Source organism: Lysinibacillus sp. UBA6686 (genome assembly GCF_002455205.1).
Lineage (GTDB): Bacteria > Bacillota > Bacilli > Bacillales_A > Planococcaceae > Lysinibacillus > Lysinibacillus pakistanensis.
In genome coordinates, this window is record NZ_DKJS01000085.1 from 2,949 (window position 1) to 60,619 (window position 57,671).

63 protein-coding genes, 2 pseudogenes and 1 other annotated feature (1 of these 66 only partly in view) are annotated in these 57,671 nt (G+C 36.8%); of the genes and pseudogenes, 23 read left to right on the forward strand and 42 right to left on the reverse strand.

Features of this window, described 5'->3' with window-relative positions:
* Positions 1-127: 127 nt before the first annotated feature.
* Positions 128-865 carry a helix-turn-helix transcriptional regulator gene (locus B2R82_RS22865; RefSeq protein WP_286927257.1) on the forward strand — a complete coding sequence of 246 codons (738 nt, stop codon included), beginning with the start codon at positions 128-130 and terminating at the stop codon, positions 863-865.
* 117 nt (positions 866-982) lie between these two features.
* Complete coding sequence (locus B2R82_RS22870; protein WP_024361272.1) at positions 983-1,225, forward strand: DUF2626 family protein; 243 nt, start codon at positions 983-985, stop codon at positions 1,223-1,225.
* A gap of 109 nt (positions 1,226-1,334) precedes the next feature.
* Here the strand turns inward: B2R82_RS22870 and yidC are convergent, their stop codons facing one another.
* From yidC to B2R82_RS22885, 3 genes are all read right to left on the reverse strand, one after another.
* Positions 1,335-1,985, reverse strand: coding sequence for a membrane protein insertase YidC (gene yidC, locus B2R82_RS22875; protein WP_286927261.1), 651 nt, complete (start codon positions 1,983-1,985; stop codon positions 1,335-1,337).
* Between the two features lie 30 nt (positions 1,986-2,015).
* A complete protein-coding gene (locus B2R82_RS22880; RefSeq protein WP_286927262.1) occupies positions 2,016-2,252 on the reverse strand; it encodes a hypothetical protein in 237 nt (78 codons plus the stop codon).
* A gap of 308 nt (positions 2,253-2,560) precedes the next feature.
* On the reverse strand, positions 2,561-3,205 hold the full coding sequence (locus B2R82_RS22885; protein WP_286927263.1) for an MBL fold metallo-hydrolase: 645 nt from the start codon (positions 3,203-3,205) through the stop codon (positions 2,561-2,563).
* Positions 3,206-3,374: 169 nt separating this feature from the next.
* Between B2R82_RS22885 and B2R82_RS22890 the strand changes: the two genes are divergently transcribed.
* The gene (locus B2R82_RS22890) at positions 3,375-3,554 is read left to right on the forward strand and encodes a DUF2759 domain-containing protein (RefSeq protein WP_031416957.1); all 180 of its coding nucleotides are present in this window, start codon (positions 3,375-3,377) and stop codon (positions 3,552-3,554) included.
* A 505-nt stretch (positions 3,555-4,059) separates the two neighbouring features.
* Here the strand turns inward: B2R82_RS22890 and B2R82_RS22895 are convergent.
* From B2R82_RS22895 to B2R82_RS22915, 5 genes are all read right to left on the reverse strand, one after another.
* A complete protein-coding gene (locus B2R82_RS22895) occupies positions 4,060-5,955 on the reverse strand; it encodes an LTA synthase family protein (protein WP_286927264.1) in 1,896 nt (631 codons plus the stop codon).
* Positions 5,956-6,237: 282 nt separating this feature from the next.
* Positions 6,238-6,444, reverse strand: a complete 207-nt coding sequence (locus B2R82_RS22900) for a YqgQ family protein (RefSeq protein ID WP_286927265.1) — start codon at positions 6,442-6,444, stop codon at positions 6,238-6,240.
* Between the two features lies 1 nt (position 6,445).
* On the reverse strand, positions 6,446-7,030 hold the full coding sequence (locus B2R82_RS22905; RefSeq protein ID WP_286927266.1) for a 5-formyltetrahydrofolate cyclo-ligase: 585 nt from the start codon (positions 7,028-7,030) through the stop codon (positions 6,446-6,448).
* A 65-nt stretch (positions 7,031-7,095) separates the two neighbouring features.
* Positions 7,096-7,245 carry a 50S ribosomal protein L33 gene (gene rpmG, locus B2R82_RS22910; protein ID WP_008408521.1) on the reverse strand — a complete coding sequence of 50 codons (150 nt, stop codon included), beginning with the start codon at positions 7,243-7,245 and terminating at the stop codon, positions 7,096-7,098.
* 102 nt (positions 7,246-7,347) lie between these two features.
* Complete coding sequence (locus tag B2R82_RS22915; RefSeq protein WP_286927270.1) at positions 7,348-7,482, reverse strand: hypothetical protein; 135 nt, start codon at positions 7,480-7,482, stop codon at positions 7,348-7,350.
* Positions 7,483-7,669: 187 nt separating this feature from the next.
* Between B2R82_RS22915 and B2R82_RS22920 the strand changes: the two genes are divergently transcribed.
* A complete protein-coding gene (locus B2R82_RS22920; protein ID WP_286927272.1) occupies positions 7,670-8,092 on the forward strand; it encodes a hypothetical protein in 423 nt (140 codons plus the stop codon).
* 3 nt (positions 8,093-8,095) lie between these two features.
* Positions 8,096-8,581 (forward strand): hypothetical protein, encoded by a 486-nt coding sequence (locus B2R82_RS22925; protein WP_286927458.1) that lies wholly within the window; start codon positions 8,096-8,098, stop codon positions 8,579-8,581.
* Between the two features lie 49 nt (positions 8,582-8,630).
* Here the strand turns inward: B2R82_RS22925 and B2R82_RS22930 are convergent, their stop codons facing one another.
* From B2R82_RS22930 to B2R82_RS22970, 9 genes are all read right to left on the reverse strand, one after another.
* On the reverse strand, positions 8,631-9,203 hold the full coding sequence (locus B2R82_RS22930; RefSeq protein ID WP_286927274.1) for an anthranilate synthase component II: 573 nt from the start codon (positions 9,201-9,203) through the stop codon (positions 8,631-8,633).
* Positions 9,200-10,585, reverse strand: coding sequence for an anthranilate synthase component I (gene trpE, locus B2R82_RS22935; protein ID WP_286927276.1), 1,386 nt, complete (start codon positions 10,583-10,585; stop codon positions 9,200-9,202). The genes B2R82_RS22930 and trpE overlap by 4 nt, the downstream gene beginning before the upstream one ends.
* 165 nt (positions 10,586-10,750) lie before the next feature.
* Positions 10,751-10,957 (reverse strand) — a binding site (T-box leader).
* Positions 10,958-10,996: 39 nt separating this feature from the next.
* Positions 10,997-12,070 (reverse strand): mechanosensitive ion channel family protein, encoded by a 1,074-nt coding sequence (locus B2R82_RS22940; RefSeq protein ID WP_286927277.1) that lies wholly within the window; start codon positions 12,068-12,070, stop codon positions 10,997-10,999.
* Positions 12,071-12,141: 71 nt separating this feature from the next.
* Entirely contained in the window at positions 12,142-13,014 is an 873-nt protein-coding gene (locus B2R82_RS22945; RefSeq protein ID WP_286927278.1) for a hypothetical protein, read from the reverse strand.
* A gap of 173 nt (positions 13,015-13,187) precedes the next feature.
* Positions 13,188-13,847 carry a phosphate signaling complex protein PhoU gene (phoU, locus tag B2R82_RS22950; RefSeq protein WP_286927279.1) on the reverse strand — a complete coding sequence of 220 codons (660 nt, stop codon included), beginning with the start codon at positions 13,845-13,847 and terminating at the stop codon, positions 13,188-13,190.
* Positions 13,848-13,860: 13 nt separating this feature from the next.
* On the reverse strand, positions 13,861-14,694 hold the full coding sequence (gene pstB / locus B2R82_RS22955) for a phosphate ABC transporter ATP-binding protein PstB (protein ID WP_286927280.1): 834 nt from the start codon (positions 14,692-14,694) through the stop codon (positions 13,861-13,863).
* A 12-nt stretch (positions 14,695-14,706) separates the two neighbouring features.
* Complete coding sequence (pstA, locus tag B2R82_RS22960; protein WP_054771004.1) at positions 14,707-15,585, reverse strand: phosphate ABC transporter permease PstA; 879 nt, start codon at positions 15,583-15,585, stop codon at positions 14,707-14,709.
* A 7-nt stretch (positions 15,586-15,592) separates the two neighbouring features.
* Positions 15,593-16,540 carry a phosphate ABC transporter permease subunit PstC gene (gene pstC / locus B2R82_RS22965; RefSeq protein ID WP_286927281.1) on the reverse strand — a complete coding sequence of 316 codons (948 nt, stop codon included), beginning with the start codon at positions 16,538-16,540 and terminating at the stop codon, positions 15,593-15,595.
* 64 nt (positions 16,541-16,604) lie between these two features.
* Positions 16,605-17,579, reverse strand: a complete 975-nt coding sequence (locus B2R82_RS22970; protein WP_286927282.1) for a PstS family phosphate ABC transporter substrate-binding protein — start codon at positions 17,577-17,579, stop codon at positions 16,605-16,607.
* A 229-nt stretch (positions 17,580-17,808) separates the two neighbouring features.
* On the opposite strand from B2R82_RS22970, the gene B2R82_RS22975 reads away from it, so the two are divergent.
* Entirely contained in the window at positions 17,809-18,003 is a 195-nt protein-coding gene (locus B2R82_RS22975) for a hypothetical protein (protein ID WP_286927283.1), read from the forward strand.
* A 120-nt stretch (positions 18,004-18,123) separates the two neighbouring features.
* Here B2R82_RS22975 and B2R82_RS22980 read toward each other — a convergent pair whose 3' ends face one another.
* From B2R82_RS22980 to B2R82_RS22995, 4 genes are all read right to left on the reverse strand, one after another.
* A complete protein-coding gene (locus B2R82_RS22980) occupies positions 18,124-20,328 on the reverse strand; it encodes a peptidoglycan D,D-transpeptidase FtsI family protein (protein ID WP_286927284.1) in 2,205 nt (734 codons plus the stop codon).
* 315 nt (positions 20,329-20,643) lie between these two features.
* Positions 20,644-21,249, reverse strand: coding sequence for a superoxide dismutase (locus B2R82_RS22985; protein WP_283868687.1), 606 nt, complete (start codon positions 21,247-21,249; stop codon positions 20,644-20,646).
* A gap of 176 nt (positions 21,250-21,425) precedes the next feature.
* On the reverse strand, positions 21,426-21,905 hold the full coding sequence (locus tag B2R82_RS22990) for a DUF456 domain-containing protein (protein ID WP_286927285.1): 480 nt from the start codon (positions 21,903-21,905) through the stop codon (positions 21,426-21,428).
* A gap of 69 nt (positions 21,906-21,974) precedes the next feature.
* Positions 21,975-23,606: a Na/Pi cotransporter family protein gene (locus tag B2R82_RS22995; protein ID WP_286927286.1), complete on the reverse strand. Its 1,632-nt coding sequence runs from the start codon at positions 23,604-23,606 to the stop codon at positions 21,975-21,977.
* Positions 23,607-23,800: 194 nt separating this feature from the next.
* Here B2R82_RS22995 and B2R82_RS23000 point away from each other — a divergent pair, with 194 nt between their 5' ends.
* The 4 genes from B2R82_RS23000 to B2R82_RS23015 all read left to right on the forward strand — a co-directional run bounded on the left by B2R82_RS23000 (position 23,801) and on the right by B2R82_RS23015 (position 26,512).
* The gene (locus tag B2R82_RS23000; protein ID WP_286927287.1) at positions 23,801-24,319 is read left to right on the forward strand and encodes a DUF1189 family protein; all 519 of its coding nucleotides are present in this window, start codon (positions 23,801-23,803) and stop codon (positions 24,317-24,319) included.
* A gap of 52 nt (positions 24,320-24,371) precedes the next feature.
* On the forward strand, positions 24,372-24,716 hold the full coding sequence (locus B2R82_RS23005) for a hypothetical protein (RefSeq protein ID WP_286927288.1): 345 nt from the start codon (positions 24,372-24,374) through the stop codon (positions 24,714-24,716).
* 95 nt (positions 24,717-24,811) lie between these two features.
* The gene (gene ispG / locus B2R82_RS23010; protein WP_286927289.1) at positions 24,812-25,927 is read left to right on the forward strand and encodes a flavodoxin-dependent (E)-4-hydroxy-3-methylbut-2-enyl-diphosphate synthase; all 1,116 of its coding nucleotides are present in this window, start codon (positions 24,812-24,814) and stop codon (positions 25,925-25,927) included.
* 12 nt (positions 25,928-25,939) lie between these two features.
* On the forward strand, positions 25,940-26,512 hold the full coding sequence (locus B2R82_RS23015; RefSeq protein WP_286927290.1) for a 5' nucleotidase, NT5C type: 573 nt from the start codon (positions 25,940-25,942) through the stop codon (positions 26,510-26,512).
* Positions 26,513-26,793: 281 nt separating this feature from the next.
* Here B2R82_RS23015 and B2R82_RS24140 read toward each other — a convergent pair whose 3' ends face one another.
* The 3 genes and pseudogenes from B2R82_RS24140 to B2R82_RS23025 form a co-directional block, all read right to left on the reverse strand.
* The gene (locus tag B2R82_RS24140; RefSeq protein ID WP_376781180.1) at positions 26,794-26,928 is read right to left on the reverse strand and encodes a hypothetical protein; all 135 of its coding nucleotides are present in this window, start codon (positions 26,926-26,928) and stop codon (positions 26,794-26,796) included.
* 17 nt (positions 26,929-26,945) lie between these two features.
* A pseudogene (locus B2R82_RS24145) lies at positions 26,946-27,065 on the reverse strand (methyl-accepting chemotaxis protein); the annotation flags it as partial.
* Between the two features lie 61 nt (positions 27,066-27,126).
* A complete protein-coding gene (locus B2R82_RS23025; RefSeq protein ID WP_283868695.1) occupies positions 27,127-27,255 on the reverse strand; it encodes a hypothetical protein in 129 nt (42 codons plus the stop codon).
* Between the two features lie 447 nt (positions 27,256-27,702).
* On the opposite strand from B2R82_RS23025, the gene B2R82_RS23030 reads away from it, so the two are divergent.
* The 5 genes from B2R82_RS23030 (at position 27,703) to B2R82_RS23050 (ending at position 31,115) form a co-directional block, all read left to right on the forward strand.
* Complete coding sequence (locus tag B2R82_RS23030) at positions 27,703-27,930, forward strand: hypothetical protein (protein WP_286927291.1); 228 nt, start codon at positions 27,703-27,705, stop codon at positions 27,928-27,930.
* Between the two features lie 247 nt (positions 27,931-28,177).
* On the forward strand, positions 28,178-28,519 hold the full coding sequence (locus B2R82_RS23035) for a MerR family transcriptional regulator (protein WP_414674135.1): 342 nt from the start codon (positions 28,178-28,180) through the stop codon (positions 28,517-28,519).
* Between the two features lie 32 nt (positions 28,520-28,551).
* Positions 28,552-29,880 (forward strand): hemolysin family protein, encoded by a 1,329-nt coding sequence (locus tag B2R82_RS23040; protein WP_286927292.1) that lies wholly within the window; start codon positions 28,552-28,554, stop codon positions 29,878-29,880.
* A gap of 161 nt (positions 29,881-30,041) precedes the next feature.
* The gene (locus tag B2R82_RS23045) at positions 30,042-30,446 is read left to right on the forward strand and encodes a hypothetical protein (protein WP_054770962.1); all 405 of its coding nucleotides are present in this window, start codon (positions 30,042-30,044) and stop codon (positions 30,444-30,446) included.
* Between the two features lie 219 nt (positions 30,447-30,665).
* The gene (locus B2R82_RS23050) at positions 30,666-31,115 is read left to right on the forward strand and encodes a helix-turn-helix transcriptional regulator (RefSeq protein ID WP_283868698.1); all 450 of its coding nucleotides are present in this window, start codon (positions 30,666-30,668) and stop codon (positions 31,113-31,115) included.
* Positions 31,116-31,190: 75 nt separating this feature from the next.
* Here B2R82_RS23050 and B2R82_RS23055 read toward each other — a convergent pair whose 3' ends face one another.
* Together B2R82_RS23055 and B2R82_RS23060 are read right to left on the reverse strand one after the other, a co-directional pair.
* Positions 31,191-32,141, reverse strand: a complete 951-nt coding sequence (locus B2R82_RS23055; protein ID WP_286927293.1) for a hypothetical protein — start codon at positions 32,139-32,141, stop codon at positions 31,191-31,193.
* A complete protein-coding gene (locus B2R82_RS23060) occupies positions 32,134-32,643 on the reverse strand; it encodes an RNA polymerase sigma factor (protein ID WP_286927294.1) in 510 nt (169 codons plus the stop codon). Before B2R82_RS23060 ends, B2R82_RS23055 begins: the two co-directional genes overlap by 8 nt.
* 316 nt (positions 32,644-32,959) lie before the next feature.
* On the opposite strand from B2R82_RS23060, the gene B2R82_RS23065 reads away from it, so the two are divergent.
* The gene (locus tag B2R82_RS23065) at positions 32,960-33,694 is read left to right on the forward strand and encodes a metallophosphoesterase (RefSeq protein ID WP_286927295.1); all 735 of its coding nucleotides are present in this window, start codon (positions 32,960-32,962) and stop codon (positions 33,692-33,694) included.
* Positions 33,695-33,724: 30 nt separating this feature from the next.
* Here B2R82_RS23065 and cyoE read toward each other — a convergent pair whose 3' ends face one another.
* Positions 33,725-34,648, reverse strand: coding sequence for a heme o synthase (gene cyoE, locus B2R82_RS23070; RefSeq protein WP_286927296.1), 924 nt, complete (start codon positions 34,646-34,648; stop codon positions 33,725-33,727).
* A gap of 309 nt (positions 34,649-34,957) precedes the next feature.
* On the opposite strand from cyoE, the gene proC reads away from it, so the two are divergent.
* Positions 34,958-35,767, forward strand: a complete 810-nt coding sequence (proC, locus tag B2R82_RS23075; RefSeq protein ID WP_286927297.1) for a pyrroline-5-carboxylate reductase — start codon at positions 34,958-34,960, stop codon at positions 35,765-35,767.
* Positions 35,768-35,806: 39 nt separating this feature from the next.
* Here proC and B2R82_RS23080 read toward each other — a convergent pair whose 3' ends face one another.
* From B2R82_RS23080 to B2R82_RS23100, 5 genes are all read right to left on the reverse strand, one after another.
* Positions 35,807-36,460: an alpha/beta hydrolase gene (locus B2R82_RS23080; RefSeq protein ID WP_283868703.1), complete on the reverse strand. Its 654-nt coding sequence runs from the start codon at positions 36,458-36,460 to the stop codon at positions 35,807-35,809.
* A 230-nt stretch (positions 36,461-36,690) separates the two neighbouring features.
* Positions 36,691-37,248 carry a hypothetical protein gene (locus B2R82_RS23085; protein WP_286927298.1) on the reverse strand — a complete coding sequence of 186 codons (558 nt, stop codon included), beginning with the start codon at positions 37,246-37,248 and terminating at the stop codon, positions 36,691-36,693.
* A 251-nt stretch (positions 37,249-37,499) separates the two neighbouring features.
* The gene (locus tag B2R82_RS23090; RefSeq protein WP_286927299.1) at positions 37,500-39,677 is read right to left on the reverse strand and encodes a bifunctional diguanylate cyclase/phosphodiesterase; all 2,178 of its coding nucleotides are present in this window, start codon (positions 39,675-39,677) and stop codon (positions 37,500-37,502) included.
* 325 nt (positions 39,678-40,002) lie between these two features.
* Entirely contained in the window at positions 40,003-40,704 is a 702-nt protein-coding gene (locus B2R82_RS23095; RefSeq protein ID WP_286927300.1) for an O-linked GlcNAc transferase, read from the reverse strand.
* A gap of 107 nt (positions 40,705-40,811) precedes the next feature.
* On the reverse strand, positions 40,812-41,291 hold the full coding sequence (locus B2R82_RS23100) for a thioredoxin family protein (RefSeq protein ID WP_286927301.1): 480 nt from the start codon (positions 41,289-41,291) through the stop codon (positions 40,812-40,814).
* Between the two features lie 193 nt (positions 41,292-41,484).
* On the opposite strand from B2R82_RS23100, the gene B2R82_RS23105 reads away from it, so the two are divergent.
* Positions 41,485-43,776, forward strand: a complete 2,292-nt coding sequence (locus tag B2R82_RS23105) for a YhgE/Pip domain-containing protein (RefSeq protein ID WP_286927302.1) — start codon at positions 41,485-41,487, stop codon at positions 43,774-43,776.
* Positions 43,777-43,854: 78 nt separating this feature from the next.
* Positions 43,855-44,364, forward strand: a complete 510-nt coding sequence (locus B2R82_RS23110; RefSeq protein WP_286927303.1) for a PCYCGC motif-containing (lipo)protein — start codon at positions 43,855-43,857, stop codon at positions 44,362-44,364.
* Positions 44,365-44,482: 118 nt separating this feature from the next.
* Here B2R82_RS23110 and B2R82_RS23115 read toward each other — a convergent pair whose 3' ends face one another.
* Complete coding sequence (locus tag B2R82_RS23115; protein WP_286927304.1) at positions 44,483-45,019, reverse strand: hydrolase; 537 nt, start codon at positions 45,017-45,019, stop codon at positions 44,483-44,485.
* A gap of 139 nt (positions 45,020-45,158) precedes the next feature.
* A complete protein-coding gene (locus B2R82_RS23120; RefSeq protein ID WP_286927305.1) occupies positions 45,159-45,809 on the reverse strand; it encodes a DUF2306 domain-containing protein in 651 nt (216 codons plus the stop codon).
* Positions 45,810-46,478: 669 nt separating this feature from the next.
* On the opposite strand from B2R82_RS23120, the gene serC reads away from it, so the two are divergent.
* A complete protein-coding gene (serC, locus tag B2R82_RS23125; protein ID WP_286927306.1) occupies positions 46,479-47,567 on the forward strand; it encodes a 3-phosphoserine/phosphohydroxythreonine transaminase in 1,089 nt (362 codons plus the stop codon).
* A gap of 346 nt (positions 47,568-47,913) precedes the next feature.
* Complete coding sequence (locus B2R82_RS23130; protein WP_286927307.1) at positions 47,914-48,276, forward strand: hypothetical protein; 363 nt, start codon at positions 47,914-47,916, stop codon at positions 48,274-48,276.
* Positions 48,277-48,340: 64 nt separating this feature from the next.
* Here the strand turns inward: B2R82_RS23130 and B2R82_RS23135 are convergent, their stop codons facing one another.
* Genes B2R82_RS23135 through B2R82_RS23145 form a run of 3 tightly spaced genes read right to left on the reverse strand, consistent with a single transcriptional unit; the run spans position 48,341 to position 50,385 of the window.
* Positions 48,341-48,763, reverse strand: coding sequence for a Fur family transcriptional regulator (locus B2R82_RS23135; RefSeq protein WP_286927308.1), 423 nt, complete (start codon positions 48,761-48,763; stop codon positions 48,341-48,343).
* Positions 48,760-49,623, reverse strand: coding sequence for a metal ABC transporter permease (locus B2R82_RS23140; RefSeq protein ID WP_286927309.1), 864 nt, complete (start codon positions 49,621-49,623; stop codon positions 48,760-48,762). Before B2R82_RS23140 ends, B2R82_RS23135 begins: the two co-directional genes overlap by 4 nt.
* Before the next feature lie 15 nt (positions 49,624-49,638).
* Positions 49,639-50,385, reverse strand: a complete 747-nt coding sequence (locus B2R82_RS23145) for a metal ABC transporter ATP-binding protein (RefSeq protein ID WP_286927310.1) — start codon at positions 50,383-50,385, stop codon at positions 49,639-49,641.
* Positions 50,386-50,635: 250 nt separating this feature from the next.
* Between B2R82_RS23145 and B2R82_RS23150 the strand changes: the two genes are divergently transcribed.
* On the forward strand, positions 50,636-50,872 hold the full coding sequence (locus tag B2R82_RS23150) for a Nif11 family protein (RefSeq protein WP_283868716.1): 237 nt from the start codon (positions 50,636-50,638) through the stop codon (positions 50,870-50,872).
* Between the two features lie 55 nt (positions 50,873-50,927).
* Here the strand turns inward: B2R82_RS23150 and B2R82_RS23155 are convergent, their stop codons facing one another.
* Together B2R82_RS23155 and B2R82_RS23160 are read right to left on the reverse strand one after the other, a co-directional pair.
* The gene (locus B2R82_RS23155; protein WP_286927311.1) at positions 50,928-51,824 is read right to left on the reverse strand and encodes a deoxyribonuclease IV; all 897 of its coding nucleotides are present in this window, start codon (positions 51,822-51,824) and stop codon (positions 50,928-50,930) included.
* A 12-nt stretch (positions 51,825-51,836) separates the two neighbouring features.
* Positions 51,837-53,138, reverse strand: coding sequence for a DEAD/DEAH box helicase (locus tag B2R82_RS23160; protein WP_283868718.1), 1,302 nt, complete (start codon positions 53,136-53,138; stop codon positions 51,837-51,839).
* Between the two features lie 347 nt (positions 53,139-53,485).
* Here B2R82_RS23160 and B2R82_RS23165 point away from each other — a divergent pair.
* Positions 53,486-53,756 (forward strand): annotated as a pseudogene (locus B2R82_RS23165) (butanediol dehydrogenase); the annotation flags it as partial.
* Between the two features lie 49 nt (positions 53,757-53,805).
* On the opposite strand, the gene kdpC reads toward B2R82_RS23165, so the two are convergent.
* The 3 genes in view from kdpC to kdpA are tightly spaced (at most 12 nt apart) and all read right to left on the reverse strand, a layout consistent with a single transcriptional unit that may run on beyond the window.
* On the reverse strand, positions 53,806-54,453 hold the full coding sequence (gene kdpC / locus B2R82_RS23170; protein WP_286927312.1) for a potassium-transporting ATPase subunit KdpC: 648 nt from the start codon (positions 54,451-54,453) through the stop codon (positions 53,806-53,808).
* Positions 54,454-54,464: 11 nt separating this feature from the next.
* Complete coding sequence (kdpB, locus tag B2R82_RS23175) at positions 54,465-56,528, reverse strand: potassium-transporting ATPase subunit KdpB (protein WP_286927313.1); 2,064 nt, start codon at positions 56,526-56,528, stop codon at positions 54,465-54,467.
* Between the two features lie 12 nt (positions 56,529-56,540).
* Positions 56,541-57,671, reverse strand: the 3' portion of a protein-coding gene (gene kdpA / locus B2R82_RS23180; protein WP_286927314.1) for a potassium-transporting ATPase subunit KdpA. It continues 567 nt past the right edge of the window; 1,131 of the gene's 1,698 nt are visible here — the last part of the coding sequence; its start codon lies off the right edge, out of view; the stop codon is at positions 56,541-56,543.

Below are 57,671 nucleotides of genomic sequence, written 5' to 3' on the forward strand. Positions count from 1 at the left end.
CTAAAAAAGAACATCCCCACATGAAAAAGTTAATATTTATGCCGAAAGGAACTGTATCTTTTTCAATAATACAATATAATAGAATCAACATGATTATTTTACTAACACTTGGTAGACTAAATAATATTTGAAAAATTCAATTGAGGTGAAGCAAATGATCCATCCATTAAAGATTACTAGTACATTAGCCGATGAAACTAGATACTCGATTTATGAGTACATATTGAAAGAGAGGAAAACAGTAACGGTCCAAAACATTGCTGATAAATTCGGCATTCATCCCAACGTTGCACGTCTGCACTTAACAAAACTTTCAGAAATTAATATAATTACTGCTGATTTTGCTAAGACAGGTAAGGGAGGGCGACCTGGCCGTGTATATAAGGCTTCTGAAAAAGGAGTATCATTAACATTCCCAAGGCGTGATGAGGATCGACTATTGAAGTGGACAATACAATTAATTCAGGAATTTGGTCCATCTGCTTTAACAAAATGTATGGACATCAGCTATCAAGATGGATTCCAGCAGATGAAAAATTATGTAAGTGCTGAGTTAAAATTAAATAATACCCTTTCCTTCGACCAAAAGCTTCAACTATTATCAGACAATGCTGCATTAATTGGCTATATTCCACAAATACAGCAAACAGAGCATGGCAAAAAGGTGATATTCTCCATATTTAATTGTCCGTTCCAGGAACAGCTTACTACCCATTCAGAAATTGTATGTTCTTTACATGAATCCTATTTAAAGGGGCAGTTAGATGCATTATTTTCTAGTAATGAATTTGTACAGATTGAAAGTATGATACATAATTGTGATTTATGTAAATATGAAATAAACGTGACAGAAATAGATCGCTAATTTAAAATTCCATTTGTTTGTCACAAAGAAGGAGAAGTTCCAGTTTACAGACACCTTTCATATCATTTATAATGAGTAAGAGATTATTGTGTCGTGGGCAAAAGGAGGGGAAATTTCATGGATAATATGTATAAAGTTATGGCATTCTGGACAGGTATTTTTGCAGTTATGTTCTACCTTGGTGGTATGAACGAGGTATCGCTATTATTCGTAGGTAATACAGGTTTATTCTTATTATTAGGCTTCTTAAACCTTTCAGAACGTATGTACATGTACATTTTCGGAGCATATTTAACTGTATTCTTCGCTGGCTTCACGTACTATACAACATTTATTCACGTACCTGGTGGCGGTCATTAATACAGAGAAAATCGCGTGTCTCATTTAAAATATGAGGCACGCTTTTTTTGTCTCTATCTCTTTTATGAGCATAATAAAATCCCCCTTTAGGATGAGGGGGATTAATATTTTATGAAGTTAGTTTAGGTTTGTATTGATTAAACACAATTGTTTGCACAATCATCCAAATAGAGGACACGGTCCAATAGAATGGGATGGCTGACGGCATGAAAAGAGATGAGAATACTATCATAACAGGCATGATCCCTATCATCATTTTCATTTGTGGATTACTATTTTTTGCTAGCTTAAATGAGACATACATTTGAATCATCATCGCTAACCCTGCAACAGCTGCCATAAAAATATCTGCAGACCCAAGATTAAACCATAGTAAGCTCTCATGCATAATAGCATTGCTTTTAGAAATAGTTAAATACAAGCCAGTTAGAATCGGAAATTGTATAAGCGCTGTTAGGCATCCCGTTTTCATTCCTGAAAAGTTTTCCATCATTAATTGAGACATTTGCAATTGATACTCTTTACGTTCTTCATCTGTTTTAGCTTGGCTTAACTTTGTTTGGAGCGCTAATAATTGCTCCTTATTTCCTTGGGTAGTTTGCGTGACCACCTGTTGGGATTTAAAAGATTTGAAATTTGGATACATTAAAATTAAACGTGTAAGCACCGTCAGAAGTACGATTGCAAAAACATAGCTCCCTGTAAAATGAAAAAAAGCCTCTAACAAAATTGTCAATGGTTGTGTTAATAATTCAAGCATTAATGATTATCTCCCCTTTTATAATTTTTCTTATAAAAGGGATACTAATTCCTCATCATTATCGGATTTACTGTAAATTACTTTTCTCAGCCATTTATTAAGTGTAATATGAGATAAATATATCTTCGTTTCAAAATTCACATTGACTGTTAAATCAATTGTTACTTCAAAATTCGTATCAAAAACAGAAATTTTATCAAATATAGTATAAATATATACTTTAATAAACGGACTATGTTGAATTAAATAATTAAAATCAGTAAGCAACGATAAAAATAAAATTAATTCCATTTAAATCACCTATTTTTATTTTAACACAAGTAGATGAAATTGTTTAATTTATCTTTATTCAGCTGAATACTCCCAACTCTATAGAGTGGCGAGATGAATGTTGTTTTTTCTCTTATTCAGTGGATGTACAAACGCCCGCTGAATCAAGATAAAGCCTCTGGCGGATGTCACGGATTTTGAAGAGGAGCATTTCGAGCTCGAAAAAAATCCAGACGCATTGTTTATCTNNGAAAGCAAAGCGGCAGCTACAAATGTTTTCAATTATGCTGGGGCGTAATCCATTTTTAAAATCCATTTAAAAATGGGTTTGTTTCCATCTCTGCTCCAACCGTCGTGTAATTACCATGACCTGGATAAACAATCATATCCTCTGGTAACGTTAATAATTTATCATGGATGGATGCCAAAAGCACCTTAGTTGAACCACCAATTAGATCAGTTCTTCCCACACCTTGTTCAAATAGCGTATCTCCTACAATGGCAAAGCCATCATTTTCAAATATATAGGAAATACTGCCAGGTGAGTGTCCTGGTGTAAAAATTGCTTTGAAAACAAAATTATTCATTTCAAATAGACGCTCTTCTTTTATTATATTTTCTTCATTCGGTACAGCCACAACATAATCTGGTAAGGCAGCATATTTGCTAGAGCCATTCTTTGATGGATCCCCTAACCAGCTAACTTCCTTTTCATGGATCCAAACGGGAATATTAAAAGCTTCACGGACAGCGTCCACTGCACCAATATGATCAAAATGTGCATGTGTTAAAAAAATAGCCAATGGTGTTAAACCATTACTGCGTATGGCTTTAATTATTCGCTGTGCTTCCTCTCCTGGATCAAATATTAAGCATTCCTTCTCTTTATTCGATACGATATAACAATTCGTTTGGACAGGTCCAAGTGAATAACTTCGTACGTTCATCATTGTCATCACCTCAACTTCCTATTATACAGCCTTTGCCACAATTTGACGATAAATGTTCATAGTTTACGCTATTTTAGTTCTCGACAAAAACAGGTAGAACGTTTACAATTAAGGAGGAATATTGTTTACGACATTCATTTTCTGATGTCGAAAGGAGTGTCAATTTTTAATGAACTTATTAATGGTTATTTTTGGTCTAGTAGCTATTTTAGCTGTAGTTGGTACATTCCAAGCAATTAAAGAAAAGAACCTTTTAAGTGTTGTTTTCAACTTATTAAGTGCTGTAGTATTCGGTTGGTTCGTCATTATGACAATCGTTCATAGTGGTTACCCACCAAAATTACACTAAAATCTAGACGGAAACAAGGGCAGTCTCACTACGAGGCTGCTCTTTTTCTATGTATGAGGGNNGAGCAGTTTTCTTGGCTACCCGAGCGGATTTTCCCACTACCTGAGCGATTTCACCTTCTACCTGAGCGTTTCTTTCTTTCTCCTGAGCGATTTCTTTCGCCACCTGAGCGTATCTCCCACTCACCTGAGCGATTTTACTCGCTACCTGAGCGTTTCTTCCTTTCTCCTGATCGATTTTTTCACTGCCCGAGCGCATATCTCCTTGACCTGAGCAGTTTTCTTGGCTACCTGAGCGATTTCACCCAATACCTGAGCAGTTTCTATCCTCACCCAAGCGGATTTCACTTACCTGAGCAGTTTCTATCCTCACCTGAGCGGGATCTCACTTATCTGGGCAGTTTACCCGCTATCCGAGAGAAATTTCTTCTGCTCTACCCGAACAGCAGTCTTTTCCAAACTTAAACAAAAAAAGAGATCTCCATAAATAGAGATCCCTCTTTCAGTTATTTCACAGCTTCTTGTTTCAAATTACCAGTCTTTTCATCATAGAATCGAAGCAAGTCACCGTTAATGATCGCATCGGAATTTTCTAATTCCATTGTAGCACGATCAGCGTATGGCTGGCATGGCTCGCCATCAATCTCTTCACCAGTAGCTTTGTCATAGCAAGCTTCTCCAGCATAAACATATTTATCAGTTATAAATCGACCATCGCGGAATATAACAAAGTCTTCATGCTCTGGTGAGAATAGATCTGCGCCCATTTGCATATCTTTTGATGTTTCAACGCCAAGAAGGTGTAAGATTGTTGGACGTAGATCCATTTGTCCAGCTACCTCAGTCATTTCTTTACCATCGCCAGCTCCAGGGATATGGATGAATAAAGGTACTTCTTGTAGTATTGCATTATCAAATGGTGTGATGCTTTCTTTTCCTAGATACTGTGCCATCGCCTTGTTGTGGTTTTCTGAAATACCGTAATGGTCACCATACATCACGATAATAGAGTTATCATATACACCTTGATCTTTTAAACTTTGGAAGAAGTCTTTCAGTGCTTCATCCATATAACGAACTGTTTGGAAGTAGCGATTTAATGTACCTGAATTTGAAGTATATTCAGGTATCATGATATCATCTGGGTCCAATGTGAACGGATAATGGTTCGTTAATGTAATTAGTCGAGAATAGAATGGCTGTGGCATATCTTTCATTAATGCTGCAGATTGCTCTACGAATGGGATATCTTTCATTCCCCAGTTAACAGCTTCCCCTTCGCCAATAGTATATGAATCTATATCATAGAATTTATCGATATTTAAAGATTGATACATGATATCACGGTTCCAGAATGATTTATTATTTGGATGCATGACATTTGTAAAGTAGCCGTTTTCTCCAAGACGATCTGCCATTGAGTTGTACGTATTTCCACCATGTGTGAAGAATACAGCACCACGACCTAAGCCGAACAATGAGTTTTCTAAGATAAACTCTGAATCAGACGTTTTACCTAAGCCTGTTTGGTGATAGAAATTACTGAAATAAAAAGTATCTTTATCTTTTGTTAAAGAATTTAAGAACGGTGTAATTTCATGACCATCCATCTGATTATTAATGACGAAGTTTTGTAAAGATTCCATTGACACTACAATTAAGTTACGCCCTTTGTATTTACCAAACATTTCTGGGTTAATGGCTGCCTGGTTAGAGCGAATATAGTTATTCACCTCTACTAGTTCACTACCATCCGCTAATGCACGTTGAGCAGAAGATTTTGATTGAATATAAATATCATATAAGTGATAGTTGTACGTACCAATGTTTTTCACAAGTAACTCGCGGTCAAAGCTACGTGTTAACAGTTGTGGACGCTCTGTTTCTGCTAGTCCTAAGTTTAAGAAAGACATAGCAATCGCTAAAACGAAGAACGCACGACGGAATTCCACGTTAACTTTTACTGCTTCTTTCATTCTAGGTAGATATTTATTAGCTAAAATTAGAATAAGTACATCAACAAAATACAACAGATCCCATGGGTTTACAATTGCTGCTACAGAAGTTCCTAAATCACTGAAATTACTTGTCTGGAATAATACCGGTAATGTAATGAAGTCATTGTAGAAACGATAGAATGCCACATTTCCATATAAGACAATTGATAAAAGAACACTGACAGTAATAATATATCGGTTTTTAGCCTTTGTTGATTTAAAGAATAATGCTAATCCATAAGCAAAGAGTAAGAAACTTAATGGATTAATAAACAAGATAAATTGTTGCATCGCATTTTCAATTTTCATCTCAAAACTTGTGTGATAAACAATGACCGTTTTTATCCAAGTTGCTACAATTGCTAGTATCATAAATGAATGTTTAGGCCACTTAATTGATTTCATTCCTAACATCCTCCCTACTTTCTTACCCAAAAAAATAATAATTTTTAACATTTGTTACTGAAACAAAATATATCTTAATCTTTTTTTTACAGATAATCAACAGATATATTTTTTTAAAAACTTTTATCCTTACTCCTATGCGCTGGATACTTATATATACGTTTTGCATTGTTAAAAGTTTCATAAAATCATAAAAACAGTGGAAAGCCACTGTTTCTTTGAATATTACAAACATGTTACACTATTTTTACAATACCCAAATTCGTAATCTTTCAATCAAGATTAATTATTTTCTTTCATACGAAGTTTTGTAGTTTCTTGTCGAATTAGTAACAATGCCATTTGGTAATCTTTACTATCTAGCACATTTGCTTTATACAACTCACGAATTTCATCCTCCATTAGCATTAAATCTCCAATAGGATCACGTGTGTAAATATAAGTGCCGTATGTTTTCAATAATTCATAAATATCTAACATTTTATCCATTTTAATTCGCTCCTCGTTGTGCAACACAATCTATACGTATTGTGGGCGTCACAATGATATCAACTGGGCAATCATGTGCTTCTGTAGGAACACGATCAACTAGCTGCTCATCAAATAGCAATGACATGAGCTTACCCTTTTTATAGTTTAATACATAGCGGTCATAATAACCACCGCCATAGCCTATTCGATAGCCATATTGGTCAAAAGCAACACCTGGAACAAGTAGGACATTCATCTCATTTGCGTCAACAAACTCACATTTTTCTGGAATTGGCTCACGTAAATGCATATATACAGTTTCAAGCTGTTCAAAAGAATTAATAACGTAAAATGTCATTTCTCTTGTTTTTGGGTTACATTTTGGAACAGCAACTTTTTTACCAAGCTTCCATAATTCGTCTATCAGATGATTTGTGTCGACTTCTGGTTTATTGGAAATGGTAATACCAATCGTTTTTGCTTCTATTATATATGGTTCCTGTAGCACTTTTTTTACTATAGCTAAAGACTGCTCATGATAAGCTTCCTCACTCATAGTTGCAAGCGCTTCCTTTATCCTGTTTCGCAATGTTGATTTATCCATGATAAGCCACCCCCTAGTAAAATGTAGAAAGCCAAAACCACTTGTGGTTTTGGCTTAATGAGCGATTACTTAGTTTCACGGTGAAGAGTGTATTTCTTCTCGCGAGAGCAATATTTTTTAAGTTCAAGACGCTCTGGATTGTTACGCTTGTTCTTTTTAGAAATGTAGTTACGTTCGCCGCAATCTGTGCAAGCTAAAGTAATGTTTACGCGCATCATTAACCCTCCCACTCTATATCAAGAATTTAAATTTGAGCATGATTTATACGACTAACCCATTATAACACAAACTGAAAAAAAATCTACCTTCATTTCATATTAAGTTTGCATATGGTAAAATACCTTATAAAGTGAAACTTCAATCAGTGGGTTTTTCCTCATCCCACCTGATTGCTGTAGAGGAACACAAGCTAAGTACTCCTCATCCTGCGGAAATGCTTGTGTGACCAACATCTTGTTGGCCTCAATCGGGATTTATGGTCAGTAATCTCTCACTTATATTTTTTGTTTCACTTAAATCTTGGAGTGGGAATCTTGTATCTGATGCTTCGCTTTCAGTACAGATAACTGACTGCCTGTTTATGCGGGATAATTACATACTTTTAATGGGGTGAAATTAGTGGATTTATCCATCATACTTATGAGCGTAGGTATTATTCTTATCATTGTATCGTTCTTTTTCAAAAATAGTGCAAAAAAAGTCGAACAGGATGTGGAAGAATTATCGATCTCAATTTTCCAGGAAACCAACAATTTGAAACGACGACTTAAAATTGTCGAAGAGGAGCTACTGCTTGAGCCCGAGTTTCAGGTTAAAACACCATCAGCAATAAATAACTCAGTATCCAATCAAAAGGTTCAACAGGTCATGCAAGCTGTGCAACAAGCAGCTCAAGTATCCAAAAATGGACAAGTAGCTGCTAAAACAAAACCCATTCACCAAATTATTGTAAGTCAGGTGCTTGAACTTAATAAGCAAGGAATGTCCGTAGCAGATATAAGTATTCGCTCTAATTTAACTGAGGAACAAGTCCGACAAGTGATTGCAAACGGAGGTCGTTAATTGATGAATAATTCTGCACTCCGCTCATTTGGCATTGCCTTATTTCTTGTGGGAGCTTTGATAGCTTTAGCCACTCGTTTCGATTTCAGCATCGGTCTTCCGACAAAGGCCTCCACAAATGGAGAGCAGGTAATGGAACTTCAAAAAAAGCTTGCACAGGCAAATCAAGAAATTGCTTCGTTAAAGGAGCAAATAAAACAGGTTCCTAAGGAGAGTACTGAGAAGCCTAAGCCAACTGAAACTATAAATAAATCTGTAGACAGCTCTAACAATACGGCTACCATGACGCTTCAAATTTATAGTGGCATGGCCCCATATACGGTGGCAAAAAAGCTAGAAGATGGCGGTATCATTGACAATAGTGTGGAGATGGAGCTCTTACTTGCCAATGCAAAATACGCACGAAGCTTACAAATAGGTTCCTATGAGGTCAATTCCTCGATGTCCTTAGAGGAAATTGCAAGGCTAATTACAGGAAAAAAACAATAAATAGGAAAAGGGGCTGTCAATATTAGAGTGACAGCCTTTTCTATTTACTTTATGAAATATGATTTAAGAAGGCTTGCATCATGAGACTGCCCTCTTCTGTACCAATGGATTCTGGATGGAATTGCAGACCAAAAAGCGGATAATTTTTGTGTTGCATTGCCATAATTTCGCCATCATCACTTGCGGTAGCTAAAATTTTAAAGTCCTCATGTAGAGTACTCCTCTCAATAATAAGCGAATGATAGCGCATGACCTCAACTTCACCGTCTAATTGTGCAAATAATCCTGCTTTTTTATATTGAAGTGTAGATAGCTTACCATGCATAATATTTTTAGCCTGCACAATATTGCTTCCGAAAGCCTGACCAATAGCTTGGTGTCCAAGACAAATACCTAAAATCGGAAACTTTTTATAAAGCTCTTCTACTACTTCCACTGTTATACCTGCATCTGTTGGCGTTCCTGGACCAGGGGATAAAATAATCGCCTGTGGCCGCATGCTCTCAATATCAGCTACAGTAAGCTCGTCATTTCGTACAACTGTTACTTCCTTTCCAAGTATTGATATTTGCTGATATAGATTATATGTGAAAGAATCGTAGTTATCGATTAGTAGAATCATTTTTTTACCTCCAATAGTGCGCGAGCTTTATTCAATGTTTCTTCGTATTCAGACAATGGTACAGAGTCATACACAATGCCTGCGCCAGCCTGAACATGGGCACTTTGATCCTTAATAATCATCGTACGAATGGCCAGTGCCAAATCCATATCCCCAGTTGTAGAAATATAGCCAACTGCTCCAGCATAAACACCACGCTTCACAGGCTCTAGCTCATTGATAAGCTGCATAGCACGAATTTTCGGTGCACCTGATACTGTACCTGCTGGCAGACAGGCACGGAGAACATCTAAAACATGCACATCCTCATGTAATTCTCCGATAACCTCTGAAACGATATGCATAACATGCTTATAGCGTTCAATATTCATATACTTTACAAGTTTTACAGTTCCAATTTTTGAAATTCGCCCTAAATCATTACGACCTAAATCTACTAACATCCGATGTTCAGCAATTTCTTTTTCATCATTTAATAAGCCCTCTGCAATAGCATGATCCTGGTCCTCTGTTTGACCTCTAGGCTTTGTGCCCGCGATTGGATTTGTCGTTACTTTACGATCTTTTACCTTCACTAAACTTTCTGGGGATGTTCCCAAAATAGTGTATGTTCCATAGTCCATATAGAACATATAAGGCGAGGGATTAGATGTGCGTAATTGACGATATAAGGCAAATGGATTTCCAGTAAAGGATGAGGTAAAGCGTTGGGATAAAACAATTTGGAATATATCACCCTTAAGAATATGCTGTTTCGCACGTTCAACTAATGCGATAAATTGTTCTTTTGTAATTATCGGCTTGAAATTTAGCTCTCCAAGCTGCATCTCTTTAAACGTCGCTCCAGCGTATAGTTGCTCTTCAATCCGGGTGATCTCAACTTCCATTTCCTCAAGGGAACGCCCGTCAGCGAATAAATCAATAGCTGCCAATGTAATCTCCTGCTTTAAATGATCGAACACAATAAACGTATCATAGAAAAAGATATGGACGTCTGGCATTTCTAAATCATCCTGTAAGTATTCACCTATTCTCTCAGTATAAAAAGCAGTTTCATATCCAAAGAAACCAATGGCACCCCCAAAAAAGGCAAAAGGATAGTGCTCTTGATGGAACGGCATGACCTGCTTTAATTTTGCAAGTACATTCTCGCTTCCCTTTTCTATATGAAGATCTCTAGTAAAAGTATAACCATCCCTATCGCCAAATAATTCTGCAATTGGGTTAACGGCGATAAATGAGTATCGGCCACTCTCCTCATGCTTGGCTGACGATTCGAATAGCATTTTATGCTTTCCTTCAAGTGATTGATAGACGGAAATAGGCGTCATCATATCCCCTTGCAATACCTTCATGGTATACGTTCTAAGCTCAACTGTCATAATTCTCTCTCCTTCTCTAGGCTCTACTCTTCTACACCTGAAAACATAGCTTAATTGTATCCGGATTTTTTCGAGCTCACTCGAAAAGCCCCTCTTCAGCATTCAACCACCCACTTTAGAGATGAGGGATTTTTGCTGATTCAAGAAAAAAAGGCCTTTCCATCACAAAAGGACGGAAAAGCCGTGGTGCCACCTTCATTGGTCTCCTGAAAGACCCACTCTAAGCCTTATAACGTAGGCAGACGCTAATCCATACTTTTTTCAGGATTAGAGCTCCGAAGTCCATTCACCATTCATTTGCACTAGTTTCCACCAACCACTAGCTCTCTATAACAAATAATAATAGCTACTACTCTTCATCAAAGCTGATTACTCACCTACATTGTAAACCAAAAAAACTAACAATTCAAATTATTTTTTAGTCCCAAACCATTCTTCATCTGCTGGATTTATTAATACAATTTGAAGTTCCTCAACGATTTGACGAATTGCAAATAAAATATCCTGACGTACATCTAACATGACAGCTGTGTCATTGCTTGCCACATAAAAACGCACAAGGACACGGTAATAGCTCGGATAAAATTCATCGATAAAGACATGAATCATTTCCTTTTCAGTCTTATTATGCAAATAAATTTCTTTTTGAATGGCACTTAAGGCACCTCGTATGGATTCTTCCTCATTTTCAGTAGAAACATATAAAAAATGCTCACATTTTCTTTTTTCTCGTCTTGAGAAATTATAGATTGGACGATTGACCAAATAAGAGTTCGGTACATATACAAGTCCTTTATCACCTGTTTGAATCAACGTACTGCGAAGATTAATATCCTCAATGGTTCCCTCAATTTTTTGGTCCTCTGTTGCAATCCAATCGCCAATTTTAAAGGGGTTATCCAACGCAACTGACATTCCACCAAAAACATGTGCTAACGTATCACGAATACCAAAGGCAATTGCTACACCAGTTAAACCAATACCTGTTAAAAACCCATTTAAGTTAAAGTCCCAAAAGGAAGCAATGGTAAACATAGCAAAAATCATGATGAGCACTTTTCCTATCCGAAGAAAAAACGGTAATAGGACATTTGCTTCCTCTTCACCATTTAGTGGCAAAGGTTGTTTTGTATAAAAGTTCAAAACATCGTATACCCCTTTGAAAGCGAAGAAAACAATAATCGACAACACAAAATTTTTGGACGCTTTATGTGTGAATAATGGTACATCTATTAAATAGGATAAGCTGATTACGATAACGGAAGCCATAAATGCGTAGCGAATCGCCTTATTAAATTGTGCCAGCACCGTTGCCTGAAAATTGCGCTGTCGATTTTCTAAAAATACAACAATACGATTAATAATTTTCTTTATAACAAAATACTGAAAAAGCCATCCAATACCGCAGAGAGCGATAGCTATAATTACATCCATCCACGTTGGAACTGTAACACTGGGTGGTATTAACCATTTCAATAAATCCATATTTTTCTCCTCTAATTACTATGTATATGCACACAATAAGAGCCAATCACTTTGAAGATCAGCTCTTATCGTTATTGAATAGCATCATCCGCAAAGATGGCCTTATTGGCAAACCAAAATTGTTGCTCATTAAAATTATGCTCATGCATAGCGATAACTGAAAATTCTGCGTGATATTTCTTTTTCATTTCCTCTAGCATTGTTTTCGTTTGCTTTCCAACTAGATGCTGACCATCAATAGGCCTTCCTTCAGTGAAGATAATAATATCTGCTTCACTGCAATGTTGATTTTCCTGCAGCAAGCCTTTAACAAAATGTAATACGGGCAGTATTGCAGCTTCTCCCTTTGCTTTGTATTCCATAAAATCCTTAAAATCAGATAAATTCAAATGACCATTTTCAAAGCGATAGTGTACATGAATTTGATAGTCATAGGGGACAATATACAAATCTCTTTGCTCACGATGTGCACTCATAAATAATGGTAAAATCATACTTTTACAAAGCTCTGTATAGGCTTCCATCCCCGTTGTTTGTTCAAGACAGATAATGATTGGTCCAGGATCTTTTTTATAATCATTAAAAGGAACATATAGGATATTTCCTTTTTTTCTTGTTTGACGCTTTAGCTTTTGGCGTCTTACTTCCTCCCACTTTTGCTCATAATATAAGCGCTGTTCTTTTCCATTGGCTAATCGCTCCGCTTGCTCAATCGTTGGTATATTTTCTTGAATTTCTTGCATGATATCTGCCAATTCAAGTGCAAATGCTGCCATATTTCGTAATGCTTCACTTTTGTAAAAATAATCAATAAAATAATGTTGTTCCTTGTCACTTAATTCTTCTAGATGTAAGTTTTCATATAGAAAGCGTAAATAATCACGTTGCTCTGACGTGATTTCAATAGCAAATTTTGCTATGAGTGAATCTACAGCGTCTTTCACGAAGCAGCACCTCCTTCGCCCATTTATTTAAATAATGTCTATAGTATAACCAAAATAATTTTTTGACAATACAAATCCACCCAAATATTTGACGCAAAATTGGTAAACAATGTTGCTGCTATCACCTTTATTTGCATAAAAAAAGAAGAGCTTGTTGCTGGCTCTTCTCTTCATTAATTATTTAATTCATAATGTTTACCTTTAACTAAGTAAAATAAATGTTCTGCAATATTTGTGGCATGATCCGCTGAGCGCTCTAAATAGCGGCACACAAAAGTTAAGTGCGTGATTTGAGAAATATGAGCTGGATTTTCAGCCCCTGCACGAAGTAAAAGCGTGATTGTCGCGCCATATAAATCATCGATATAATCATCTAATTCTGCAATTTCTTTTGCATGAACCGTATCTTCCTCAGTAAAGGCTTTAATAACACTCTCCAGCATTTCTACTGTTTTATTGCACATCGTTTGCAAATTCGTAGTAGAAAAAACTAGTGGCTCTTTTCCAATGCGAATTGTCTCTTTGGCGATATTAACCGCATAATCTCCAACTCTTTCCATATCCGAAGCAGCTTTCACTAATACCATCAGACGACGTAAATCGGTAGCTACGGGCTGCTGCTTGGCAATCAGTAAAATGACATGATCATTAATAGTTTCCTCAAGTCGATTAATTACTAAATCATCTTCAAGTATTTTCAGAGATTTCTCTAAATCCTGCTCTATTAATGCCTGAAAAGCTAATTTTAAGGCATTGATACTACTTGTAGCAATCTCGACAAATTGTGCTTGCACTTCTTTTAATTCCTGTTCAAAACGTTCACGTACAACCATTCTTGCCTCCTCCTTAACCGAAACGACCTGATATATAATCTTCAGTACGTTGATCTGCAGGTGTCTGGAAGATAACGTCTGTTTTATCGTATTCAACAACCTCTCCACTTAAGAAAAATGCTGTACGATCAGAAATTCGCGCTGCTTGCTGCATATTATGTGTAACGATGACAATCGAGTAGTCCTTTTTCAGTTCTTGAACAAGTTCCTCCACTTTTAATGTCGAAATAGGGTCAAGTGCAGATGTAGGCTCATCCATTAAAATAACATCTGGTTCAATCGCTAAACAACGAGCAATACAAATACGTTGTTGCTGACCTCCTGACAAACCATATGCATTTTGATTTAAACGGTCCTTTACCTCATCCCAAATAGCCGCACCACGTAATGATTTTTCTACAATTTCATCAAGAATCTTTTTATTTTTAATACCATGGATACGTGGACCATAGGCAATATTATCATAAATGGATTTTGGGAATGGGTTTGGCTTTTGGAAGACCATCCCTACACGAGTACGTAATTCCTCCACTGTATAGCTTTTGTCTAAAATATTACGCTCACGATAGACAATTTCTCCAGATGTGCGAACAATCGGCACTAACTCTACCATTCGATTTAACGTTTTTAAATAGGTAGATTTACCACAACCTGATGGACCAATGATAGCAGTCACTTCATTTTCATAGATGCTTAAATTGACATCTTTTAAGCCATGATGATCTCCATACCATAAGTTTAAATGACGAGTATCATATACTATATTTTTAGCAACATCAGCCGAAAGCTTTGGCGCCGTTTGAATCGATTTGACAACTGATTTTTCCTCTTTAAAATCTAGTACCATAAGGTCACCTCATTAATAACGTTTTTGGAATTTATTTCGAATAAAGATTGCAATAGAGTTCATCAATAAAAGCACTGACATCAAGACTAAAATACCGGCTGCCGCCACATATTGAAATGCCTCTTGAGGACGTTTTGCCCAATCATAAATTTGCATAGGTAAAGCTGTGAATTGACTTAATAAACCATTAGGTAAAAATTGTAAAATTACAGGAATCCCTAAAACAACAAGTGGTGCTGTTTCACCAATAGCTCGAGACAATGCTAAAATACTACCTGTTAGAATTCCTGGAATGGCAGCTGGTAATACGACACGCACAATCGTTTGCCATTTCGTTGCTCCCATCCCATAGGATGCTTCCCGTTGTTCGCTTGGTACTGCACGAATGGCTTCCTGTGCTGCCACAATGATAACAGGTAAAATTAATAAGCTCATTGTTAAACCAGCTGCTAAAACACTTTTACCTAATCCCAACATACGAACAAAAATTGTTAATCCCAATAAACCAAAAACGATGGAAGGTACACCTGCTAAGTTAGAGATATTCATGCGAATAAAGTCATTTAGTTTATTTTTTTTAGCATACTCTTCTAAATAGATTGCCGTTCCAACACCTAAAATAATGGATACGGGTGCAACCACACCCATCAACCAAAGAGAACCAATTAAAGCAGCCTTGATACCAGCTTTATCAGCAAAGCGTGATGCATAATTTTTCAAGAAATCGAAAGTTAAATAATCAATACCTTGTGTGACAATTCGATAAAGTAAAATGGCTAGAGTCACTAAGGCAAATGTAGTTGCTAAAAGGAAAAATACCTTCCAAACTTTATTAAATGTAATACGCTTTGTCATTCGTTTCATGACGACCTTGTCATCAATATAGCGCATGCTCATGCTAGTAAACCTCCCTAAAGCGTTTCGATATATAATGAGCAAGTAAATTCATCACTAATGTAAAGATGAATAATGTGAATCCAACTGAATAGATCGAGTAATAAATCGTTGTACCATAACCAGCATCACCTGTCGCAACTTGTACAATATAAGCTGTCATGGTTTGAATAGAATCGGTCACATCTAAATCAAATTTTGGTGTAGAACCACCTGCAAGCGAAACAATCATCGTTTCACCAATTGCCCGGGAAATAGCTAGTACAACTGAAGCGACTATACCTGATAATGCCGCTGGTAATACAACTTTAATGGCAACCTCAAATTTTGTTGCACCTAGAGCCAAAGCACCTTCACGCATACTATTTGGAACAGAGGACATAGCATCCTCAGAAAGTGATGTAATCATTGGTAAAATCATAATCCCAACTACGATTCCTGGACTCAGTGCATTAAATAGTTTTAACCCAGGAATAATTTGCTGTAGCATTGGTGTGACGAATGTTAATGCAAAGAATCCATAAACGATTGTTGGAACACCTGCTAATACCTCTAAAATAGGCTTTACAGTACGTCTTATTTTTTCACTTGCATATTCACTTAAATAGATAGCTGAAGCAATGCCAAATGGTACTGCAACAATTATGGAAATCAGTGTCACTTTCAATGTACCAGCGATTAAAGGTAAAATCCCAAATAACGGTTCCTTTCCTGAAAAAGGTAGCCACTGTGTACCAAAAAGGAAATCCGTAATCGACACGCGTTTAAAGAATTCGAACGTTTCAAAAATTAGTGTGAAAACAATGCCGAATGTTGTTAATATAGAGATAAGAGCTGCAGAAAATAATAGAGTTGGCATTGCTTTTTCCACTATTTTCTTCGTTTTATGATTGCGCGAATTCGCAATTAATTGCTGCACAGATGTTGTCTTATTTTCTTTTTGAGAAACCATTGGGAACTCCTTTCAAATAAGAGAGGGAAAGAGCATACATCTCTTTCCCTCTATGCATGTCTTCTTATTTTAAGCCTTCTAATGTTTTTAAAGCTTCTGTATATTGTTCTTCAGGAAGACTAACATAGCCAACTGCATTTGCCATATCTCCACCATGTTCAAGCGTAAATTTAATGAAATCATATGCCGCTTCATTGTCTTTCATTGCACTATTTTTCACATAAACAAATAGTGGACGTGACAATGGTGCATATTCACCAGTTTCAATCGTATCATTTGTTGGCTCAATACCATTTACTTTGACAATGTTTAATTTATCTTTATTTTCCAAGTAGTACGCATAGCCAAAGAAACCAATAGCATTTTTATCACCTGCAATACCTTGAACTAGCATGTTATCATCCTCTGATAATGTTGCTGAACTTGCTAGATCTGCTCCATCTAACACTACTTCGTCAAAGTAATCGTACGTACCTGAGTCAGTACCTGGTGAGTAGTACACGATTTTTTCATTTGGCCATGATGGATCAATATCAGACCATTTTTTAGGTGTTCCATCTTCAATCCAAATTTTCTTTAATTGATCTACCGTTAAATCCTTCGCCCAATCATTTTCAGGATTCACGACTACTGAAATACCATCATATGCTAAAGGAAGCTCTGTATAAGCAATTCCTGCTTGTTCCAATTTTGCTTTCTCTTCATCTTTAACATGACGAGATGCGTTAGAAAAGTCTGTCTCACCTGCGATGAATTTTTCAAAACCACCACCTGTACCAGAAACACCTACCGATACTTTGACATCTGGTTGAGTTCCTGCATACTCTTCAACAACTGCTTCAATAATTGGTGCTACTGTTGATGAACCATCCCCAGCTACAGCCCCTTGCAGTTTTTTGTCAGCAGTGTCTTGTTCTGAGCTTGCTGGTGTTTTTGTTTCTGCGTTGTTACCATTTTGCGCAGAGTCACTGCCACATGCACCAAGCATTAAAGCTGAACCCATTACCGCTGTCATCGTTAAGTACTTCCACTTTTTCATCTCATTTGCCTCCGTCATTAACTTTTTTATAGTTGTTTGTCTTACAATCTTTACTATAATGTTTGATTGTTGAATTCGTATAAACAGTTCGTAAAAGAGACGTAAAGGAATGTAATGCTTTGTAAACGATTGTAAAGATGAATTTACAATTACAAATACTTGCTTCCTTATTGAAAGATGCTATAATAAGCAATTGTGTCATGAATTAATAGAAGAGGAGTTTGACTTTGTGATTAAGCATGTAAAAGTACAAAATGCCGATTACTTTAAAACATATCTAACACTCGTAATGGAACATCGAGAATTCTCTTTACAGGAAGCTGTTGATTTTATGGTTGAGTCCTATTTCTGTAATAATATAGAGCTTTACGGAAAAAAACCAAAGCAACAATTTGAATTAGCAATACAACAACTATCTGCGTAGAATTTCATATGCATTATTATATAGAAGAAAACACGGTATGGAGATTTTAATTTCATACCGTGTTTTCTATATCACAACTGACAAAAACCGCTAGGCATTTAAATGCTCTAGCGGTTTCTCTTATTGTTGTTCATCTTCACCAATTTTATCTTTTGTCACAGCTGGTAAAATAGGCTGTGTTACATCACTATCTGTTACTTTTTCAGTTTTATATTTTTCTTTTAATTCATAATATTTATCCAGAGCCTTTCTAGCAATCTCACTATTAGCCGAAAATGGTTGTTGAGGGTTTGTTGATGCCCAAGGAATAACTACAGCGTAGGCAATTTCAGGATTTTCATAAGGGGCAAAACCAACATGTGTATACGTAAGTGTATATGTACCCCAATTTTCTCGCAAATCCCCATAATATATTACCTCTGCAGTTCCTGTTTTCCCTGCCGCTGTATATGGTGCATTTGCAAAGTGTCTTTTAGCTGTACCATGTGCACCTGTATAGACACGACGAAGCCCTTGTTTTACATAGTTAATTTCATCTGATGAATTATCAATACGATTTAAAATCGTTGGTCCAACCTCTGTTACTAATTGACCAAGCTCCTGTCCATCTTCTGATGGCTGACGCACTTCTTTCACTATATGCGGCTGAATTCGATAGCCACCATTTGCAACGGTTGAAATATATTGTGCTAATTGTAAAGGTGTATACGTATCGTACTGTCCGATTGCTAAGTCAAGTAACTTCCCTCCATAGGTTGGACCAGAAGGACCTTGAACACCGCTAAATTCATTTGGTAAATCAATCCCTGTTTTTACGCCTAACCCGAACTGTGCATAGGAATTACGCATTTTTGAGAAAGTATCGTCCTTTAAACGTAGAGGCATTTTATAACTATAAGGTGTTTTATTAATGAGTAGAGCTGTTTTAAACATAAATACGTTAGAAGATTGCTCTAAGGCCCTTAAACCATCCATCTGGATATAGCCAGATGGATTAAAAATAGATTTTTTCGCCTTAGTACCCAATAAGGTGATTGGTTCGTCGCCTAATACAGTCCGTGTTGTAATTGCTCCTAAATTGTACCCCGTTAGTAATGTTGCTGCCTTAACTGCAGAACCTGCCTCATAAGCTGTTGTAAAGTTACCATATGAATAATCAACGACTACATTTTTTCCTGTCTCTGAATCTTTTTCAATCTTCTTACCAACCATTGATAATATGTCTCCAGTATTTGGATCCATCATAACTAAAAATGCACGATCTAATAATTTTGAACCGGAACGTGCTTTTAAATTAAGTAATTCTTCTTCGACAATTTTCTCTGTTGCAGCAGTTAATTCACTATCTAATGATAAGACCAAATCTTTACCAGGCTCACCTTCATAGGTTGTCACGGTATCGACTACCTGCCCTTTTCTATTCGTAATATTTTTAACAACTGCTTTTTGCCCTTGTAGTAAATCTTCATATTGTGCTTCAATATAACTTTCACCAACGCGGTCATTACGTGAATAATCACGAGCTAAATAGTAATTCAGCTTTTCCTTTGGAATCCCTTTCGCCGGGACAGTTGTTCGCCCTAAAATAGAAAGAGATGATAATTTCACACGCTTCCAATCTGTTGTTGTGTTGACGCCTGGCATCTCTGTTAAGCGTTCTGATACACGTGCAAATTCATCTGCTGATACATTTTCACTTTTAATAATTTGAGGTGATAAATTATAGCCAGAAGCCATCTCTCGATAGATTGCTAGTATTTCTAAATCTGCCTCTGTCAATTGTAAAAGCTCTTCATTTGTAATACGTTCCCGCACAAGTTTATCAATCTCTGCGTTGATTTGGCTTGTTGTAATATCTTTTTTTTGTCGAATTTTGTCTTCTTCAGCCTTTGTCACTTTTTTATAGGCAGCATCATGGTTTTTAAGTATCCAAAAATCCTGCTTATCGCGCAATGTCACACGATTTGTAGGCTGTTCAATTAATTGTGCTAGCTTTTCAGCGATTTTTAGCATTTCCTCTGTTTTCGTTGTTTGCATTTTCGTATAGGTAATAGCATTTTCAGGGTGATTATCGACTAAAATACGCCCGTAACGATCATACATGCGGCCCCTTGGTACACTTGTATTAACAGGGACTTCCTCTGTACTCTCTAAAAATTTTACATACTCTTCCCCTTTCACGATTTGCATATAACCGAGTCTAAAAATTAACATTGAAAATACGATAAATATAGCAAAGAAAAGGACATTCATACGAAATGTTAAATTAGAATGATGTTTTGCTTTAACACTCGCCGCGCGATTTTTCCTTGGTGCTTTGCGCAATATGTATTCCCCTCCTTATCTTAATACAGTTTAAATACACGACATCTAGTATACCATTCGAAGGTACGACAGGAAAGCATGCACTTGATATTTCATGTTTGAAAACATCATTTATTTGACGGCATATTGAAGTGAAAGGTTGCTATTCCCAATCAATCATTTAAAGTTTTTCGATTCTATCCATTACTTGGGCTTTTCTATCCATATCATTGTCAGTTCAATCCATCACTTTTGCATCTCTATCCACCAAAACCATCAAAAAAGGCTATGTCATGGTGAGAATCACCGTTGACATAGCCTTTTATTACTCAATCATTATTTTGCAGCTTGGAATTTTGCTTCCACTACATCCCAGTTCACTACGTTCCAGAATGCACTGATGTAATCTGGACGACGGTTTTGGTAGTTAAGGTAGTAAGCATGCTCCCAAACGTCTAAGCCTAGGATTGGTGTTTTACCTTCCATAACTGGAGAGTCTTGGTTTGGAGTTGATGTAACAGCAACTGAGTCACCATCAACGATTAACCATGCCCAACCTGAACCAAAGCGAGTTGTAGCAGCTTTTGCAAATTCTTCTTTGAATGCATCGAAAGAACCAAATTTAGCGTCAATCGCTTTTGCAACTTCACCAACTGGAGTGTTTGAACCGCCTGGAGCGATTACTTCCCAGAATAATGTATGGTTAGCATGTCCACCACCATTGTTACGTACAGCAGTTTGTTTGTCAGCTGGAAGCGCATCAAGGTTTGCGATTAGATCGTTAATATCTTTCTCTGCAAATTCAGTGCCTTCAACAGCAGCATTTAAATTTGTTACATACGTATTGTGATGTTTAGAATGGTGAATCTCCATTGTTTTTGCATCGATATGTGGTTCTAATGCGTCATAAGCGTAAGTTAATTGTGGTAATTCATAAGCCATTGTTAAGTTCCTCCCTAAAATAAAGAAATAATTAGTACATTCATAGATTATCAAAATTGGTCAAACCATTCAATGAAAAATACTTCAATTTGAAGATTTCAGCCTTTTGACTGAAAACCAATACGTTTACTATCCTACCCTTTTTTTCATATAACTAAACACATAACATGAAAAAGTCAGATAGCGATAAAGAACACAATAATCATAACAATTTGGATAACCGCTTTTGCTACCGTCGAAGTTAAAAAACCTACAAGCGAACCAACACCACTTTTAACGGCCTCACCGAATGGGCGACGCTCCACAAGTAACTCAGCAATTACTGCTCCTAAAAATGGTCCTATTAGTATTCCTGCAACAGGTATAACGAACGGTCCAATTAATAAACCAATGGTACTACCCCACATCCCTGCATTTGTACCACCGAACTTTTTAATACCAAAGGCGTTTGCTACTGTATCTGCACCAAATAACAGCACAACAAATAAAATCTCAATTGCCCAGAACAACCAATTTAAATCGGTAAATGAGAAAAATAATCCATAGACTATAAAGCCGCCAAGTAAAAAAATAACCCCTGGAATGATGGGGTACACCAAACCAATAAATGAAATGATAAAGCAGGCAATCACTAATATCCAGCCAACAATTTCCACCTAAATTCGCTCCTTTTGCTGTGTGCATTGCCTATCATACGTACAAGCAAAACCAAAAGTTTCAATTTCTTAATGTCGAATCCCTAAAATAGAATCGGCTATATTTACGGCATGGTCACCGATACGCTCTAAGTTGCTCACAATATCAGTATAAACAATCCCTGCGGCACCACTACACTCATTTGCATTTAAGCGTGCAATATGCTTTTGTCGTAGCTTATCCTCCATATCATCAATCAGACTTTCCAGCTCCGTTACTTCCTGTGCTAAGCTTAAACTTGCAGTATCCAGGGCCTCTATGCTCTTGCGTACCGCTTCAATTGCCAGGCTAAACATGCCAATCAAATCTTGGCGTGCTGACTTACTTAAGCTTACCTCATGGTGATCCTTATATTGTAAAAGCTCTAAAATATTTTCAAAATGATCCCCAATGCGTTCAATGTCGCGTACATTTGTTAGCAATGTGTGGTGTCTTACAGAGTCTGCACGAGAAAGTGGTTGCTTAGACACCATCACTAAATAATTTGTGATTTCCTTGTCTAAATGATTTAGTCCTGCCTCTAGCTGCAAAACAGTTGGAATATGGACAGCTTCACCTGTTTTCATATATAAGAATGTTTCTTCCAAACCACGTAGTGCATGCTCACCCATTCGCAGCACTTCTTCCTTTGCTTGCCCAAGTGCAATTGCTGGAGACGAATCAATAAAGGACGGATCTAAATGCTTCGTTGTTACATCGAAATTTTCGTCGCGTCCAGGCAATAGCTTTGTCACAAGCACCGCCAAGCCACCAATAAATGGTACCTGAATAATCATGTTAATTACATTAAAGGAGCCATGTGCAATGGCAATTTGCATCCTCGGCTCTAGATGGAAGAGCTCACTAATCCATTGAACAAACTGCATAAAGGGTGTAAAAAAGATCATGAAAATAACAGTGCCGATAACGTTAAACAGCACATGCGCCGCAGCTGCACGCTTCGCATAAATAGAAGCTCCTAGCGACGCTAAAACAGCTGTAATCGTTGTCCCAATATTTTCGCCAAATAAAATAGGTAATGCACTTTCCAAGCCAATAAGATGCTCAGCATATAAGCCCTGTAGCACACCCACAGTTGCTGTTGAGCTTTGCACAAGTAATGTAAACACTGTCCCTAAAAAGATGCCAATAACGGGCTGATCTCTTAGATGCAGCGTTAATGATGCAAAATCAGCCAATTGATGAATGGCCTGCATACTTGCGCTCATTAATTCCAAGCCTAAAAATAATCCCCCAAAACCAAATACGATTTGCCCTATATGCTGGTAAGTTGCTTTCTTAAAGAAAAATAATAATCCAGCACCTAATGCCAACAGTGGATAAAAATAAAAACCAATATTAATGCCAATAATAAATGCCGTGATCGTCGTGCCGATATTAGCACCCATAATAACACCAATTGCTTGACGTAATGTTAAAAACCCTGCACTGACAAGCCCGACCGTAATAACTGTTGTTGCAGAGCTTGATTGAATACAAATCGTCACAATTATGCCTACGAGCACACCCATTAATGGATTGGTTGTAAATCGATTCAACCATTCCCGCAGTCGATCATCTGCTGATTTTTGGAGTCCGTCCCCCATAAATTTAATAGAAAATAGGAATACCCCTAACCCACCTAAAAATTGAAACAGTATGTTTTGCCAATCTATCGTCAATTGTATTCGCTCCAATTCTTACATCTCTACTACTCTATTCCTAATCTTTAAATGATAGTGTAGAAAAAGTAAAGAAAACCTTTAACTTCTTTACACAATGTTAACATTTTACCATTCTATTCTCAGCTATTACTACTTATCTCGTATCTTGTCAAAGTTGAACATGATAGAATAGCGATTGGAGGAGATATGCTATGAACCACTCACAACTATTTATTGACAGCTTAATTCATCCTAAAAAACTAGCTGCCTACCGTTTATTACCTATCGGAAAAGTCATTCAATATACCTTTCTACTCATAACAATCGTGACGGTTTTCTCGTTTGGTCGCTTTACAGCTGGTATGTCTGTAAATACCTTTGATATGACAAGTATAAACGGGTTAACTGAATATATAGAGGGCATTAAATGGCTATTGTACCCTGTAACATTCATCATGCTTTTCGTTTTTACAACCATGCTTATTTTTGGGCAAATTGCACTCTATGCCTTAGCAGGTCTATTTATCTTAAAAGTGATGAAGCGTCGAGGGGAATACCGTCATATTTGGCGAACAACAACATTTGCCATGACCTGGGCTATTCTTATCAGCATGCTATCAGATTATCTACCGATTAACAGCACAATTATCTCTATTTTTTCCTTACTTTTAACTGTTACTCTATTAACTATTGCCTTTACAAAATATCCAAAACAACCAATTTCAAAATAATGTGCATGATTCCCCCCTCTTCTAAATATAGTGTAGAAAAGGAGGGGGTTTTTTGCGTCCATTCGTGTTAACAGCCATTATTATTATTATTGCTTTTGTTGTAAAAGTAGATTTAACGGAGGGATCTTTACAATTCTCTGCATTTTCCTTGAAAAATTCTGATAATGCTCTTTGTGAGAAACAACGAGAACCAAATTATATTACTGTACAAACTATTCAAGGCGATACGATTCACAGCCTCTTTGCACTTCATCCTGCAAAAGTACCCATGACCTTTCCTGAACGCTTGGAGTTATTTTATCAATTGAATCCACATTTACAATTACAGGCACTTATTCCTGGTGAAAATATAAAGCTTCCATTATCATTTGAATTTGAAAACAAATGTGGAAAATGAAATGTTAACGTTTCTTCCTTGTCCTTATTTTCTTACACTGCTAAAATAAATGTCAGTGACGGCTGATAGTATGGCCCGAAAAGGAGAGAAAGTTAATGAGTGAAATTTGTCACCGTTCAAATACACGTCCCGTACGTGTCGGTAACTTAACAATTGGTGGTAGTAATGAATTATTCATTCAAAGTATGTGTACAACAAAAACACATGATGTTGAAGCAACAGTAGCAGAAATACTTCGTCTAGAGGAAGCAGGCTGTCAAATTGTTCGTGTGGCAGTACCAGACGAGCGAGCAGCGGATGCCATTGCAGAAATAAAAAAACGTATCCATATTCCTCTTGTAGCTGATATTCACTTTGATTATAAATTAGCTTTAAAGGCAATTGAAAATGGCATTGATAAAGTACGTATTAATCCAGGTAATATTGGTCGTAAGGAAAAGGTAGAGGCGGTTGTCAATGCAGCTAAAGCAAAAGGAATCCCGATTCGTATCGGTGTTAACGCTGGTTCCTTAGAGCGTCATATTTTAGAAAAATACGGTTATCCGACTGCAGACGGTATGGTTGAATCTGCCCTACATCATATTAAAATATTGGAAGACTTGGATTTCCACGATATTATCGTGTCCATGAAGGCATCAGATGTAAATCTTGCAATTGAAGCTTATGAAAAAGCAGCGAAAGCCTTTAATTACCCCCTTCACTTAGGGATTACAGAATCAGGTACACTGTTTGCTGGAACTGTAAAATCAGCAGCAGGTCTAGGAGCTATACTCTCAAAAGGCATCGGCAACACGCTTCGTATTTCATTATCTGCTGATCCAGTTGAAGAGATAAAAGTCGCACGTGAGCTTTTAAAATCATTCGGCTTGGCGTCAAATATGGCAACGCTTATTTCCTGCCCAACATGTGGTCGAATCGAAATAGATTTAATTTCCATTGCTAATGAAGTAGAAGAGTATATTTCTAAATTAAATGTACCCCTAAAAGTAGCAGTGCTTGGCTGCGCAGTAAACGGTCCTGGTGAAGCGCGTGAAGCAGACATTGGTATTGCAGGGGCACGTGGTGAAGGTTTACTATTTATGAAGGGCAAAACTGTTCGAAAAGTCCCTGAAGAAACGATGGTAGAAGAGCTGAAAAAAGAAATTGATAAATTAGCTGCAGAAATGGAAGAAAAGCGAGCAGCTGAAGAAGCAGCAAACGCAAACGCCTAGGGAGGTGCTAGCATGAAAAAACCTCGCTTTGGTATTGATATTGACGGAACAGTGACATGTCCCAGTACTCTCATTCCACATATAAATAAACAATACAATGTAAACATTACACTTGATGATGTCTGTGAATATGATTTTTTATCCGCATTTCCACATCCTATTGATCGAGGTGTATTTAATACATGGTTTAAGGAAAATGAGCCTTATATGTATGAGGTATCTGAAGCGGCGAAAGATGCAAAGAGTATTTTAAGTGCTTGGCAAAACGATTTTGAGCTCTACTATATCTCGGCTCGTGGTGAAAATCTTGTAGATATTACTGTTAATTGGTTTAAAACACAAGCTATTCCGTATGATCATATCGAGCTTCTGGGCAGCCATGATAAACTATCAGCAGCAAAAAAACATGCTGTAGATGCGTTCTTTGAGGATAAGCACGATAATGCTGTTATGCTAGCAGAGGAACTAAAAATACCCGTAGTGTTATTTGACACACCTTATAACCGTCTTGCTGTTCCTGACAATGTTGTGCGGGTCAATGACTGGCAAGAAGCTAATCAATTTATTACGCAATTTTTTAAATAAACAAGAGAGCTGTTCGTAAGGTCGAATGAAAACTTGACCTTGCCAACAGCTCTCCCTTTTTTTAATATTGAAATTTAGCCAATGCTATATGCAACGAGTCAGCCATAGTTGCCAATTGCTGGGCCCTGCTATTTGATGTCATGTATTGTTCCATTGTTGCCATAGCTCCTCTGTCCCGCGGAGGATTGCTGGCTCACGGCTATCACATTATCGATTTGTGTGAATCCACAATATGCTGTAAAAATTGCATCCAGTGACTGTTTATTGATATCGATACTATGTTAGTTCACAGCTAGTACAACGCCTTGCATTGCATCACTTGCCTTTGCCGCTTCCCAAACAACCATTTCGATAATCGTGGCAATTTGGCTTGTTGATTTGGCGGATACTGCGAGCTTGCGTACTTCCTCTGCCACAATAGAAAACCCTTGCCATGCTCACCTGCACGTGCCGCTTCGATTGCTTCATTGAACGCCAGTAAATCTGTTTGGCCAAAAATCATATGAATGACCTGAAAAAATCGATTAATTTCTATCGATTGACCACTAAGCAATTGTACAATCGTAGCTGTTAGTGTGCAAGCTCACCAATTTCAATTAAAAGGGGGTAGCTCACTATACTTCAAGTATTCCACGTAACCAACGCTCAACAAAATTTTCAAAGGTAATCCCATAATTTTCATAGACAGCGTGATAGACAAAATATGTTCCTAATCGGTCCAGTAATTCATCATTAATCTTCATCCCAAATCGCTCCCTTTCATTTCTGAGTTTACTAAATTTTCAGATACTAAAAATTCCAATTGCTTGAACATTCAAGTGGAGGTCGTATCGTTGCAAAACCGTCACAATCTGCCGCCTTCATGCCCTTTCTTCGTATTTTTCTTTTCGATAATATAGTAGTAACAACTTACAAAACTGGGGGGACTNNGGCTAACAAAGTTAGCATGTGTAGCATGTTTAGGTGCATTACTAGTCGGCTGTGGGGAACGACTGTCTGAAATTAAAGGTGCAGTTTCAGGCATTAATTCTGCAGCTGATTCCGCAGCGAGTGCCGTTGGTCGTGATGTACATGCTATACGTGCCATTACCATTAACTATAAAAACACAACTTTTACGGTTAATGACCTATTTAAATCTATTTTACGTGACATACGCTGGGATTATGACCCTGACAAAAAAGAGCTTCATGTGAGAGGGACATGGCAAGCACCACTATTTTCTGAACAAACATGGGATGAAGCTATGAAAAAACAGCTCGCAGAAACAGGCGTGGTAAACGTTACATGTATGATAAAGGATGACCAAATCATTGGCTCACACACAGTGGTAACATTAGTTTTTAATGATGAAACAATTTTAGAAATGACTGGTGAAGAGGCTTTAGATTATCTTTACGATACATATTTAAAAAAATAACGTATAACTTTGATCAGTGGGCACACCTCCCACTGGTTTTTTTGTCTATATCTTGAAGTAGTTACATGCATTAAATATCTACCAAAAAAATCTTACAATTTCGAAATATTGAATTCTTTCATTTGATTGTATAAAACCATCACGTTATAATCAAAGTATCACGTGATGGTTTGGAGGTGTTTGCATTGGGACAGAGAAATTAAGAATTGGTGAGCTGGCAGAAAAAACAGGCATTACAAAAAGAACAATTGATTATTACACGAATATCGGCTTATTAGAAGCTGAACGCTCTGCCTCAAATTATCGCTATTATGCCCCTGCTATGATTGAAAGACTTCATTTTATTGAGCAGCGCAAACAGGAGGGTTTATCCCTTGTAGAAATTCAGCATGAATTAAACATCACACCCTATGAAGAAATCGATGTACAAATACTTCGTTTAAAAATGCAAGACTTAGAGCACGATGTAACTTCTCTTCTTGCGCAAATGAACAAACAAGACACTAAACATATTGAAAAAGTTAAAAAAAATGTTTCACCCGAAAGTATTGCACTTATGCAATCTTTGCTTTTACTTATTCATAATTAGGAGGTGACGTTCTGTTTATACAGAACGACTATTTGGAGACCATACTTAACTTATCGATTTTTACCATTTTACTAGCTTTAACTGGCTTTTTCGTGGCAACTGAATTTGCCATCGTAAAAGTCCGTTCCTCTAGACTGGACCAATTAATTGGGGAGGGCAATAAAAAAGCTATTTCTGCTAAGCATGTTGTTAATCATTTAGATGAATACTTATCTGCCTGTCAGCTTGGTATAACTGTAACTGCACTTGGTATCGGGATGGTCGGTGAGAAAACCTTTGAATTTATGCTGCATCCACTTTTCGAGATGGTCGGTATTTCAGATAAATATATGACGGTTTTCACAATTGGCAGTGCTTTCGCGATTGCTACATTTTTACATGTAGTTGTTGGCGAACTAGCCCCTAAAACTGCTGCTATTCAAAAGGCTGAAACGATTACATTGTTGTTTGCCAAGCCTATTATGCTGTTCTATAAGATAATGTATCCATTTATTTGGTTCTTGAATGGTTCTGCACGTATCCTAGTTGGCCTTTTTGGCATGAAGCCTGCTTCTGAGCATGAATTATCACATACTGAGGAAGAATTACGATTGCTGCTATCGGAGAGCTTTAAAAGTGGTGAAATCAATAAAACTGAGCTTAAATTTGTGAATAATGTGTTTGAGTTTGACGAGCGTATTGCTCGTGAAATTATGGTACCTCGCACAGAAATTGCTGGTATTGAGAAGAATGAATCTTTTACAAATATTATCCATTTTATAGCTACTGAAAAATATACGAGATATCCTGTTTATGATGGAGATCGTGATAATATTTTAGGCTTTATTAATGCTAAGGAATTATTTACCTATGGATTGCTTGAACAGCTAACGGATGAATCTCTCGTACTAGAGCAATTTATCAATCCAGTAATTCGGGTGATTGAAACGATTCCAATTCAAAAATTATTGGTACGCATGCAGAAGGAGCGTATTCATATGGCCATTTTAATGGATGAATATGGTGGTACATCAGGTCTTGTTACAGTAGAGGATATTTTAGAAGAAATTGTTGGTGAAATTCGTGATGAATTTGACGATGATGAAATTGCAGAGATTCGAAAATTAAATGACAATCATTACATTTTAAATGCAAAAATGCTTGTTGAAGATGTAGAAAATTTATTGAATATAACCCTCGAAGCAGAAGAAGTAGAAACGCTCGGTGGATGGTTCCTAACAGTTAATAATGGTATTAAAGCAACAAAAAACATTGAACTAGCCCCATATGTATTTAGTATCTACGAGCAGCAAGGGCATCAAATACATTACATTGAGGTGCGCCCTCTTCGAAAGGCATTGCCCTCTATTGTTCAAGCTTAATCACTGAGTTATGGTTTTTTGATTATATCTTTTTTAGCTTTACTAATATTTCACAAAAAGGGCTATTTTGATTTATCATATACTTTTGCCTTATTCCATTATTAGCCATTTCAATATATAATGAAATATGAATATGATTCTATTTTCAGGGGGCATCACATATGAAATTGTTTAAGCTATATCATTCGGACGGTATACACATTATTACGGACGTCAAAAAACACAAAACGAATATCGAACTAAAAACGATTACAGGTGAAACTTTATATATTATCGTTGTCACAGATGAAAACTATACAGTTTACGACGACCGCTTTGCTGGAGCTTCAAAGCAATTAAATTCTGTTGAAGCTTTTGATATTGATGGAAACTTCCGTAGTCTAGATTTCGATAATATGCGCTCACTCTTCCAAGAAGCCTTTACAAAGCTATTACAGGAAATTGCAGAATGTGTGAATGATAATGATGAGCTTGTCGATATTGATACACTTCGTCATAAAGTAAGCGCTCAAATTAAAGGAATCCATTTCCGCGTTATTTCAGACACAAAAAAATACGAATTTTAACAATACGGTGAAACTTTATATCCTGGGTAACAAAGTTGCCTGAACCAATTGGGCTTTGGTGAGCAGTTTAAGATACCAGCGGGATAAAACAGACTGTTCAATATCATTTGGACAGTCTGTTTTACATTAATAAGCCATTTTAATATCAAAGCTGAAATCACGCTCTCCAATGCATTGATGTATAATGGTACTTAACGATCTGAAAGAAAGGGTGTTTGGATGAATCGTGAACAATTAATCACACTTATTTCAGAAAAACTGAAATTAATCCGTACCGAAAAAGATTTAACACAGGATCAGATGAGCGATTTACTAGGGCTTTCAAAAAAAACACTTGTTCAAATTGAAAAAGGTCGTATACAGGCTGGTTGGACAACAACAGTGGCAGTTTGTACCTTATGCCGAGAAAGCTCAATTTTACAGCATGAGCTTGGTGGTGACCCACTTGAGGTTGTGGATTTGATTGCGAATAACGGAACATTACAGCCAAAAGAAAAAACAATGGGTGGTTACATATGGTGGAAAAGCCTAAGTGAATACAATAGTTATCGCCTGCAGCAAAATGTTATTAGTCAACATTTTCGAATTTTAGATTCCAATAACTATCGGCTTCTCTCAACATTTGATGAAAATATTGCAAAGCAAGCATGGCAAAAACTCAAAGAATAACCAAATGCTACTGTCTATAAGATAATCGGTGGGGTTTTCCTTATCCCCACCGACGCTTAGTTGATTGCTACTTATTTATGATGCAAACATGATTATTAAATACATAATAAAGGATAAAAGATAAGCAACCCGTAATAATCGAAGCTCCATATAACCACGATGTGGCGTTAATTTTTGATTTATCCAAAATTGCCAGCAGCATAATATGATTGCGACAGGTATTAACCAACCTGCATACAACGGACTCTTTAATTTAACTGCTGCAAACAGTATGATCATTGACACACCAATATCCACTAGCAACCACTTTTTTTCTGGATAGAGGTCTGGCTTTTTTGGAAGTCTGTATTTTTTTCGTATTAAAAAACTCAAAAGAGCTTCCACTATCATAACTCCTAGTATAACAAGTGGCCATAATGACCAATTCTTAAAATTGTTTTTTAACGCTATTATTTCCTCATCCATTTTTACAGCCATTTCTTTAGAGATTGTATAATATATTTTTTTATCCCAATCAAGCATTAATAATTCCCCATTTTCGTTAGCAAAACGATTCCATTTTAGGCGTTGCTGATGTCCATCCTTAAAGGTAATGACTAGATCATACGTATCATTATCAAATACCTGCATTTCACTTTCACTCGGGAAAATTTCTTGCTGTACGGCTAATAATGTTTCTAGCTCCCTATAGACCTTTGGAGAAAGCTTTTTCACGCCCAAATAAAGTCTTGAATCTTTACCAATAAATTGGTTTTTTGAATCGGCTGCTATATAATGAACTGATGCTATTTCCTCCTTTAAAGGAAGCATCGCATTTTTGGAATTCTCATTGCCATTTACTAACAAGATGATGAATAAAAATAACATAACAAGTACACCTGTAAATGCTGTACGATACTGCCATTGATGACGTTTTGTTTCCACCTTCATTTTTTTCTCTAGATTTTCCCACGTCAGCTCTTTATCTTTTGTTGATCTTGTTAAATCCTGCATTTGTCGTAAAGCATTTTTTATTGAATCATTCATAGCATATTCCCTCCTCCCCCAGTATTTTTCGTACTACCCTAAGACCACGTGTCGTATTATTTTTCACCTTTGCTTCGCTCCAGCCAAGTAAATCACTGACTTCTTTAACAGATAGCTCCTCGATATAACGCAAAATAATAGCTTCCCGGTATTCAAGCTTTATCTTAAAAAGTGCTTGAAAAACAGCTAAAAAAATTTCCCCTTTCAGTAAAAACTCCTCTGGTAACAAGGCTTCATCTTGTAAACAATCCTTTTGAAAAAACGGGATAAATTGATAAATTCGCTTTCGTCTATAGTGATCGTATACTAAATTTCGGGCTATTTTTCTTAACCATGTAAGAATATTTGCTTCCTTCCTATATGTATGCAAGTATTGATAGGCTTTAAAGAATGTTTCCTGTGTTAAATCTTCTGCTAGCTCCTTGTTTCCTACCAAATAATAAATATATTTAAAAATAGAATCACTGTGCTTTTCATAATCTTGTTGAAATTGCTGTAGCAACTAAACTCCCTCCTTTCTACTATTCCAACACTATAGACGAACGATGAAGGAATTGGAATCACTCTGACATATGATAAAGTAAACTTTTCATTAGTGAAAAATTTAAGATGTGATAATAGGACTTGAACCTCTACTAAATAAGAAGTCCATTGCTTAAAGCATTGATAAGATAGAATCTCCATTCACCAATACTATTTCGGAAAAGAGAAAACTTTCGTAAATAGTAATTCGTCTAGAGGAGTAGAAAAGTCGAATTTTGCGGAACTATTCTCTATACTAAATAGTAACTGTACTTAACTGGAAAGGATGCACTTATATGAATAGAATACTAGCTATTAGTGATATACACGGGGAATTAGAACTTTTTGAGGAACTATTAATGGCAGCAAATTATGATGCTGCACAGGATCAGCTTTTTCTACTAGGTGATTATATCGATCGAGGACCTGCCTCAAGCGGTGTTTTAAACCTAGTAAGCGAATTGCGAGCTATGGGTGCACGGGTTCTATTAGGAAACCATGAGGCAATTATGCTAAAAGCCTGTCGCTCTGGTCATCTAAAGCCTTGGAATCATTGGGTAGGGCTCTGTGGCGGAGATGCTACGCTGGCAAGCTATGGTTATCAGGTAGCTGATTTTGAAGAAGCCATTCGTAATAACACCTTACCAACTTTTATTCAGACATTACCGAAGCTTGAAGAACATTTACAGCTTATCGAAACGCTTGAAATTTATATTGAGTTAGAAGATGCTATCTTTGTACATGGTGGCGTCGTTCCTGGAGTAGCTTTGGCTGAAACTGACCCTATGCAATTGTTATGGATACGAGAGGAATTTCATACAGGCTATCAGGGAGATAAAACGGTCATCTTTGGCCATACACCTACGTATAGACTTCATCAAAACCCTACTAATTACAATGTCTATTTTGGAGAAAATCATATAATTGGCATTGACGGTGGAGCTGTCTTTGGCGGACAATTACATGCGTTGGAATGGCCTAGTCGCCAAATCATATCAGTAGATAAGAAAAAGCCAACAAGTGATGAATAACTTGTTGGCTTTTGTTGTAATCGGATGATATTAATACAATTTAAAAATAACACCTACTAAAGAGTACACAATCACTGTTGAAAACAAAATAGTCATATGGAATAGTGAGAAGACAAACATTTTTGTCGCCCATTTAATTTGATCCTTGTTACTATGGTAGCCGTAAATACTCATTACAAGCCATGCGATACTAAGCAATAGCGCCACAAGCATAATGCCGATACTTAAAGAGCCGAATAGAAAACTTGATAAAATTAGTAATAGTAAATAAAAGTTCGTTTGATAATACGTTCGGCGCATTCCTTTTACAACCGGAAGCATTGGAACTTTAGCCGCCTCGTAGTCAGCATGCTTACGAATAGCAATAGCATAAAAATGAGGCATCTGCCATATAACCATAACAAAAAATAGACCAAGTATCGCTGGATGTGTAATGTCGGAAGAGACTGCTGCCCAACCTATGACAGGTGGAATTGCCCCTCCTATACTTCCAATTTCTGTATTATAGATAGTGCGGCGCTTTGTCCACATTGTATACGGCACTACATACAAAAATACTCCAAGGAAACCAAATGCTGCAGCTAGTGGTGATGCAAGATATAGTACAACCACACCCAAAATAAGCATAATAAATGCCAAAGTCAGAGTAGATTTCGTGGACATTTCGCCTGTAACTGTAGGACGACTTTGCGTACGAGGCATAATAGCATCAATGTCCCGATCATAGACATTATTAAATGCCCCTGCGGCTCCTATAACAAGTGCAGAACCTATAGTGGCAAAAATAATTTCAGGAATATTCTCGATAAAAGTCATTTTATTTTTGTACATCCCAAGTGTTAAACCAGCCCACATAGGAATTAAATTGGATTTAATAATCCCTGTTTTAACTGTTTGCGCTAAAATAGTAGAGCGAGATTGTTGTTGATGCTCCGTTTTTAGATTTTGTTCCATTCATCTTAATTCCTTTTCTCTCATAATTTCTACAAGCTATCTTCAATAGAAAACGACAAATTTTGCATACATATCAAATTATTATTTTACCTCTTTAAGCTAGAGTCTGTCTCTATGTTCACATAAAGTACATGATTTCTTTATCGTAAGTATAAAGAAGCAGTTCCATTCACAACATCTTCTATGATACCACCGACTGTCGTGAATTTGAACCTTATTGCCTTGATTCTTTGCATATTGCTATTCAAGAAAAACAATCTATTTTATACTAATGTGTATGTTTGGACTATATAAAGGAGTGTCTACCACGTGAAATATGGATTTATCGGCCTTGGTAATATGGCGACAGCTATTATTAAAGGTATGTGCAAAAGCGGGGATTTCGATTCTACCCTGATCTACGGATATAATCGGACGAAATCCAAAACAACAAAATTAGCAACCTCTTACGGTATTCAAGCTACAGACTCTATCGCAGCAATAATGTCAAATTGTTACATTATTATTCTTGGTGTTAAGCCTCAAATGCTGCCAGATGTTTTACCAGAGTTAAAAAAATATTTACATGACAATCACGTCATTGTTTCCATTGCTGCAGGCAAAAATATTACATATCTACAAGATTATTTATCTAAAGATACCCCGATTATTCGTGTAATGCCAAATATCAATGCCCTTATCGGCGCATCCACAAGCTGCTATACAGCAAGTGAGCAAGTATCAACTGCACAGCTTCAACTCGTTATTTCCTTGTTTGAAACAGTTGGCACAATTATGGAGGTGCCAGAACGTTTATTTTCTATTTTTACAACAATAGGTGGGGCTTCACCAGCATTTACTTATATGTATATCGACGCTTTAGCACGTGCTGCTGTACGCGAAGGTATGCCAAAAGATATGGCACTGGATATAGCTGCAAATGCAGTGCTCGGTAGTGCTAAAATGATTTTACAATCACAGGAGCATCCATGGGCACTTGTGGATCAGGTCTGCTCACCAGGTGGAACTACTATTCAAGGTGTATCCTCCTTACAAAGCAATCATTTCGAAACAACAATTCATGAAGCGGTAGCTGCTGTGACAGATAAAGATCGGAGCTTATCCAAAATAAATTTTTAAACAATATGAAAGCCGAGACAACACATGTCTCGACTTTCATTATTGATAATTTTCTTGTAACTCCTGCGCTAAAAAGGCAGTAAGGTCTCGTAAGTTTTCTGGTGTAACACCATGTCCATCTGCATACTGTTTAAATGTTACAGTTGCTCCAAACTGCTCAAAAGTTTCTTTACTTTCTGTACCCCATTGTGGCGGAATAACATAATCATAATCACCATGAGAAATAAAAGCCCGTAGATGATTAATTGGGCGAATTGCATATTCTTCTGTGACAAACTTTGGTGTATAGCCACTTAATGCTACTACCCCAGTAATTAAATTACCCATTACAAAGGCAAGTGATTGTGCCAAAACTGCTCCTTGACTAAAGCCCAGCACGAATACTTTATGCGGATCAATTTGATATTCATCAATAGCCTCTAACACAAATCGTTGTAACGCTACTAAAACTTTATCAAAGATTTCACGGTCTGGTTTACCAACCTCTTGGATAGTGAAAAAAGCATAGCCAGGCTTTTGGGTAATAGGTCCACGTAGACTAAAAATATGGCATTGTTCTTTAAAATCCTGCACTAATTGTGGTAAATCATCTTCATGACTGCCCATTCCATGCAGTAAAAAAATCGCTGGATATTTTTTATGAGGATCCATAGTAGTAGGTTGTGTATGTTTAAAGGTAAATGGTGTATTCATGAACAAAATCCTTTCAAATGGAATCATTATTATCTTACCATATTCATTTCCTGCATAACTTATTTATTGCTCAGATTTCAGTAACCGTTTAAAATTTTGATATTTGAGTACGCTTCAATTGTGCCTCTGGTTCTTTTATTAATTCCCCTGCTGTATTCTTTCTTCTGACCATCATACAGCTCAAACATTATAAAAACTACCTAACATATTAGGTAGCTTCTAAGAAAAACTTATTTCAATTTTGTTCGATTTATTAATTGATCTGTATGGTATGCTATATAACCATTCATAATGCGGATGGTTTCTTGTGGATCAGCATTAAATAGGAGTTTTGATTGCTCTGCGGTCGTCACCAATACCGTTATTAAATCCATACGCATAGAATGACCAGCAGAACTATAAGCATAATCGTAAATGATATCCTCCTCTACTAACCCTTCTTTCTCATATTGCTTATGAAACAATTTTTTCGCTTCATCAATTTGCTCAGCGACCTGTTGACGGATACGTAGCTGATGCATCAATAATTCTTCCTCAAGCTCCGCTGGCTTTAACCATTGTTTATTTACAAGCATTTTTAAGAGTTCTTTTTCCCAAACCTGCTCATTTTCAGTAAAATATAGCATATTCACCATCAATCTATCCCAAAAATCAAATTGAGACTGTGTCGATTCACGCTGCATTGCAATTGTTTCTTTAAAGTGTTGCTCTACCTTTGAAATATCCATATTGCGCACTAAATGATTACACACATTTTCAATAAACTTATTTGCCTCTTCTTGTGCCATAAAAACCGTCCTTTATATCTACAAATCAAATCACCTCTATCATACCATGATTGTAGAATATAAAGAAACGGGTAATCCCTATGCCTGAAATGACGGTTGTTGGTATAACACTGAAACGCCAGATTCAATGGCAGGACGGCTAAGAAATTCCACAATGACACGATATGTGTGACTGTGGAGTCCATAACTTTAACAGCTATGATATGGCATTCGTTATTTGGCGGAAGACTTATTGAAAAGCTCCATTACTATTATTTTTCCAGAACTGAAATTGAATCTAATATACGCTTCACATGATTGTGAAGTGATTTGTAGGATTCCTGCAATATTTCAGGCTGTATAGGCTTACTGAATAAAAAGCCCTGTACAGCATCACACTTACTATTCACTAAATAGCTTAGCTGATCTATCTCCTCTATTCCCTCTGCAACTACCTTTAACTGTAGATGCTTGGCCATTGAAAGAATCATGTCTACTAATGCCTTATCTGTAGAATCTGCATGGATCTTTTGCACAAAAGAACGATCTATCTTTAAACAATCTATCGGAAAATCCTTCAGATAAGATAGGGATGAATAGCCTGTCCCAAAATCATCTACGGCAATGGTCACACCAAGTCCCTTTAGTTGAAGTAATATTGTCGTCATATGATTGCTGTTGATCGTCATGCTTTCTGTAATTTCTAGCTGTAAAAATTGTGCATCCAACTGTGTCTTGTCAAGTACTTGTTGTATCATTTCCACTAGATTTTGCTGAAAAAGTTGACCTAATGATAAATTGACAGCCACCTTCATTGGAGGTAGGCCGGCTGCTTCCCATTGTTTCACTTGTCTACAGGCTGTTTCTAACACCCATTGTCCGATAGGGATAATCAGACCAGATTCCTCTGCAATTGGAATGAAAACCCCTGGCGAAATCCATCCCTTTTTTGGATGCTGCCATCTGATTAAAGCTTCTACTGATTTTATTTCACCTGATTGTAAATTGATTTGAGGCTGATATTCCAAATAAAGCTCCTGGTTGTCTAATGCATCATGTAAATCATTTTCTAATACAAGACGCTCTGTCATTTCACTAGACATAGTGGATTCATAAAATCGTATACGTGATGGAATCTTATGTGCTTTATGCATCGCATAGAGTGCAAATCTAAGAAGTTCTTCCTCCCTATTTGAATCGGTAGGAAATAAAGAAATTCCAATATTGAGTTGACTATTGAGGGAAAAATGTTGTACTTGAAATGACTCTTCCATGACCAATTGAAGCTGCTGACTTAGCTGGGTTAACTGATGGGTATGAACCACTTCATCAATAAAAATCACAAAATAATCCTCTCGCAGCATACAAAGATCATATTTCTCTGGTATCACGTTTTTTAGCCGTTGTGCAATCAGATCGATCATCTGGTCTGCATATGTATTACCTAAAGATGCTTTAATGGCTGAAATCCTTTCGATACCAATGGCAATAATTGCTTTTTGGGATGCAGTTATGTATAAATTTCTTTTTAATGTCTCCATTAAAAAACGATCATTTGGTAGGGTCGTTACTTCATTGTGATAGGCCATAAAATGCATTTGTTCACGAGATTTTTCTAGATGAGCTTGTGTATCCATTAGTTGTTGAAAAGGCTTTTCAATAGATGAAAAATAAATTGCTCTAAATAAAAGGTAGAAGGAGCTTAACTGGAAAATATGACCAATAAAATTTTTGATGTCATAAACATCACGATATATTGTAAAAAGATAATCACTCATGATTAAATAAATCGCACTGCCCACCGAAAGAAAAATAATTTTTGGTGCTCTTTTAAATTTTTTTAGTAAAACAATAATAATGACGATGTGTAACAGGACCGCTAAATATTGCAAAGTATTTTTTAACGCTGTAGGCCCTTCTCCTTCAATGATTAGTGATGGCAAGATAGGTGTAGGGGCATAAATAATAGCAAAACAAGCTATAATTATTAAAAACGGCAGCGTATAAATTTGCCATCGAAAGGTAATTTTAACTTCCTTGTCTTTCATAAAAAGAAGCACAAGACCACCAACCGATAAAAGCAATCGCCCTAGCATATAGAACCATGTGGCAGCATATGGTGTACTCTCTGTAATGAAGAAAGGCATTCCTTTATAGGATAGGGTATGGGCTATTTCTATTAAGCTAATGGTTAAAAATAAAGCGCCAGCATAGAGAACTCGTTTCGATAAAACATAGGGTGAAACTAACCAGGCCTGAATCGAAATCGCCATGGTTACCACAATAATAAGGATTTCCATCATTAAATGAATTGTGACATAGTTGTTCTTACCGAAGATGCCATATAATTGGTCCCCACCTAAAGCAATGACACTTAAGAAAATCACAGTTAATACAAGAAATTGACTCCCCCTTTTTACAAATGAAAAATCATCATTGAATTTCCCCATTGTTTCTTCCCCCCTTTGCTTAGGTTTCTTTTCAACATTTCATATAGAAATATTGGAATAATTATACTATAAAATACTCCTAATAACAGAGGTTTCGATTTTCCATTTGATTAATCAATTATGCCTCAGCATAATTGCGTCAGGAATCGGTTTTGTGTCAGTTAGCCGTTATCGCATGGATGCGATGATTTTAGGCTAACATCCCCGCTACGCTTTCGATACAAAAAACATTGCTGAAAGAAGTTAAAAATACAGATTATTGCCTGATTAAGCTTGAATGATGGTCACAAAAAAATGCCTCGATTTTCGAGACATCTTTCCCTTGCTATGAAAATACATAGCTATCCATATTATCCATCGTATTTTGAATAGCTTCCCGCAATGATCGCTGATGCTCTCCACAAGCGGCAAGGGCCTCCTCTAAGGTAATTGCGGCATTTGCCATAAACGGTGCCAGCTGTAAATCCTTCGCTAATTGAATCAAGACAAGCGCTTTATTCCACTTCCAGCGTGCATTATGGGGATCTAAATAAATTGCTTGCTCTAAATAACCAAGTGCATCAAAGGGCATCCAGCCAAAGCGGTGCATCGTTTGTCCTGCAATTCCCCAATATAAGGCCTTATTTGGATTTTCCTTAACAGCTTGTTTAAAACAATGCACACTCTCATTGTAATGGTGCGCAAACAAAAATAATTCTCCTTGCGTAAAAAATGATTGTGCTTTTTCATAGGTCGTACCGATTCTCGCTATATTCTCTAGCTCTTGGATACGCCTAGAAAATTCAGCCTCATCCTTTATTGCACGAATTTCTACGACAACATCTGATTCAGGGTAGCTTTCATCTGCACGCTCCACATGCTGAATTTCAACTGCTAGCGTAGGCTTAGGGTAGCTAGCAAAATCATACTCTTCTAATAATTTTATATATTTTTCAGCTAACGCCTTTTCCGCTTCATCTGCCACTTGCTTAGCAGCTTCATAGCATTTCATCAGCTCTCCATTATAAAAATAATCATCCATCGTCATTCTAACTTCCTCCAATGTACAACTTTTCAGTATATTTAGTATACACTAACTACATTAAAAAAAAGACTGCTCAAAATTTAACTTTCGAAACAGTCTCATCATTCATGTTATTTTTTTAATACCTCTGTCTTTAAGAATGCTCGTAAATCTTCCTCAGGTAATGCACCTACAAAGCGATTAACCTCTTTACCACCCTCGAAGCGGATAAACGTTGGAGTCGCTTCGATATTGTACTTACTCCCTAAATCGTCATACTCATAAAGATTCAGTTGAGCAATATCAACACCTAACTCATCAGCAATTGGCATTAATACAGGTGTAAATGCTTTACAATGCATACATATTGGACTGAAGAAATAGGCATTTACATCTTCTCCAGCTTTGATTTTTTTCTCTAATTCATCAGGCAGCATAATATTTTGGTAGTTTTTATCATCTAATTGATCGATTGTCTCTTGTTTCAGTTCTTTGTCACCATACAAATCCTTAGCATTTGCTAGCTTACTTTTGTTTGACATATTTGTTAGCACAATAATTGCTGCAAATAGTACAACAATAATGGAACCAATAATCAGTAATTTTTTCATGTGTTCCTCCTTTTAGACACTAAAAATACCCTAAATTTAGTGTATTCGCGACTTGATTATAAAGTATTTTGAAATCCTAGTAAACTAATTTGCCTTTAATAATAAGTTTTTCCACAATTCAAACATAATTTGGCTCAAATTTGGGAACATACATATTAAAGAGCTCGCTCAATATGAATGTGGAGTGGTTACTATGAAGCATACTATTCAACATAGCCTGCAAATTTATAAAAGAGATATCCATAATATTTTAACAAACTGGGTAGTAGCTGTCATTATTGGTGGGCTCATCTTTTTACCCTCTCTATATGCATGGCTTAATATCTATGCCTCTATGGACCCGTACGCCCACACAGCTAATATGAAAATCGCTGTAGTTAATGAAGACACTGGAACTACCGTTAGAGGAGAAAATGTCAATGTTGGGAACGAGGTAGTCAACAATTTAAAAACAAATAAAAATTTTTCTTGGATATTTTCATCCCATGAACAGGCCATTGATCAATTACAAAATGGCGATTATTTTGCGGTGATTATAGTTCCAAATGATTTTTCTCAAAAACTCACCTCTATCCTATCCAACCAACCTACAAAAGCACGTATCGATTATTATGTGAATGAAAAAATCAATCCTATTGCACCAAAAATCACTAGTAAGGGAGCTGGTGTGCTGACTCAACAAGTATCTAACGAATTTGTTTCAACCGTCAATGGAACACTTTTCTCTATTTTTAATACAATTGGCGTTGAGATGGAACGAGAAATTCCTGACTTTAGAAAATTTGAACATTATCTATTTACCATCGAGCAGCATCTACCTGATATTGAAACATTTTTAGCACAAACGGCTACAGGTGGGAAGGAAGCTGAGTCACTATTAGATGGTACCATTAAAGAGGTGCCAAAGGTTGCGGCATTAACTAATGATGGTCTTACAACTATACAGCATGGTTTAACATTAATGAACGAAGCAGAGACGCTGTTTAATCAGCTATCTCCAGCCATTAAAAAGGAGTTGGAAACTGTTCAACAAATTGCCCAACATTTTTCAGGGCTATTAGAGAAGCTACAAAATGCTGTTGTGGATACATCGAAGATTGCACAAACAAAGGCAACGATACAAAAGCAACTAGAGGATTCACGAAAAAAGGTCAATAATAGCATCCAGACACTCGAAGCACTCCAAAATTTAACACAAGCTGATGCATCTTCACGCAAGCAACTTGAAAGCTCACTTGAAACTATAATTACGGATCTACAGGAAAATAAAGATGTCAATAAGGAGCTCATCACAAAACTTGAGGCTATACAAGGAAATTTACAAACAAATCCGAGTTTAACTGACTATTCATTAAACACATTAACATCCTTACAACAGCTCAATACCTTGCTCTTAGATGTCCATACAAACGTACAAAAGCTTAATGTCTTAAATGAAGAAACCATAAAAAAGGATATCGCTAATCTTCAATCCATGGCACAAACTGCTGCTAACCACCTACAGCAATTCGTTACACATTATAACGAGGATCTTGAACCACAAATTCATACAACCTTATCATCTGCTAAAAATACGCTAACAAATGCATCTACCATGCTAACAAATGTAAAAAATTCCATACCAGAAGCAACAAATCGCTTAAAAAATGCTAGAAAAACATTAGAAACTGCCAATAATACCATTTCTAAAGTACAATCCAATTTTCCTACTCTTAGTACCAAAATTAGAGATCTTGCTAAGAAGCTACGTTCATTAGAAAATGAAGCAGACATATCCGAAATTGTTCAATTGCTAAAAAATGATGTTAATGCTGAACGGGAATTCTTTGAAGAACCTATTAAGCTTGAGGAACATAGATTGTTTCCAATCGAAAATTATGGAACTGCTATGACTCCTTTTTATACCGTATTGTCTATATGGGTCGGCTGTTTATTGTTAATTTCACTATTAGCTGTGGATATTCATCATCATACACAATACAGTATACGTGCCATCTATTTTGGTCGACTGTTAACATTTGCTACGTTTTCTTTTATCCAAACATTGATTATAACAATTGGTGATATTGTTCTTTTGGATGGATCCATTAGTTCTCCATATTACTTTATACCTTTTGGTCTTTTTATTAGCTTCGTGTTTGTGACAGTTGTCTATACACTCGTATCGGTGTTCGGAAATGTAGGAAAAGCATTAGCCATTGTCATGCTGGTATTGCAAATTGCTGGCTCTGGAGGCACATATCCAGTTGAATTATTACCAAAATTTTTTCAATTAATGAACCCATTTCTTCCCTTTACCTACGCAATAGAAATGATGCGAGAAGCAGTTGGAGGTATAATTTGGACAAAGGTCTGGGTAGATTTAGCCTTTTTATCTTGCTTCTGGTTAGTCTTTATTTTATTTGGCTTTTTCTTAAAAAAATTATTGAGTGAGAAAATGGAACATTTCATGAACAAAACACGTGGCTTAGATATATTTCATTAAATCTCCCTACTCTTCCTATAAATGTTTCGACCAGCGATGCTATAATGACAGTAGTGTAAACATCTAGGAGGCGTTCTATTGAAAAAACTCATCTTTCTTTTTGTTATGTCGTTATTAGTGTTAAGTGCTTGCGGTGATGAAAAAAAGACTGTTGAATCAAATCAGGACTCTGGGCACAATGAAGCTTCACATGAAGGACAAGCCCATGACACTGGAGATATTCAGGAAGAAACAGCGTCTGCTGACGTTCTCCCTTCCTTTTTAGACAATCAATCTGAAAATATTCGCTTAGTATATCAAGTTGCTGGACAAGCCACAGAGGTTTTAGAATGGATACCATGCTATTGTGGATGTGGTGAATCTGCAGGGCATAAAAGTAATTTAAACTGCTTTATCCAGGAGAAGCGTAAGGATGGAGCTATCGTTTGGGATGATCACGGTACTCGCTGCTTGGTATGTCTCGAAATTGCTGTACAATCTGCTAAAATGCATAAGGATGGCATGAGTCTAAAGGAAATTCGTCAAGCAATAGATGACACATATAAAGAAGGTTATGCTAAACCAACACCTACTAAAATGCCTGCATAAAAAAGCAAAGTCGCATGCACTTGCGGCTTCGCTTTTTTTGTTGTTTGAAAGACAAAAAAGATGTTTGATTAAGTACATTAGACCCTTCAAACATCATTGAAAATCCGTATTTTATCGTTTACTTGACAAGCTGTAATATTGTTTTAAAATGCTCATGATCTGCTCTTTGCAGAAGCTCGTATAAAATCATCTCCGTACTCGTTGGTAAAATGCCTAGTGCCTTCATTTTCTCTAGCCCTAGCTCTTTATTTTCCTTTGTTCGAGAAGATACCGCATCTGCGACAACTTCCACTTCAAAGCCTTGCTCTTTCAACTGTCGGGCTGTTTGATAGACACAAATATGCGTTTCGATTCCTGTCACAATAAATTGTGAACGACCAGTAGCTTTTAAGGCCGTCATAAATTCTTCCTCTTGACATGCACTAAATGCCATTTTGGCTATAGGCTGCCCTTGAATATGTTGGGCAATTTCTAATGCGGTACCACCTAAACGGCTTGGATTCTGCTCTAGCCATAATACAGGTACTCCCAGTACTTGCATAGCCTGAGCCAGTTTAGAGACATTTTGAATTGTGACTTCGCTTTCATCCACGATAGTTGCTAACTTCCCTTGTACATCGACAACCACTAAACATGCTTCTTCTACTGTAAACATTTGAACACCCCTTTGAATCATAGTCAACATCATTATACCGAAAGTTGTGTTGTTTATCTGCATTCAGCCTTGTTTTTTGGAGCTGAATAAGGCAACATGTTTTTGATGGCTAAAATAATATGTTCGCCACTACAAAATTTTATGTTCCATATAGTAACTTAGAGTCCCTCTTTTTATGTTTCCGTTTAATAAGCCACTCCGCTATGATTAAATTAGGCACCCAACAGAGCCAAGCGATAACTGTATAACTTATTTCAAAATGGTGAAACCCGAATAATCCCGTAAAAATAGCTAGCCAGATTCTTAATGTGACGGCTGCAAAGGTTAAGGAATAATTTCTAATCATCCACTTTTCATGAGTATCAATTTTTTTATGTTTAATGTTAGCCAGTGCCTGCGAAGCTGTGATTAGCCAACAAATCGATAAAAGGCCAAAACCCAACTGAGACATTACTCCTCCAGTTGCATGAAATGCCAAATAAAGGCCCGAAGTACCCCCAAATAAAATACCCATCATATAAATTCTTCCCATTGTGCGATGAAGCTTAATATTCTTTTCTCTAAATTTTGAGAATAGCGTAAAGGGACCGATAACTAATGCTAAAACACTAAATATAATATGTATATAAAGCATTATGTACCATAGTGAACTTATTGTGGAATTTAACATTAGCTTTAGTTTTACAAACCCTGCTTGATGAGCATCCATAAAAAAATACTGAACAATGGAATAACTAGATATTAAAATTGCTAAGCAACAACTAACAATTAGCCATGCTTTTTTATTCATCCTACTACCTCCTAAAATTTTGTTTTTTCATAGCATGCATGAAAGCTTTTTCTACAAAAGGTTAAGTATGCTTTTCTTCATACACCTCTCAAAATATATGAATAGTAGACTATTTTTATCCCCATTCATTTTTTGCCACATTCCCTTCTCTGTTTATACTGTAGCATTGTAATTTATTGCATTTTCTTTTTGCTATACAAGTGGTACTAAAATGAATATAAGTGGTCTTATTTAGCCCCTGAAAATAAAAGGGAAGACAGGAGCTAGGTATTACACCCTCCCACCACATAAACACGAACGTTCAATATTAAAATGATTGTAATGATTAATAAATTACGAATATAATTTCGATTAACGCCTATTCATCCATGCGTTTGTTCGTATTTATCACTTAATGCTCATTATTAATTTACTTAATTGTGTACATTTTGTAGCGAGAGTGACACTATTTTGCTTAAATATTGAGAATTTTATTTTTTCTATTGAAAATTGAGTTATAATCCAGTAAAGTTCTTTTATCCTGCTTTTACGGTTAGTTCATCATTTTAGAATACATGCATAAACAAACTGTAAAAGCCTGATGGAAATTATCTACTATTCACGAGGAGAGAATCGACTCCTGTTGAATGAACAAAACTCACTTTATAAAACAATAAGGAGTGTACCACTTTGACACAACGCGCATACAATTTTAACGCAGGTCCATCTGCACTACCGCTAGAAGTACTAGAAAGAGCTCAACAGCAATTAGTAAACTTCCGTGATTCAGGTATGTCCATTATGGAGATGAGTCACCGCAGTGCAATTTTTGATGAAGTACATAATGAAGCAATTGCTTTATTAAAAAAGCTTTATGCTATCCCAGAAAACTATGAAGTTCTGTTTCTTCAAGGAGGTGCCAGCCTGCAGTTCACAATGGTACCCATGAACTTCCTTCAAGCAGATCAAACGGCAAGCTATGTTTTGTCAGGCTCATGGGCTGAAAAAGCCTTCAAGGAAGCCAAATTATTTGGTACACCTGTAGAAGCAGCAAGTACTAAAGAAAATCAATATCGTAGTATCCCAGCGTTAGCAGATATTCACTTCAACGAAGAGGATGCCTATGTGCATATTACTTCAAACAATACAATTTATGGTACGCAATGGAAGGAATACCCAGAAACAGGCAATGTCCCATTAGTGGCAGATATGTCTAGTGATATTCTTTCAAAACCAATCGATATCAGCAAATTTGGCCTTATTTATGCAGGAGCTCAAAAAAATCTTGGCCCATCTGGAGTAACGGTTGTCATCATTCGTAAGGATTTACTAGAAAAAGAAAATAAAAATATTCCAACGATGTTGAAATATACAACTCATGCTGATAGTAATTCTTTATATAATACACCACCAACCTTTGGTATTTATATGTTAGGTGAGGTATTAAAATGGGTAGAATCCAAGGGTGGCGTTGCAGAAATCGCGAAGCACAATGAGGTAAAGGCAAAAGTTATTTATGATGCGATTGATAATAGCAATGGCTTCTATAAAGGGCATGCTACACCAGAAAGCCGTTCTTTAATGAACATTACTTTCCGTGTCGCTGATGAGGAGCTTGAAAAACAATTCCTAGCAGAAGCAAAGGCAGCAGGATTTATCGGACTAAACGGACACCGCTCTGTAGGTGGTTGTCGTGCTTCAACTTATAACGCTGTACCATTAGAGGCTTGTGAAGCATTACGTGACTTCATGATAGCTTTCCAACAAAAGCATCAATAATCTATTTTCTCTCATCTCCAACTTAATGTAAAAAGACGAAGGAATAGATCGCTTATTCTTTCGTCTTTTTGTCTCCCTAGAAATCAAGTTTTACTCCCTACCACTTCAATCTTCAACTAATTTGCGACGCTTTCTAAAAATGTTTAGTAATAATAGGATGCTTTTAAATTTCTTATGATCTAGTGATTTACATTGGGGATATCTCATAATGCTAACTAACGTTAAGAAATTTATAGTCTTTTATATAGCCTATCGGACATATTGCCAATCTTCTTTCATTTTGATTTCATAGATTATTAATGTAAAGCACTACCTTTACAATAATAGATGAAGGGAGGTTTTTATAATGGAAGATAGAAGATATGGAACTTATATGAACTTTGACCACAATAAATGTTTTAAAAAATGTTGTAACGAGGCAGCAGCAAAACGTTGTCGTTGTGAAGAAGAAAAAGTTTGTCCCTGTAAAGAAGAAAAATGCACACCAAGAATGAGTGCTAACTGTAGAGGCTGTATCTGCCAACAATTAAGAAGATTAGAAGCTCCAGTTACACTAGACATCTTTCTAAATGGAGGTCAAAGCTTCTTAGGCGTGACTTTCATTTCCTTCGATCCTCAAAATTGCTGTGCTGTTTTCCTAGAGCCAGGTACAACAGGAACTTTAACTATAGATTGTAATCAAATTGATGCTATTCGTAGAGTAGCTTAATTACCAAATAAAAAGGATAGTGCAAAGTATTGATGTACTTTCGCACTATCCTTTTTTCTATATCTTAAACTGTTTCATGTTTACAATCCGGACATTTACCATAAATCTCGAATTTATGATTTTCTATTTCATAGTTTGGCAGCTTTTCTCCAAGCATTTCCATAGGACATAAATTTAACTCTTTGACATTTCCACAATCCATACAGATAAAATGATGGTGATGATGCTCTGACTCACAATGCATACGGAAATTACGCTCTCCAGATAATTCTGTTTCCTCCAGTATGCCAAGTTTCACAAATGTAGCTAGGTTGCGATAAATGGTATCGAAACTCATACCTGGAAAATCTTTTTTTAAAACATCCAGTAAATCACGAGCCGTTAGATACTTATCAGTTGCTGCAAACATATCTAATATCAGCTCTCGTTTGTCCGTTTTTTTATAGCCGTTCTCTTTTAAAATTTCCCACGCTCTTGTACTATTCAAGACGCTACCTCCCCTTGTTTTGCAGCCACTTTAAATGCTATTTTCTTCCCTAGTATAACAAGTAACAAAATAAGAATGGAAGTGACCACAATCGTACCTCCTGGCGCTAAATCCAAATAAAAAGCACTTACTAGCCCTATTAGCACAGCTGCTTCCCCAAATACTATGGCATAAATAATTGTTTGTTTAAAGCCCTTAGCCAGTCGCATGGCAGCAGCCACAGGAAGTGTCATAAGCGATGACACAAGTAATATTCCAACGATGCGCATACTTGCGGCAATCACAAGTGCTGTCACAATCATAAACAACAGGTGAATCCAACGTGCAGGTAAACCGCTCGCTTTCGCATATTCCTCATCAAAAGATAGGACAAAAAGCTCTTTAAAAAATAAAAATAAAAAAATGATAACAACTGCAGCAATGCCCACAACTACCCAGAGATCCTGACGTGACACAGCCGATACAGAGCCAAATAAATAGCTCATTAAATCTGTACTAAAGCCGCTTGCAAGTGAAATAAAGATAGCACTAATACCAATACCACCAGACATGATAATAGGAATCGCAAGCTCTTCGTAGTGCTTATATAGCCGTCTTAGTCGTTCGATTAATATAGAGCCACTCACAGAGGCCAGTATCCCTAAATAAATTGGATTAAGCATCGCTAGCGCTGTCACTGATTGACTAATGTATAGGCTTCCTGCTATACCAGCGAGTGTCACATGTGATAAGGCATCTGCAATTAGAGACAATCGACGTACAACAATAAAGACACCAAGTAGCGGCGCCAATATGCCTATTAGTAGCCCAGAGAAAAAGGCATTTTGTAAAAATTCATAATGTAAAATCGCTTCAATCATAGTGCCTTCCCCTTCTTAATGAATCTTTCTGACAGAATGACCATACCAAGCATCGAGTGCATCCTGAGAAATGCTGTCAAACTCATTTTTATAACCATGGAAGTGAATCGTTTGATTTAAACATGCCACATGACTGATGCGGTTTGATACTGTATCGACATCGTGTGTGACAAGAATCATTGTAATTCCCTGTTCCCGATTTAATTTCGCCAGCATATCATAAAATGATTGCACATTCTCATGATCAATGCCGACAGTTGGTTCATCTAATATTAGTAGCCTCGGTTCACTCACTAAGGCTCGTGCAATAAAGACCCGCTGCTGCTGCCCACCTGATAAATCGCCAATATTACGATGCATAAAAGCTTCCATTCCAACAGCTTTTAAGGCATTCAAAACTTTTTCTTTTGCATCGCGTCCTGGTCTTTTAAATAGCCCTAATTGTTTCGTTAATCCACTTTTTACTACCTCTTGGACGGTTGCTGGAAAACCTGAGTTGAAGGCATTAGATTTTTGTGAAACATACCCTATCCATTCACGGTGCTTAAAAGTAGTGCTGCGTTCACCAAATAACTTTATTTCTCCAGACATAGGTCTTAATAGTCCTAAAATAATTTTTAATAATGTAGATTTCCCAGAGCCATTTGGACCGAGTAGTGCTAAAAAATCACCCTCTTCTACACGAAAAGAGATATTTTTTAGGACTTGTGTATAGTCATATTGAAATGACACGTTTTCAATACTAATTAATGATTTTTTCATTCATGATCGCTTCTTTCTAATTCAAAATCATTACGATTTACAAATTGTAAGTATAAATGAAAGCCCGGTTTTTGTAAAGAAAAAAAGAATCCTATGTTTTATGATCTGGTGGAAATGTTGTTATAGTTCAAACAAGTGGCTTCCTGTACTCTGTGAACAATTGTCCTATTTGTCTTGTGCTCATATCATGTTCTTCTGCTGAATGAAGATAAAGATTTTCATAAAACTATATTTTGAAGGAGGACTCGCTTTGAGTATTCAATTTTTACAGCAATTAGCACAAAGTAGTGATAAGGAAATTGTTGCCATCGCTCGTGCTGAAGGATTTGACATTACAACGTCTGAAGTAAAAAAACTTCGGCCCCATTTGGAGCAATTCTCATTTTCTTGGCTTTTTTTAGGCATACCTAAAGATATACTTGTTGAGGTTGAGGCTGTTTTAGGTAGAAAGCGCTCTCGTCAGCTTATCGCACTTTTCACGAAATAATTGAAAATGCCCGAAAAACAGTGTTCATTTCACTGATTTCGGGCATTTTGTGTTGTTATCCTTCTTTTAGCGTAGTGATTAACTCAGGTTTAAATTCACCACTTCGTAACATCTCTAGTTCATACTTATAAGGTGCTGATTTAGATTTAGCATCACTATTTAACGCAACATATGGAGTTTCTAGGATTTTAGGAATCTCCTTTAATTGCGGGTGATGCACTACATAGTTTAATGCCTCAAAGCCAATATGACCAAAGCCAATATTTTCGTGGCGGTCTTTTCCTGCACCTCGAACATTTTTAGAGTCATTGATATGAAGAACTTTAATCCGGTCAACACCGATAATTTTATCAAATTCATTTAATACACCATCAAAGTCTTCTACAAGATTGTAGCCAGCATCATGTGTATGACATGTATCAAAACAGATAGAAAGGCGTTCATTATTTGTCACACCATCGATAATCTTGGCAAGCTCTTCAAAAGAACGACCACATTCCGTTCCTTTACCCGCCATCGTTTCTAATGCAATTTGGACAGGATACTCCTGTGATAGCACTTCATTTAAGCCTTCAATAATTTTGGCTATACCTGCGTCAGCACCAGCACCAACATGGGCACCTGGATGTAAAACAATTTGGTTGGCTTCCAACGCAGCTGTCCGTTCAATTTCAGATTGTAAGAAATCTACACCTAGTTGAAATGTTTCAGGTTTTTCTGTATTTGCAATATTAATGATATAAGGTGCATGGACAACGATGTTTGTCATGCCATGCTCCTTCATGTGTAATAGACCATTCATGATATTAAGATCTGCAATAGCTTTACGACGCGTGTTCTGAGGTGCTCCCGTATAGATCATAAAGGTATTTGCCCCATATGAAAGGGCCTCTTTACTTGACCCTAGTAGCATTTCCTTCCCACTCATCGAAACATGTGATCCAAGTAGCATGAGAATACCTCCTTATTTTTTTCCACGGGCTTTTAAGCGACGTTCACGTTTTTTTATTTTTTCCATTTCCCATTTCATATTACGCTTGTAGCCTGGTTTTACTTTTTTCGGCTTACGAACTAAAGATTTTGCCTTTGCATCGATTTCATTTTCATGCTTTACACGATTTTTTCGAGCATGACGATCCTTTAATTCAGACCATTCTCCATCTTTTACGTCTTTTTGTACAAATGGGATGCCCATTTTCTCTACACGAATTAATGCATCCTCATCTGAAGGCTCAAACAAGGTGATGGCTGTTCCTTTATTTCCTGCACGCGCAGTACGTCCTACACGATGAATAAAGAATTCTAGGTCTTCTGGAATTTCATAGTTAATGACATGTGAAATCCCTTGAATATCAATACCACGAGCTGCCAAATCAGTAGCAACAATATATTGATAATCTAAATCACGAATTTGTTTCATCATCTTCTTACGATCACGGGGACTTAAATCACCATGTATTTGACCACAGCGAATACCATTTTCATTTAAATAACCTGCAACTTGCTCTGCCGTTTTACGCGTATTTGTAAAAATCACAGCTAAAAATGGATTAATTCCTTCTATCACATCTAATAAACGCTTATTCCGTGATTTCGAGCGAACTGGTACAAGCACAAAATCAATGCCCTCTGCCACTGGTCGCTTATCGTTCATATGGATGTGGACAGGTGTCTCCATATATTTCTTTAAGAAAGGCTGAAGTTTTTCTGGTATAGTTGCTGAGAATACAAACATTTCAAGATTTTCTGGCATTTGAGAAGCAAAGCCATCAATCTCCTCGATAAAGCCCATATCGAAGGCTAGATCAGCCTCATCGACAACTAAAATTGGTGCCGTATGCACAAATAACGCTTGCGCAGAAACGAGGTCACGAATACGTCCAGGCGTCCCAACAACAATTTGTGGCTGCGTTTTTAACTTATCAATAGAGCGTTGTTTGTCCGTACCCCCAATAAATAGTTTTGCTTGAATTGCTGTTCCTTCTATTAATTGGTTTAACGCATCAAAGATTTGCTGCGCAAGCTCACGCGTAGGTGAAGTAATCACAGCTTGTACTTCTTGTTTATCTGGATTAATACGCTGCACAATTGGAATTAAAAAGCTATGTGTTTTTCCTGTTCCTGTATGTGCCTGTCCAATAGCACTTTTCCCTTTTAATAGTAGCGGAATGATTTCCTTTTGAATTGGCGTCGGTTCTGTAAAGCCCAGTTTTGCTATTGCGTCCTGCAAAAATGGCTGAAAATTATAATCAGTATATTTTGACATCCTTCGTTCCTCCTAACATCTTTCCCATTGTATCATGATTCAACTTCTAGGTATATTAACGGCCTATTAAACTTCAGCATGAACATTATTTATTAGTTTTATTATCCTTACAACAAAACCCTTATCAAAGGTACTGTAAATACGGTTAAGATGCAATCAAAAAAGTGCTACGTTATAATTGAAAAAAGCAAAGTATTCGTATTTTTTATGTCAATTTATTGCAAACTAATCAGTTGAATAATTACCACATGTTATGATGAGGAAGTAAGACACTAGAGGAAGATGATTTTATCATGAAGCAGCAAGATAGTAAAAAGCAAAAGACATCGTGTAGCTACATGATTTACACAATTGGTGGCGTTGATGTTTCATTTGAAGTTATTGGTGTTCCTGAAGTGTTACAGCAAGCCATTCATTCAACATCATTTGAAGGTGAATCAATTGTTTCGATTTGGGAGACAGCAGCTTCTATTCTACCAAACAATGTTGTTCTTTCAGAGTGTACTGTAAAAGGAATTAATGCATACCGTGATATTTTTCCCGGCAGTTAGGGAATTATTGACACAAGGTTACTTCCCTGAGAAGCTCGTAACAAAACGTATTTCATTATCGAAGCTTTACCATATATCAGGTAGAGAGGACCTAAACGCTTCTCTACCTGTTTTAATCATTCCCCTTTTCTTTCCTCTATTTTCTTCATGATTGCTAGATTAGCCATAAGAACATTGACCCTATTTTCCCCAAAAATCCCCAGTGCTCGTGTTTCTGTATAAGTATCTAAAATATTTCTAATCTCCTGTTCTGAAAGTCCACTTGCTTGAACAATACGTTGGATTTGTATTTCTGCAGCCTTTACACTGATATGGGGATCTAGCCCTGAACCAGAGGCCGTCATTAAATCTGCTGGAATATCCTGTCGTTCAACAGCAGGATTGGCAAGCAAAAATTTCTCGATATCTGCTTCAATTCGTGTCTTTAATTCAGGATTCGTTGGTGCATAATTAAAGGAGCCTGAGCTAACACCACTATAGTTCAACTGACCATTTTCATCCGGAATTGTGTCCATTTTTGTGTACACATTATAATTTACGGATGACACTCGTCCCCAGAAATAGGTAGGCTTCAAAAATGCCTGACCGATTAATTCTGAACCTCTAGCTTGGCCATCAACTTCTATTAAACTACCGTTGGCCTTGTATGGAAACACTCCTTGTGCTAATGCAGTTACTGCCAATGGATAAATAAAGCCACAAAGAAGAAACATTGTGAACGTAATCAATATTGCTTGCTTTGTATGCTCAAAAAATTTACGCATCTCTCTTCCTCCTATAATCCAAACATCTGAAACAGGGGTGCTATCATAACATCGATCAACTTTATACCGATAAAAGGAGCGATGATGCCTCCTACTCCATAAATGAATAAGTTTTTATTTAGTAACTTCGAAGCACTCATAGGTTTGTATTTTACTCCTTTCATGGCAACAGGAATGAGCAAAGGAATAATAATCGCATTGAATAGTAATGCAGAAATAATAGCACTTGAGGGCGAATTCAATTGCATCACGTTTAATACATTCATCTCTGGAACAGCAACCATTAGCATTGCTGGAATGATGGCGAAATATTTTGCCATATCATTCGCAATACTAAATGTTGTGAGGGAACCACGAGTCATGAGTAACTGTTTTCCAATTTCAACTACTTCAATAATTTTAGTAGGATTTGAATCTAAATCCACCATGTTAGCAGCTTCCTTTGCTGCATTCGTTCCTGAATTCATAGCGAGTCCTACATTTGCTTGTGCCAATGCTGGTGCATCATTCGTCCCATCACCAGTCATCGCTACTACTTTTCCTTGTGCCTGTTCATCTTTTATGACTTGAATCTTGTCCTCAGGTTTACTTTCTGCAATAAAGCTATCCACACCCGCTTCCTTTGCAATAGCTGCTGCGGTCAGAGGATTATCTCCTGTACACATGATTGTTTTAATTCCCATTGCTCGTAGCTGTTCAAAGCGTTCCTTTAATCCAGCCTTGACCACATCCTTTAAATAAATAACACCGATGATTTTCTGGTTTACTGCTACTACTAGTGGTGTCCCACCAACAGAGGATACTCGATGAATAAGCTGATCTAAATTCGCTGGAACACTATGCCCTGCATTGATACACTCTTGTTTAATCGTATCATAGGCACCTTTTCGAATTTTTGTTCCATCCTGCATATCTAATCCACTCATTCTTGTCTGTGCTGTAAATGGGATATGTGTACTGTTTTTTATGACTTGTTCTTCATTATTAGTATTCATACCTAATTCGCATGCTAATGATAGAATAGATTTCCCTTCAGGTGTGTCATCTGTTAATGAACTAAAATAAGATGCTTGCACTAAATCTTTATTTTTCACACCTTTTACAGGTAGAAATTCAGAAGCCATGCGATTCCCGTAAGTTATTGTGCCTGTTTTATCTAAAATTAATGTATCCACATCCCCACATGCCTCTACAGCCCTTCCAGACATGGCAATAACATTGAACTGTGTCACCCTATCCATTCCCGCAATACCGATAGCTGATAATAATCCACCAATTGTTGTGGGAATTAAGCAGACTGTCAGAGCAATTAATGTTGCGATTGAAATAGGCACGTTTAGATAAGTTGTCATAGGATAAAGTGAGACAACCACTAGTAAAAAAATAATGGTTAAGCTTACTAAAAGCGTATTGAGAGCCACCTCATTCGGCGTTTTTTTGCGACTAGCACCTTCAATAAGCGTTATCATTTTATCTAAAAATGATTCACCAGGCATTGAAGTAATTTTAATCATTAGCCAATCGCTTGTAACAGTCGTACCACCTGTCACTGAAGAAAAATCACCCCCACGCTCTTTGACTACTGGTGCAGATTCACCTGTTATCGCCGATTCATCTACAGTAGCTATTCCATCGATGACCTCTCCATCGTTTGGTATAACCTCTCCTGCTTGAACTAACACAATATCGCCCTTTTTTAATTCATGTGCCTGTTTCATTATTTCAGAACCATCATTTAGCAAAACACGGGCCTGTGTAACGGTTTTTGTCTTTTTTAAGGTTTCAACCTGTGCTTTTCCTCTTCCCTCTGCAATCGACTCTGCAAAATTCGCAAATAAAATAGTAATAAAAAGAATGGTTGCCACAATTGCATTATACAATCTCTCATTTTCTGCAATTTCACCCCCAAAAATAGATGGAAATAAAGCTAAAAGCAGAACCAACAAAAATCCCACCTCTACTACAAACATTACAGGATTTTTCAGCATATATATCGGATGAAATTTTTTTAACGCATCTATCAAAGCGCTTTTTAGCATAGTGCCAGTGATAAAGGTTTTTCTTTCAATTTTCATACGTGTCTCTCCTCATTCCGCATAAAGTTGTAGATGCTCAGTGATTGGTCCCAGTGCAATCGCAGGCAAAAATGTCAGAGCACCAATCATTAAAACAATTGCCACAAGTAGAAATGTAAACATGGTATTGTCCGTTTTCAACGTTCCTACAGAATCAAGATGCCACATTTTTTTAGCCAGTAAGGACGCAATTGCTAGCTGAATGATGATTGTTACATAACGACCAAAGAACATAGCCAGACCCGTTGTAACATTCCAAAATAAGGAATTGTCAGATAGTCCCTCAAAGCCCGAGCCATTGTTTGCTGAAGCAGAAGCAAATTCATAGAGTACTTGTGATAATCCATGTGCACCTGGATTCGTTATCCCTGCTACGCCCTGTGGTAAAGCAACAGCAAGAGCTGAAAATAGCAGAATAATAGCAGGGTGAATTAGAATACAAAGAGCAATAAGCTTCATCTCTTTCTCTTCAATTTTTTTGCCTAAAAATTGAGGTGTTCGACCAATCATCAAACAAGCAATGAAGATTGTTAGCAACACATACATCATCATGTTCATAAGACCGACGCCCTTACCACCAAAGACAACATTTAGCATCATATTAAACATCGGTACAAGTCCACCTAGCGGAGTTAACGTATCATGCATATTGTTGACAGATCCAGTTGTAAAAGCTGTGGTCACTGTCGTAAATAACGCAGACTGCGCCACCCCAAAGCGCATCTCCTTACCCTCCATACTACCAAGTTGCTGTGTAATTCCCAGTTCATTTACAATGGGATTACCTGCTCGCTCTGATATATAGACAGTCACTAATCCAGCAAGGAACAACATGGTCATTGCTACAAAAATTGCTAATCCCTGCTTGCTAACTATGGGCTTCTCTTTTCTAGAAGCTATCATTAAGCTAAATGCTACTATACAGGCTCCAGGCAATAGCATCATTGACAGCATTTCAATCATATTTGAAAGGACCGTTGGATTTTCAAATGGAGTAGTAGAATTTGCTCCATAAAAACCACCACCGTTTGTTCCTATATGCTTAATAGACTCAAGTGAAGCTACAGGCCCTAGTGCAATATCTTGTAATTTCCCTTCTATCGTTTGTACAGTTTGATTGGCTTTGAAAGTTTGTGGTGTACC

What these genes read in the sequence shown, in the direction of transcription:
- B2R82_RS23095 (WP_286927300.1), bottom strand. Translation starts at nt 40,704, where the DNA reads ATGACGATGGATGATTATTTTTATAATGGAGAGCTGATGAAATGCTAT.
- B2R82_RS22905 (WP_286927266.1), bottom strand. Translation starts at nt 7,030, where the DNA reads ATGGATAAATCAACATTGCGAAACAGGATAAAGGAAGCGCTTGCAACT.
- B2R82_RS22940 (WP_286927277.1), bottom strand. Translation starts at nt 12,070, where the DNA reads ATGGATTTATTGAAATGGTTAATACCACCCAGTGTTACAGTTCCAACG.
- B2R82_RS23050 (WP_283868698.1), top strand. Translation starts at nt 30,666, where the DNA reads ATGAATCGTGAACAATTAATCACACTTATTTCAGAAAAACTGAAATTA.
- B2R82_RS23085 (WP_286927298.1), bottom strand. Translation starts at nt 37,248, where the DNA reads ATGGCACAAGAAGAGGCAAATAAGTTTATTGAAAATGTGTGTAATCAT.
- pstA (WP_054771004.1), bottom strand. Translation starts at nt 15,585, where the DNA reads ATGCGCTATATTGATGACAAGGTCGTCATGAAACGAATGACAAAGCGT.
- trpE (WP_286927276.1), bottom strand. Translation starts at nt 10,585, where the DNA reads ATGACAGTTGAGCTTAGAACGTATACCATGAAGGTATTGCAAGGGGAT.
- B2R82_RS23065 (WP_286927295.1), top strand. Translation starts at nt 32,960, where the DNA reads ATGAATAGAATACTAGCTATTAGTGATATACACGGGGAATTAGAACTT.
- B2R82_RS22885 (WP_286927263.1), bottom strand. Translation starts at nt 3,205, where the DNA reads ATGATGAACGTACGAAGTTATTCACTTGGACCTGTCCAAACGAATTGT.
- pstB (WP_286927280.1), bottom strand. Translation starts at nt 14,694, where the DNA reads ATGGTACTAGATTTTAAAGAGGAAAAATCAGTTGTCAAATCGATTCAA.
- B2R82_RS23105 (WP_286927302.1), top strand. Translation starts at nt 41,485, where the DNA reads ATGAAGCATACTATTCAACATAGCCTGCAAATTTATAAAAGAGATATC.
- B2R82_RS22925 (WP_286927458.1), top strand. Translation starts at nt 8,096, where the DNA reads ATGAATAATTCTGCACTCCGCTCATTTGGCATTGCCTTATTTCTTGTG.
- B2R82_RS23055 (WP_286927293.1), bottom strand. Translation starts at nt 32,141, where the DNA reads ATGAATGATTCAATAAAAAATGCTTTACGACAAATGCAGGATTTAACA.
- B2R82_RS23140 (WP_286927309.1), bottom strand. Translation starts at nt 49,623, where the DNA reads ATGATTGAAGCGATTTTACATTATGAATTTTTACAAAATGCCTTTTTC.
- B2R82_RS22915 (WP_286927270.1), bottom strand. Translation starts at nt 7,482, where the DNA reads ATGTTGGTCACACAAGCATTTCCGCAGGATGAGGAGTACTTAGCTTGT.
- B2R82_RS23025 (WP_283868695.1), bottom strand. Translation starts at nt 27,255, where the DNA reads ATGAAGATTAATGATGAATTACTGGACCGATTAGGAACATATTTTGTC.
- B2R82_RS23155 (WP_286927311.1), bottom strand. Translation starts at nt 51,824, where the DNA reads ATGCTACTTGGATCACATGTTTCGATGAGTGGGAAGGAAATGCTACTA.
- ispG (WP_286927289.1), top strand. Translation starts at nt 24,812, where the DNA reads ATGAGTGAAATTTGTCACCGTTCAAATACACGTCCCGTACGTGTCGGT.
- B2R82_RS22985 (WP_283868687.1), bottom strand. Translation starts at nt 21,249, where the DNA reads ATGGCTTATGAATTACCACAATTAACTTACGCTTATGACGCATTAGAA.
- kdpC (WP_286927312.1), bottom strand. Translation starts at nt 54,453, where the DNA reads ATGCGTAAATTTTTTGAGCATACAAAGCAAGCAATATTGATTACGTTC.
- B2R82_RS23120 (WP_286927305.1), bottom strand. Translation starts at nt 45,809, where the DNA reads ATGAATAAAAAAGCATGGCTAATTGTTAGTTGTTGCTTAGCAATTTTA.
- rpmG (WP_008408521.1), bottom strand. Translation starts at nt 7,245, where the DNA reads ATGCGCGTAAACATTACTTTAGCTTGCACAGATTGCGGCGAACGTAAC.
- B2R82_RS22870 (WP_024361272.1), top strand. Translation starts at nt 983, where the DNA reads ATGGATAATATGTATAAAGTTATGGCATTCTGGACAGGTATTTTTGCA.
- pstC (WP_286927281.1), bottom strand. Translation starts at nt 16,540, where the DNA reads ATGGTTTCTCAAAAAGAAAATAAGACAACATCTGTGCAGCAATTAATT.
- yidC (WP_286927261.1), bottom strand. Translation starts at nt 1,985, where the DNA reads ATGCTTGAATTATTAACACAACCATTGACAATTTTGTTAGAGGCTTTT.
- B2R82_RS23145 (WP_286927310.1), bottom strand. Translation starts at nt 50,385, where the DNA reads ATGAAAAAATCATTAATTAGTATTGAAAACGTGTCATTTCAATATGAC.
- B2R82_RS22920 (WP_286927272.1), top strand. Translation starts at nt 7,670, where the DNA reads ATGAGCGTAGGTATTATTCTTATCATTGTATCGTTCTTTTTCAAAAAT.
- B2R82_RS23160 (WP_283868718.1), bottom strand. Translation starts at nt 53,138, where the DNA reads ATGTCAAAATATACTGATTATAATTTTCAGCCATTTTTGCAGGACGCA.
- kdpB (WP_286927313.1), bottom strand. Translation starts at nt 56,528, where the DNA reads ATGAAAATTGAAAGAAAAACCTTTATCACTGGCACTATGCTAAAAAGC.
- cyoE (WP_286927296.1), bottom strand. Translation starts at nt 34,648, where the DNA reads ATGGAACAAAATCTAAAAACGGAGCATCAACAACAATCTCGCTCTACT.
- B2R82_RS22890 (WP_031416957.1), top strand. Translation starts at nt 3,375, where the DNA reads ATGAACTTATTAATGGTTATTTTTGGTCTAGTAGCTATTTTAGCTGTA.
- B2R82_RS23000 (WP_286927287.1), top strand. Translation starts at nt 23,801, where the DNA reads ATGAACCACTCACAACTATTTATTGACAGCTTAATTCATCCTAAAAAA.
- B2R82_RS23090 (WP_286927299.1), bottom strand. Translation starts at nt 39,677, where the DNA reads ATGGGGAAATTCAATGATGATTTTTCATTTGTAAAAAGGGGGAGTCAA.
- B2R82_RS22930 (WP_286927274.1), bottom strand. Translation starts at nt 9,203, where the DNA reads ATGATTCTACTAATCGATAACTACGATTCTTTCACATATAATCTATAT.
- B2R82_RS23115 (WP_286927304.1), bottom strand. Translation starts at nt 45,019, where the DNA reads ATGTTTACAGTAGAAGAAGCATGTTTAGTGGTTGTCGATGTACAAGGG.
- B2R82_RS22895 (WP_286927264.1), bottom strand. Translation starts at nt 5,955, where the DNA reads ATGAAATCAATTAAGTGGCCTAAACATTCATTTATGATACTAGCAATT.
- B2R82_RS23045 (WP_054770962.1), top strand. Translation starts at nt 30,042, where the DNA reads ATGAAATTGTTTAAGCTATATCATTCGGACGGTATACACATTATTACG.
- B2R82_RS22900 (WP_286927265.1), bottom strand. Translation starts at nt 6,444, where the DNA reads ATGGATAAAATGTTAGATATTTATGAATTATTGAAAACATACGGCACT.
- B2R82_RS23100 (WP_286927301.1), bottom strand. Translation starts at nt 41,291, where the DNA reads ATGAAAAAATTACTGATTATTGGTTCCATTATTGTTGTACTATTTGCA.
- B2R82_RS23015 (WP_286927290.1), top strand. Translation starts at nt 25,940, where the DNA reads ATGAAAAAACCTCGCTTTGGTATTGATATTGACGGAACAGTGACATGT.
- phoU (WP_286927279.1), bottom strand. Translation starts at nt 13,847, where the DNA reads ATGGTTGTACGTGAACGTTTTGAACAGGAATTAAAAGAAGTGCAAGCA.
- B2R82_RS23130 (WP_286927307.1), top strand. Translation starts at nt 47,914, where the DNA reads ATGGAAGATAGAAGATATGGAACTTATATGAACTTTGACCACAATAAA.
- B2R82_RS23080 (WP_283868703.1), bottom strand. Translation starts at nt 36,460, where the DNA reads ATGAATACACCATTTACCTTTAAACATACACAACCTACTACTATGGAT.
- B2R82_RS22970 (WP_286927282.1), bottom strand. Translation starts at nt 17,579, where the DNA reads ATGAAAAAGTGGAAGTACTTAACGATGACAGCGGTAATGGGTTCAGCT.